The following is a 57,671-nucleotide window of genomic DNA, read 5'->3' as shown; positions in this document are numbered from 1 at the left end:
TTATTGTGAGTTACGATGTGCGTGGTGCAGGGGAGTCCAGTGTACCTGAAAAAATTCGTGACTATCATTTGTCACGCTTAGCCCAGGACTTGCAAGAAATCGTCGACTTCGTTTTACCCGGACAGGCTTTTCATCTGGCAGCACACGATTGGGGCTCAATTCAAGCCTGGGAAGCAGTCACCAGCCCTGAATTTAAGGGGCGAATTCTATCTTATACAACCTTGTCAGGGCCTTGTCTGGATCATGCAGCTTTCTGGATGCGGAAGCAATTCAAGCAGAATCGGACAAATTTTTTAAAGCAGCTCAGCAAGTCCTGGTATATCGCTGCTTTTCAATTGCCTTGGCTGGCGCCTGCTGTCTGGAACTGTTTTAACCCGCAACGCTGGAATAAAATCGTGAGCCATTTAGAGCATCGTCATGACTTGCCTTTAAATGAGAATATTGTCAAAGATGGCAAATATGGCGTTAATCTGTATCGGGCCAATTTTTTACCCCGTTTAACCCGACCTAGACAGCGTTTTGCTATTTGTCCTGTACAGGCCATTGTGCTGCAGTATGACAACTTTGTGGGTCCGGATTTAGTCGATGAAATACAGGTTTGGGCAGAAGATTTCTCCCGGGTCGAACTGGCAGCCAATCATTGGGCGATTCTCAGCCAGCCAGAGAAAGTTGCTCATTATCTTGACCAGTTTATTCAGCAGAAATCGATTCAGGCCAATAAAATAGGGCGCGAAAAATCGTGACTGATGAAAGGATAAGGAGAGGAATTTTTATCCGGATTTTCTGATAAAATAGCCGTTTTCTCTTATTTTCAATTCATTATGTTCGCAATTCTTGCTGCTATTGGGGTCATGTTTGGACTCTCACTGGCGCGTGTGCCTGTGGTTTTTGCCTTGGTCATTGGTGCTGTTACGGGTGGTTTGCTGGCAGGCCTGGGTCTTCAGGGAACTTTAGATGCATTTAACAATGGTCTGGGTGGAGGCGCCAAAATTGCCCTGGCCTACGGTATTTTAGGTGCATTTGCCCTCGCTCTGGCACGTTCTGGACTGCCTGACTTGCTGGCTTATAAGATGATCAGCACCTTAAAAGGTGAGGTCTCCCTCAAGGCCCGAAACCGGGTGAAATACCTGATTTTCTGTACGGTCGCGATCTCGGCTATCTTCTCGCAAAATATGATTCCGGTACATATCGCTTTTATTCCGGTGCTAATTCCACCGTTATTGCTGGTATTTAATCATCTGAGTCTGGATCGCCGTTTAATTACCTGTCTGCTGACCTTTGGTCTGGTCGGTACCTATATGCTGGTTCCGGTCGGTTTTGGTGCCATCTTCCTGAATGATATTCTGGGTCAGAATATCAATACCTTTGGTAAGCCTTATGGTTTTGAGATCAGCTATGATCAGATCCCAAGAGCGATGGCGATCCCGGTCTTCGGGATGTTTGTGGGCCTTCTGGTGGCCATGTTTATCAGCTACCGCAAGCCGCGCTATTATCAGGATATTCATGTCGAAGAACAGCAGAGTATTTCGGGTGAATTGGGAATAGCAGAGCAGCAGGTCAAGCCGGAAATTTCAAAATTTACCATCTGGATGGCAGGCCTGGCTGTTGTTGCTACTCTGGCCGTACAGCTATATTCCGATTCAATGATTCTGGCGGGTCTGGTCGGTGTGGCGATTTTAAGCTGTGCCGGTATCTTTAAATGGAAAGAAGCGGATGATGTGATTATTACCGGTATGCGCATGATGGCGCTGGTCGGCTTTATCATGATTGCTGCACAAGGTTTTGCCGCGGTGATTGACGCGACGAACCAGATTCCCGCTCTGGTTGAAGCATCGGTCAACTGGATTGGTAACAGTCAGGCTCTGGCTGCCTTTTTGATGCTGTTGATTGGTCTGTTGATTACCTTGGGGATAGGCTCTTCATTTTCGACTGTGCCGATTCTGGCGATCATCTATGTGCCACTGTGTATCCAGTTCGGCTTTAGTCCTGCTGCCACCATTGCTCTTATTGGCACTGCGGCTGCGCTGGGAGATGCAGGTTCTCCAGCCTCAGACTCGACTTTAGGACCAACCTCAGGCCTGAATATGGATGGTCAGCACGATCATATGAAAGACAGTGTGATTCCTACCTTTATTCATTTTAATATCCCTTTAATCATTTTTGGCTGGATTGCCGCCATGATCCTGTAAAAGGGTTTAAATCTGCCCTAATTGATTTAGGGCAGATTTTATTTTAATTTTTAAAATGCATTTTAAATATATCTTTAAGTTTTTTTAATTAAATCCTGAGTATTATAGTCTGAATAAAATCCTGTTTTTTATTATTGAAAATCTGAAAATATAAAACCAACCAATTTAGTCTATTTAAAATAAATTAACTTAAATAACAGCAGCTTAAATAATATTGATTTTTTTGTATTATAATCACTATTGCATATTAATTCTCCTCGTGTTTATTATTAATTAATGATTGTTTTTTATAATTGATCTTCCAAAGGGGTGTTTTTAAATGTTAAAGCAAACTGCTCTAATTGTATTAATGGGTCTTTCTGCATCGGCAATGGCGGGCCAATGGCAGGTCAAAGTAGGTGGTTCTGCAATTGCTCCAACTCAAGACAAACAGATCGCGAATGATACTATGACGGTAGAAGCTGATAGTGAGCTTGCTTTTACACCATCGGTAGAATATTTTTTTAATGATAACTTCTCGGCAGAGTTACTTTTAGCTACTCCAATTAGCCATGATGTAAATGTGACTGGTGCAGCAACAGCAGGTGTTAAATTAAAACATTTACCACCAACGATTACAGCTAAATATAATTTTAAAAATTCAACTGCTTTCACCCCCTATATCGGTGTAGGTGCGACAGCATTTATTCCCTGGGATGAGGAAGCTTCAGGAGATTTAGCGAATACTAAAGTTAAAGTTAAAGAGGACTTTGGCTATGCTGCTCAAATCGGTTTTAACTTCCAACCAGCAGATGCTAAAAATTGGGGTGTATTTGCAGATGTACGTTATGCAGACCTTAATCCAAAAGTTGAAACAGCAGTCGAAAATTTTAAATTAGATATTGATCCAGTAATCTATACACTAGGTTATAGCTACAAATTCTAAGCTTTCATAATTCGGATATGTTTTTCCAAAAGCCTCATCGTTGATGAGGCTTTTTTTTCAAAATAACAACGATTTATAACGAATTAAGATTGAGCAGATTGGCTATATCTAAATATATTAGAATCCATAAAGTAAATATTAATTGAATATGACTTCATAATAAGGAGAAAAATTGACATGAATTTTTTATTAAAGGGTCTTGTGATCGTAAGCTGTCTGATAGTCATGGAGAGCCATGCTGCCAGTTTTAATTGTAATAAAGCCGAGACAGTTACTGAAAAAGCCATTTGTCAGCATACTTCGCTCAATGATGCCGATGTCAAAATGAGTACAACTTATAATATTTTGCGCCGTCTGGTGCCGATGGGAACCCGTTCGGTAATTCAGAGAGACCAGGTGAAATGGCTGCAATTCCGTAATCGCTGTCGGGAATCAGTTTCCTGTTTAAGTCAGGTTTATACGATGCGCCAGCAGGAGCTGGATCTGCATTTTGAGCGGATTTACAGGTTGGGACCTTATTAAGATAAGGTCTAATTCAATTAAATTTATGCAAATGACTGCGCTAAAAGCGTTATGGCAGAAAAAATTTAAGTTTTTCTATTGAAAATTGGCCAACTCCCTCCATTCATATTGGCAACAGTTGTGATCTGTATTTAAAAATAAAAGGAGTGACCAATGAGCGAATCAAGCGCACAAAAACACAGCTTTCAGGCAGAAGTGGCCCAGTTACTACATCTTGTAACGCATTCCCTGTATTCCAATCCTGAAATTTTCCTGCGCGAACTCATTTCGAATGCTTCTGATGCCTGTGACAAATTACGTTTTGAAGGCATCAATCATCCTGAATATTATGAAAATGATCCTGATCTTCGGGTGCGTGTCAGTCTGGATGCAGACCATAAAACCATCACTATTTCGGATAATGGCATCGGTTTAAGCCAGCAGGAAGCCACTGATAATCTGGGTACGATTGCCAAATCAGGCACCAAAGACTTTATGTCCAAACTGACTGGTGATCAAAAATCCGATGCCCAGCTGATTGGTCAGTTTGGTGTGGGGTTCTATTCAGGTTTTATTGTGGCAGATAAAATCACGGTTGAATCACGCCGTGCGGGTGCAGACACATCTGAAGGCGTACGCTGGATCAGTGGGGGGACGGGTGAATTTGAGGTTGAGCAGATCACCAAAGAAAGCCGTGGTACCGATATCATCCTGCATTTGCGGGAAGATGCGCTTGAGTATCTGCAAAGCTATAAAGTGAAGCAGATTATCAATAAATATTCAGATCACATCAGCCTGCCAATCCAGATGCAAAAAGAAGTCTGGCAGGAAGAAGAGGCTGCTGAAGGTGAGACTGCTCAAGGCGGTCAATATGTGAAAACTGATGAATGGGAAGCGATTAACTCGGCCAGTGCTTTATGGACCCGTAACAAATCTGAAATTACCGAAGAACAATATACCGAGTTCTATAAAAACCTGACTCATGATTTCTCTGCACCTCTGGCCTGGGCGCATAACCGTGTAGAAGGCAGCACTGAATATACTCAACTGTTGTATATTCCAAGCAAGGCACCCCATGATATTTTCACCCGCGAGGCCAAAGCCGGGATCAAGCTGTATGTAAAACGTGTCTTCATTATGGATGAAGCAGATAACCTGATTCCAAACTACTTACGCTTTGTACACGGGGTGGTGGACAGTGCCGATCTGCCATTGAACGTCAGCCGTGAATTGCTGCAGGAAAGCCGCGATGTCAAAACCATTCGTGAAGGCAATACCCGTCGTATCCTGACCACACTCGATGCTTTGGCGAAGTCTGAAGATGAAAAAGATCAGGAAAAATTCAAGACCTTCTATCAGGAATTTGGCGCCGTGCTGAAAGAGGGCTTAGGCGAAGATATGGGGAACCGCGAACGTATTTTAAAACTGCTGCGTTATGCCACATCGAACAATGATGAAGTAAGTACCTCATTGGCAGACTATAAAGCCGCTATGAAGGAAGGCCAGAAAGCGATTTATTATGTGACTGCTGACAGCCTGAATGCCGCGAAAAACTCTCCGCAACTGGAAGTGTTCAAGAAAAAAGGCATTGAAGTCTTGCTCATGACCGAACGTGTAGATGAATGGGCGATGAACTTCGTGCATGAGTTTGAGGGTACACCGCTGCAAAATGTGTCTAAAGGCGCAGTTGATCTAGGTGATCTTCAGGATGCCGAAGAGAAAAAAGCACTGGAAGAAGCAGCAGCCCAGTTTAAGCCTGTGGTTGACAAGCTGACAGATTCACTCAAAGACAAGACCAAAGAAGTGCGGGTGACGACCCGTCTGGTTGACTCTCCAGCCTGTCTGGTCACAGGAGAAGGCGAACTTTCACCGCAGCTGATCCGCATGCTAAAAGATGCAGGCCAGCCGGTTCCTGATATCAAGCCAATTCTAGAAATTAACCCGGAACATCCATTGGTGAAAAAACTGGAAGCTTCCAAGCAGTTTGATGATCTGGCCAATGTGATCTTTGATCAGGCCGTGATTGCTGAAGGTGGTCTGCCTGAAGATCCGGCTGAATACGTCAAGCGTATTAACAGCCTGTTGCTGGCTTAAGTCGACCAGTTCATCAGGTTAAAATCCCTCTTCGGAGGGATTTTCTGTTTCGATGCCAGCTTAAGTGCTGGCATGATCGAGCAACAGGAGCGGCTAAAAAAATATCCCAGTTTGATGAGCTCAATGTAAGGGGGATTTGAACTCGGGTAGCGCTGGAAGGAAAAAATATACCGCTAAAACAAATAGGGTACCGCCTTATTTTACGAGCAGTTTGTCCTCATGATCAGGCTACAATCCATGGTCTTAAAGGGCCGAGGTAACCTTAAAAATTCGGTTCTGTCGGGTCATCAATAGATAAGGTGCTGGATATTTTAAAATAAAGCTTCCAGACGGACTGAGGCACCGGGATAATGGCTGCGGTTCTCGCGATGATCATTCAAGTAGTTGACATCAGTTTGGACAAAGAACCATTCACGTAAAAAAGGTTGTCTCCAGGACAGATAAGGTCCCCAGCGATTCAGACGCAGGTCATTGTCATTTAAATAACCTCCACTATAGATTCCATAACTAAAACGATTGTCCTTGAAGAACTGATGCTGCCTAAACAGATAGTTATCCCATTTTAAATCATCATCTTGCTCATCTGCATAAGTCAGGCTGAATTGATTAGACAAAAAGGCCTGATTTGGACGGGCATGTGTCAGTTCAAGGTTGGTTCTTAAGTAGTTTTCACTTTGAATTCCATAACGGTAAATCTGTTCAGCATAGAAAAAATAATCGTTGTCCATGGTCCACTGTTTACTGATTTTGGCACGCGCATATAAGTCATCGCCTGAGCGCAGACCCAGATCCAGATCGGTTTCAAAAGGCAGACGCTCGGAAAATTCGGACCAGCGTAAAGCGAAGGAGGTATTTTCTTCCCGGCTACGTTTAGTATCCAGGCCGTGATTATCGGGATTACTCGAATTTTCGTTGGTAATGGCCACATTGCTGTCCAGCTCATTGTCCAGACTATCATCACCAAATACCAGACTCAGTTTGCGCTCCATGGTGGGCAACTTGATTTTTCCACGGATACGCGGCTTGATTTCATAATCTTCATATTTATTCCAGCTATTGTCCAGAATAACTCTCAAGCTGGCTTTGGCAGGCTGATCGGGATGGGGCTGACCAAACCAGTTATCAATTTTGAGCGCGGTACGATCAGCCCATTCTCGTACCGTTTTTTGTTTCTGGTCGGCCCAGGAGTTGTTTTCTGTCTGCTCTGTCGCGAGCACAATTGCGTCACTTGACTGTTCAGGAAGAAGAGTCGGTGTGGCATCAATCAGGCGTGGGATCTGGTTCAGTAAGCCCGAGGGTACCGATTTTTCCGGGTCAGGGAGAGGGTTTGAATCGCTAAGCGTAGTTGAATTTGCCTGGAGCGCAAAGCTGGCCATGCCCAAGCTAAATGAGACAAATAAGATTCGCGTAATTTTATTAATTTGCATGAGAGATTTTTTGCTCTTATATATTCTTGCTTCAATAGTAGTTTTCTAAAAAATAAGGAAAAAAAGCAAGGTGAAACTACAAAATAACATCAATTATTCAGTGATTTGAGTAAGAATTTCAGTATACAGGGTGTATACAGAGAGAGGTTGGGGCAGACTCAAAATAATCTGGTGGATCTTCTGCCAGTTGAGATGCTTGCTGCGTTTCAGGAGTAAATATGGATAAGTCTTTTCTTGCGGGTTCAGGGACAGGCGCTGCTCACCATGAATGACCCGGATTTTTTGATGTTCCTGCAACAATAAAAGTGGAGTAGAAAAATCTGCCGGGGTTTCCTCAAACTGGATAAACTTAGAGGTATGGATTGAGGAAGCGGGGATAAAAGGTAGATAGGCAGTGTGGGTCCAGCAGGTTTCAGCCTGATCATGGTAGAGGTTATATAAGAGATCAAACTGGGTAAAAATCTGCGCAATATCTGTCCATTGAATGGATTTAATCGCAATACAGTATCGCTTATATAAACTTTCCCAGTGTTCTATACACTGCTGTGCCTGTTGCAGGCTGGAAGTACCCAGAAGCATCAGGTATTTCAACCATTGCCCATGTTCATCTAGCTGCTCAATTAAATACACTGGCTGGTTTTGCCACTGATCTTCGGCTGCATAATATAAAGCCAGATCGACATGCCACGGTGCGACAATAGGATCCAGCTCTAGTTTACATAAGCGCGCCAGATCAGAGATTTCCAGAGGCCGTACCTGCGCCTGCATATCAGCAAGTTGCAGGTTGAGTGGAAAGTTAACCTCTTCATACGACACAGCTGTATCCGGGTGTGGCAAAGAGGTCTGCTGCATGCTTAGGAGAGATGCCTGAGTTTCGGAGCTTTCCTGTACAACTTGTGAGAGCAGGGGAATAGTCTGTATCCCTCTGGTTGGAGCATGTACAGGTGATGGGGAATCGCTCAAATGATAAGGGGAAATTTCCTGGATAGCAGGCTGTTCGGCGAAAGGAATGAGTAGGCTCGAAGGCATTCGCTGTTGATCTGGTTTTAAATCAAAGCGGGGGTGCTGCAATAGCCAGTGATAGCAGCTTTCCAGATCATTCCAAGGACTGTGCTGCGGCTCCATCTCGGCCGATGACATAAACCAGAGCTGCCAGCCCTGCTGAGGATGATGTAAAAATGCCCAGCCTGCTACAGAAAAAGCTTTCAAACTGCGTATGAGCTCAGTGTCATTGTGGAAATAGCCACGAAAACTGAGTTGATAAGAGGTGGTGGCCACAAACTGATAGGCGGCCAGTTCGGGTTGGGTACGGCTTTTGAAGGCAAAAATCTGGCTTTTAAAAATGGGCTCATCACACAAATTAAAAATGTCATGAATTCTTTTCTTGGCGCAGGCGGTTTCATATAGGCTGAGGGAGTCATGATCCAGCGCCTGCTCTAATTCATGTAATTCTTTAATCAGTTTTGCCTTTACTAAAGCATTCATTTTATTTCTCTAGACATGTTTCAGCGCTTGGTCCAAAGCCTGTGCTAGCAATATATTGGTGGCCAGTTCTATCAGTTTGTATTCGGCGGAATGAGGATCGTTATAACGTTTAGCCATTTCAATTAAATGATCAATAGAAATCATTTGAGGTGTGACTTTTCCTTGAACCAAAGCTTGAAGTGTATGCATGGCAAAATTTAAATAATAAAGTAAATTTATAAGAGTTGTAGATTCATTAGATCATACAATAACTCAGAACTGATGTTGAGTACTTTTCCTGCAATTTTAAATGAATATAAGTTAATAAAAGTGATAAAAATCAATAGAAAATATAAAAAGTGGGGAGAGGTTGATATTTTGAGAAAATTCTTCTTTTATTTGTGCATCATTTGCCCGGTTTGAATATAAAAAACAGGCTGAAAATTCAGCCTGTACACATGAAAAATACCTGAGCATTAAGCCGCTTTTTCATCTTCTACAGGTGTAGGCTCTGTCTGCACGGTTTCAGTCTCAGCTTTTTTCACAGGAAAGTCTGGCAGATAAACCATTTGTGCAATTTGAGCTGAGGCTTGAATAGAAACAGCCATGATTGCAGTAGCCAAAGCAAATTTAAGCATGTTCATAAGTTGACCTTTAAGATAAGCATGTCCAACAGCGTGAACAGAATGAATGGGAGAGTGAAATAACGTAGAAATCATATCAAATGGCAATTATTAAAAAATGATCAATTCGGCAAAATGTAAAATTTTTTGAAAAATAATACTTTTAAAACAATGTATTAGAGTGTTTGCTCTATGCTTCAAGTCTGATTTTATAGGCTTTTTATACTTGTAAAGAGAGATAAAAGTGCAAGGTAATAGAGAGGCTCTTAGAGAAGCTCCAAGTAGAAGCAAACCCGATTTTATTGTATTGTTTGAACCCTGTAAGCGTTTGCTATAGCTTGTTTAATAAACAACGTGCAGCCTGAAAAACAGTCTAAGATAACCATTCATTCATGTTTACAGTGAGTTTTATCATGGCAATTGCAAAGGTCGTCGAAGTCAACTCCAGTAGTAATAAGAGTTTTGAGGATGCCATCCAAACTGGCATTGCAAAGGTCACGGAAACCGTCAAGAATGTTCAGGGAGCTTGGATTAATGAGCAGAAAGTTGTAATTAAAGACAATAAAATTACCGAATACCGCGTCAATCTCAAGATTAGTTTTCTGGTTGATTAAATGTGAATAAAGCGCGGTACCAATAAATAATTATTATAAAAAATCCCCAGCTTGAATGGGGATTTTTTAGTGGGGCCTATTTATTCAGGCTGGTTGGGTAGGTCACAAGCGTCAGCAGAGCACTGCTCAGCCGAACCAGTGTGTGGTGTTTCCAAGGCTTTGGCCAAAACCTGCAAGAAGACTTCTTTGGGCTGTGCACCTGCCAGGGCAATACGCTGATCAAAGACAAAGAACGGGACACCAGTCACTTTGAGCTGGTCACGCGCGATTTCCTGATCATACTGTACGAAGTCCGCATATTCATCTGAGTCCAGTAGGTCATCGACTTCAACTGGGTTCAGGCCAATCCGGGCAGCGACATCTTCCAGGGTTTCACGCTCGCCAATCGCCAGACCTTGTGTCATATAGCTATAGAAGAAGGCTTCCTGGGCTTCATTGCCCAAACCTTTGCTTTGGGCCAGATGAATAATACGATGTGCATTCAGGGTATTGCCAGAATTGGCACCTTCCCAGTTAAATTCAATTCCTTCCGCCTTTGCCATCTCGGCGATATTGCGCTGCATGTCTTCAACTTCGGCAACTGAACGGCCATATTTTTGGGCCAGACGCTCCGAGTTGGAAATTTCCTGACGAGGCGGTGCTTCCGGGTCGAGCTGAAAGCTGTGCCAATGTAGCTCAAGTTCAATCCCGGCTTCTTCGGCAGCGGCTTCCAGACGTTTTTTACCAATATAACAAAACGGACAGACTACATCTGACCAAATATCTACGCGCATAGCATGTCTCTGATTTGACTCTTGAGTTCAGTATGAGGGTGAAGAATCGGAATTTAAAGCCCTCTAGCAAAAGTGCCCGCATCTGTAGCTCAAATAACAGCACCAGCACGACAGGGTTTAAACCTGGGGGGAATAAAAAAACGCCCCGCAGGGCGTTTTTAAATGGTTCGCTTCTTTAGCTTATGCTGTTTTAACTGCAACTTCTGCAGTCAGCATATGACCATGTTCTTCAAAGTTAGAATGCCACGCCAATGCTTCGCGAAGCAGATGAGGGGTATGGCCGCCTTTTGCACAGGCACGGTCGAAGTAGTCGTTCAGTGCATCACGGTACATTGGATGTGCACAGTTGTCGATGATCGCACGCGCACGCTCACGTGGAGCAAGGCCACGCAGGTCAGCAAGTCCCTGTTCTGTGACCAGAATGTCTACGTCATGCTCAGCATGGTCAATGTGAGAGGCAAATGGAACCACAGAAGAGATGTCGCCACCTTTTGCTACTGATTTAGTCACAAAGATCGCCAAGTGCGCATTACGTGCAAAGTCACCTGAACCGCCAATACCGTTCATCATTTTGGTACCGCAGACGTGAGTCGAGTTGACGTTACCGTAGATATCAAACTCAAGCGCAGTGTTGATGCCGATAATACCTAAACGGCGAACCAGTTCAGGGTGGTTAGAGATTTCTTGTGGACGAAGAACCAGTTTGTCTTTGTAGTGTTCCAGGTTGTTAAATACTTTCTCGCCGTATTTTGCAGAAAGTGTAATTGAAGAACCTGAAGCGAATTTCATCTTACCTGCATCGATCAATTCGAAAGTACAGTCTTGCAGTACTTCTGAATACATCACCAGATCTTCAAAGTTAGAATCTTTCAGACCCGTCAATACTGCGTTTGCAATTGAACCGATACCTGCTTGTAATGGACCAAGGTTTTTAGGTAAACGACCTTCAGCTACTTCTTTTTCAAAGAAAGCGATCAAGTGGTTTGCAATACCTTGAGTCTCATCATCTGGTGCAGTCACAGTTGATGGAGAGTCATGCAATTCGTTGTTAAATACGATGCCCACAATTTTTGATGGGTCAATATTAATCGCATGCGTACCGATACGCTCTTCCACTTGAGTCAATGGAATTGCCTGACGTGTTGGACGATATGTCGGAATGTAGATATCGTGCAAGCCTTCAAATGCCGGGCTGAGGTTGGTGTTGATTTCTACAATCACTTTTTCTGCAAAAATTGCAAAGCTTGCAGAGTTACCAACAGATGTTGTTGGAATGATGCCGCCATCTTCAGTAATCGCAACAGCTTCAATGACCGCAACATCCGGCTTTTTCAATTGCAGGTTACGCATTTGTTCAACAGTTTCAGACAAGTGCTGGTCAATGAACATGACTTCGCCATTGTTAATGGCTTTACGTAAGGTATTGTCTACCTGGAAAGGTAAACGGCGTGCCAATACGCCTGCTTCAGTCAGTTGTTTGTCAAGATCGTTACCGAGCGAGGCACCAGTAATCAGGGTGATTTTTAATGGATTGGTTTTTGCACGTTGTACCAAAGCCAAAGGAACTGCCTTAGCTTCGCCGGCGCGAGTAAAGCCACTCATACCCACAGTCATGCCATCTTCGATGAATGCAGCGGCTTGTTCTGGGCTGATGACTTTGTTGTGGAGGGAGGCTAAACGGATACGATCTAAAGACATTTCAACTCTCATTAATTCTTAAACTATGATACGGATTGTACCGATCAAAAAAAACATTTTGCATAGGTGTTAGGCTAAGGTCTAATTTTTTAACGAAATGTAGGTATAAGAATATTTGATGTTTTTTAAGTTGTTGAATTAAATACATATAAAATCAATTGTATAGAAAAGCTAAAAAATCAACTGATCATTTTTTGTTCTAATCTTAAAAATGCTCAGTGAGCGTTTGTCGGATTTTATCGAGCGTACTCGCAGGGGCAGAAGCGTCTGAATCAGGTTTGTGCAAAGGAAGGGAAATAACGGCTTCCAGACCTCCTTCGGGGCGATTATGGATATGCAGCTCACCGGCATGAATATCGACAATACGCTTTACAATGGCCAGGCCCAAGCCGCTTCCTTGTACAGTGCGGGCAGAATTACCCCGGACAAAAGGCTGCATGAGGGCTTCGATCTGATCTTCAGGAATTCCTTCGCCATGGTCTGCCACAGAAATGAGCAGACGGTCGCCTTTTGAAAACGCAGAAAGTTCGATCGGCTCGGCACCATAGCGCTTTGAATTGTTAATCAGGTTACCAATCAAGCGTTTCAGGGACATGCTACGCACCTGAATCAGTGGAATGTCTTGAGGACTAAAATGGATGTCTAAGGGCTTAAACTGGGTGACCAGCTCCTGCAGCAGGGCGTTGACATTGGTATCTTGTAAATCTTCATCTGAGCCGTCGCGCATATAGGAAATAAACTGGTTCAGAATTGCATCCATGTCTTCGACATCGTAAATCAGGCCTTCTTTTAAAAAGTCCTCATCGGGCATCATTTCTGCACTTAGGCGAATGCGGGTAAGCGGGGTACGCAAGTCATGCGAGATGCCGGCCAGCATAATCCGGCGATCACGTTCGGTCTGATCCAGCGTATAAATCATCTGGTTAAAGGCATGGTTCACCTGGCGGATTTCGAGTGGTCCGTGATTGGTATCCAGATAGGGCGCCGATCCACTATTGCTATAGCTGTTGGCTGCTTCTTGCAAGCGGCGTAGCGGGCGGTTTAACTGGCGTACCAGGATCAGAATAATAATCCCGGCAATGAGCGGTGTTCCCAGCAGCCAGCCCCATATCAGCTCAGGACTATAGTTGGCATAGGTTTTTAAAGGCTCACGTACCCAATTGCCATCCATTTCAGGTGTTTGGATCCAGATCTGCGGACTTGGCTTAAACTGGAAATAGACGGTGGCCTGCTCGATTCTTAACTCTTTGGCCAGCTTTGTTTCAATCTGGTTGGTAAAAAACTCCGCAATGACTTTTTCCCTAATATTGGGATATTCCGCCGGATCAGTGATGTACTCGATACCAAGACGATTTTTTAGATAGGCATCAATATCCACTTGCTGATCATTATGATACAGGCGTAGATTCGGGTTGTTCAGGATTTCCAGTTCAACTGCCAAATAGCGTGCATGCTGCTGGATTTCAGGCAGATACAGGGTACGCCAGAAAAACCAGATCGACATAAACAGGCTGAACAGCACCACAAAAACCACCAGCACCGTGGTGCGCAGGGCGGCGGAACGGGGTTTGATTTTGTCTAAAAAGCGTTCCCAGCGGGTGCGTTTTTTTTCCGAGTAACGGACAAAGTCGGTAAATTCTTGCGGGTCGATGGGGTCGAGTTTCACTGAGCAATCCTGTGCTATGACTTCAGCAAATTATGATGAGTCAATTAAAAGTCCTTATCCTAGCGGAGTTAAACTGCCTGGAATTGAGATAAAGGTTGAAAGCTTCGGTTCAACCTACTGTTGTTTTGGCAAAAGTAGGCACAACCATCTTGCGGAGCAGTACTGCTCATCGCAAAACCCGTCAAATTGCAGCAAATCCTCACTGTGTCGTAGAAACATTAGAGATAAATACTTCCTGCTTTAAACAGTTGCGAATGAGTTTGTCACGCAATTCAAAATCAGAAATATAGCTACGGACAACTCATCCTATTTTTTCTGATACGAAAAAATTACTCCGCACCATCTGGAACAAAGACATAACCTACCCCCCACACCGTTTGAATATAACGCGCACGGGCTGGATTCTCTTCCACCAGACGACGCAAACGGGACACCTGAACATCAATCGAGCGTTCCATCGCGCCCCATTCACGGCCACGTGCCAGATTCATCAGCTTGTCACGGGTCAAAGGCTCACGCGGATGTTGTACCAAGGCTTTGAGTACGGCAAACTCACCCGTGGTTAAAGTGACCACTTGACCTTCACGAGTCAGGGTACGAGTAGACAGATCCAGAGACCATGGACCGAAGCTCACCACTTCCATCTGCTGGCTTGGTGCGCCAGGAACCTCACGCACCTGACGGCGTAAAACCGCACGAATACGTGCCAGTAGTTCATTTGGGTTAAACGGCTTTGGCAGATAGTCATCGGCGCCGGCTTCCAGACCCGCAATACGATCTGAATCACTGCCACGTGCGGTCAGCATAATAATTGGCGTATCGATATTGGACTGGCGTAAACGACGACAGATACTCAGGCCATCTTCCACCGGCAGCATAAAGTCGAGCACAATCAGAGAAAATAATTCCCGCTGTAAAAGCCGATCCATTTGGGTTGCATCATGTGCGGTTTTGACTACAAAGCCTTTATCTTCCAAAAAGCGTTGTAGCAGGGTACGCAGACGCACGTCATCATCGACAACCAGGATGCGTTCGACTCGGTCGGTTTCGCTTTGTACGGCATCGGTTTTTTCAGCAGGTACCACTAAATTCATGAGATGCTCCTTATTCTTTATTGTCGTCGTAAACAAAACTGAAAACAGACGTTGAGTATACGATTCATGACTATTCATTGACTATGCTCTAAAGCACCAAATATTGCAGTTAAAATCAAGACATAGATACCAAATATATACATCTAAATTGAAAAAAAATGCGCTTGGACTCCAGATAAAAAACAAAGTTCATGCAAACTTTATCAGGAAAAGCAGAAAATGCAGCACTGCTTGAGATGGCTATTGCATAAATTAATGAAAACAGTTGTGGATTTTATAGTCTTGGTCTTTATAATCATGCCATTTAGTACTTATCCTTGTGGGATCAAACACGATGACTGACTTAGTTCAGCAGTTGGCAAAAGAGCTTGCCGTGCGTCCAAATCAAGTCGAAGCTGCCATCAAACTCATTGATGAGGGTGCCAGTGTTCCTTTTATTGCACGTTACCGTAAAGAAGTAACGCAGGGCCTGGACGATACACAATTACGCCAGCTCGATACACGTTTAGCGTATTTGCGTGATTTGTATGAACGCCGTGAAAAGGTCATTGAATCACTCAAAGAACAAGAGAAATTATCTGATGATTTGCTGGCACGGGTAAATGCGGCTGAAACCAAAAATGCCTTGGAAGAAATTTACGCGCCATACCGTCCAAAACGCACCAGTAAGTCGTTTAAGGCCAAAGAAGCCGGTTTAGGTCCTGTTGCAGAGCGCATCTTTACAGAGGAGCTTGATCCTGCGGAAGCACTGGCCGGTTTTAGCCATGCAGATTATCCGGATACGGAAAGTCAGCTGGATGCAATCCAGCATATTCTGATTGATGACTGGGCACAAAATGTTGCGCTGACGGCTGAATTGAAAGCCATGTTTGCGCAAACTGCCGTATTGAAAAGTCTGGTCGCCTCGGATGAGAAAAAAGAAGTCGGTAAAAAATTCCGTGACTACTTCGATTTCTCTGAAAGCCTGAATAAAGTGCCTTCCCATCGTTTACTGGCGATGTTGCGTGGCCGCCAAGAGAATGTCCTGGGTCTTAAGGTCGACGGTGAAGATGATGCGCCTTTGGCACGTATTGAAACCGAGTACAATCTGGACCAGATTCAGCCACCAGCCCGTCAGGACTTCCTGAAACAAACAGCCAAACTGTTCTGGCTCGGTAAAGTTCGCCCCACTATTGAGCACTCATTGCTGACTGAAAAACGTCTGGCAGCTGAAGCTGAAGCCATGCAGGTGTTTGCTGAAAACCTGCGTCATCTGCTGCTTTCCGCTCCGGCAGGTGCACGTACCACATTAGGTGTCGACCCTGGCATCCGTACGGGTGTAAAACTGGCCGTTGTAAATGAGTCTGGTGATGTACTGGCACATAGCACGATCTATCCATTTGCACCAAAAGAAGATAAAGAAGGTTCATTAACAGAGCTGGCGCGTTTATGCCGTGAGTTCAATGTTGACCTGATTGCAATTGGCAATGGTACAGCCAGCCGTGAAACCGAAGCCTTGGTTGCTGAAATGATGGCAGCGAATAGCGACTTGAAACTGACTCGCGTATCAGTTTCTGAAGCAGGTGCATCGGTGTATTCAGCTTCTGAGCTGGCAGCTCAAGAACTTCCTGATCTGGACGTGACCATTCGTGGCGCAGTGTCGATTGCACGCCGTTTGCAAGATCCTTTAGCCGAACTGGTAAAAATCGATCCTAAATCAATTGGTGTGGGACAGTATCAACATGACGTCAACCAGACCGGCTTGGCCAAAACGCTGGAAGCCGTAGTTGAGGACTGTGTGAACTCGGTGGGCGTAGATGTCAACACGGCATCTGCGGCCATTCTGGGCTATATCGCAGGGCTGAACAAATCCATTGCCCAGCAAATTGTAGAATTCCGTAAGGAAAATGGCCGTTTTGATAACCGTCAGTCTCTAAAACAAGTGCCACGTCTGGGCGAGCGCACGTTTGAACAGGCGGCTGGTTTCTTGCGTATTCAGCAGGGTTCAGAACCATTAGATGCTTCTGCGGTTCACCCTGAATCTTATGCGCTGGTCAGCAAGATGGTGGAAGCAAAAGCAACAACTGTCAAAGACATCATTGGTAATACTGAAATCATTCGTCAAATTAATGCAGAAGAATTTGTCGATGAGCAGTTTGGTCTGCCGACTATTCAGGATGTGCTGGCTGAGCTGGAAAAACCGGGTCGTGACCCGCGTCCAGAGTTCCGCACTGCTAAATTCCGTGATGATATTACTGAAGTGGCGCAATTGACGGAAGGCATGCAGCTTGAAGGTGTGGTGACGAATGTGACCAACTTTGGTGCTTTCGTTGATGTTGGCGTACATCAGGATGGTTTGGTACACATTTCTGAACTTGCCAATAAATTTGTTGCAGATCCGCACAAGGTGGTGAAGCCCGGTCAGATTGTTCAGGTCCGTGTGTTAAATGTAGATGCTGAACGTAACCGTGTGAATCTGTCGATGCGTCCTGAAGGTTCTGAAGCGCCAAAAGCACCACGCCAGCCACGCCGTGACAATGAGCAGCGCGGTGAGCGTAAGCCACAAGGCAAACGTCCACAGCATGCACGTCCGCAAGCTGAGCGTCCTCAGGGCAAGAAACCGCAAGCGGCTAAACCACAAGAGCAAAAGATCGGTGGTTTGGGTGCGCTGTTATTACAAGCCGGAATTAAAGGTTCGAAGTAACCTTTAAGTTTGACAAAAAACCTCCCCATCGGGAGGTTTTTTTATTGGAACATTGTTATGAATTAACCATCGGTACAATCCAGCTGGTAATAATCAATAAAATACCGAGATGGCCCAGCTTTCGGGTCACATAGACCAGCTTGGATGGCGGCTGTTCCAGCTGTTTGGCATACTCTTCCATGCTAATGCTTTGTTTACCGCGACTGGTAAATAAAAATACGCCCAGATCAATACAGATCAGAATCGTACCAATATCAGCCACCAGTTCCATCAGCTCAAACTGCTGGGTGTATAACGACATGCTAACGCTATAAATCAGATAAAGACCAAAAGCCAAACAGGCATATTGCAGGACCACTAAAAACTTCTGCATAAATCTCAACAGTTCAAAAAATTAAAGTAATTATACAAATAATTTGGGCAGACCGTGACCATTACAAGTTTTGGATCACAGCGGCAAAATTCTGCTTTTCCACCAGTTCTAGAAATTCATCTCCAAGTCGCTGACTTTCAACAATACATTGTTTCCACAGCTGAATCCGCTGAGCTTGGTCCAAACCTTTTAAGCTGAAATCTTTACGATCTGGCAGACGGCCGAGCGGTAAACTTTGCAGATATTCCTGAGAGGGTGAAATCAGCAAGGTACGAGCCTGATTTTCCGGATGTGCAGTACGTTTAAACAGTTTATCGAACCAGCCCGGCGTAATACTGTCGGTAAAATGTGGATACAGCACAATCCCCTTGCTTTGGAAAGGCAGGTCAATGTGATAATCAATCAGGCCACCATCGCGATAATAGCCTTGCGGTGCATCTGGAATATTATTCACCGCTGCCATCACCCCCGGAATGGAGGCAGATGCCATCAGCCAGGGCAACACACTCTGTTCAGTCAGCGTATGATAGTGGGTGGTAAATCCATCATCGGCAATTTTAAACTGTTCTCCAAGATTTGGCTGGCTAATCACACGTTGCATAAAATGACGGCTATGCCTGCGTGCGACCGCCGTTGTGCCAACAATTCCAGCCACAGAAGCCAGCAGGGGCAAGGCTTTGTCACTCTGGAAAATATGCTGGGCTTTAATCGACAAGACAGTCAGATGATAGTCCGGATGATTGACCAGATCGGCTTCTTTGCCTTGGACCAGCTCTAGCAGCATGCCTCGACAAATGTCACTGATCTCCTGACGGGTCATTTTCTTGTGAAAATAGAGATGGGTATAGAGTTCTGCAAGACGCTCAGTGCCTGCTTTGGCTCCCCAGGCAGCTACACTGGCAAAACGCCAGCTGCCAATAGATGAACCGACCAAGGTTCTACGCTGTGGTGCCCGTGAAAAAAACTCACCAAAAATCGCCTGATCCAGCCCCTGAATGCCGAGACCTTTCGGTCCACCTGCAGCACCTGGCACAATATCGACCTGTTCGGGTTGCAAACCTTCTTTCAGAATCAGCTCACGTGCCTGATGCCCAGCGCGGATTTTCAGGGCAGGCGCATGTTTTTGTAAAATCTGCATAGAGGTTCAACCCATGTTCGACCAGTGAGGGCTTATTTTAAGTCTCTACTGCTAGGACCCAATGGCAAGATATACCCTAAGGTGACTTTGCAGTCATGGTATCGGGCTAATCTCAGTCTGCATGAGTTCTTGATTGCGTCAATGTAAAAAACGCAGGTTAAATGACATAATCAAAAGCGTGGTTATAGGATAGCTTGGCCAGTAAAAAGCCTGAATTAGAAATAAACAGCCTGCAATACCTATCCATATTTTTAAAGCTAGTATTAGCTGTGTTTGTCGTAGACAGAATAGAAATAACAACGGAAGCAGGTTAAAGCTGACAATGAGCCAGAAATAGTCACTATGAATCAGGCGGTAGAATGTGGTATTGGCAGCAGGGGACCATGCAAGCCAATGGGCTGTTTGGTTGAGATAGAAAAAATCTCTCTCCATGTCGGGAAGCTGTAAAGTAGTGCAGTGAGAAAGGTTTTTTGTCTATTCTGGCGATACAATGCCCATAAAAAACTATATTTCATTTGGATATTCTTGTTTTATTTTTTCAATAATTTAAGCATAAAAAAGCCTGACGAATCAGGCTATTTAAAAAATTATTTCGAAATTCGCCAGACTGCCAGAACACTCGCTAGCACAATCAGAAGCACCGACACAAACCATGGTGAAATAATCGCAATCGACAGCAGAATGGCCATGATACTGCCAAACATCCAGCTACGTTTTTGCTGAAGTTCCATTTGCAGGCGCATACTTTGCAATTCATTGAGCTGTTTGGCATGCCAGGCCGACTGGTTTTTCAGACCATTCAGGCTGTCGATCATCAGGGTCGGTAAATCCTGTGCGCCTAACAGCAGATCCGGAATTTTTTGACCGAGTTCTTTCAGATTTTTCTGCGGATTCATCTGGGCCTTGATCCAGTCTGTCAGGATCGGTTTGGCCAGACTCCAGATATCCAGTTCCGGATACAGATCGGTACCCAGACCTTCCACATGTACCAGCGTTTTTAACAGCAGCATCAGCTGTGGCGGAATTTCCAGATGGAAACGGCGTGCAATATCCATGACTTCAATCAGAATACCGGCAAAGTCCAGCTCATGCATTGGCTTGGACACCATTGGACCCACAGTACGGCGCATTTCACGGGCTAGCGCATCCTGATCAGTACCCGGTGGAATCCAGTCTGCCTGATGTACAATCTGGATCAGCTGCATAAAGTCACTATTCATGACGGCTAGCAGCATGCGCGCCACGGTCATCTGGTCATGCTTGGACAGCTCGCCCATAATCGCACAGTCCAGGGCGATAAAGCGCGGATTGCTCGGATTGATGGTTTCGACAAAGACATTGCCCGGATGCATGTCGGCATGGAAAAAGTTATCGCGAAAGACTTGAGTAAAGAAGATGGTCAGGCCTTTACGTGCCAGATCAGCACGGTCCATGCCCAACCGGTCAAAGGTCGCAATATCTGAAATCGGTACCCCGGTAATGCGCTCCGCCACCAGCACATCTTTACTATCCATATAGACTTCAGGCACGTACATCATGCTGGAGCCAGTAAAATAATGCCGCATGCGGCGGGTGTTGTCAGCTTCCAGCGTCAGATCCAGCTCATTTAAAATAATCTGGCGATAGTCCTGAATAATTTCGGACAGATGCAAGGCACGTGCTGCTTCGAGACGCTTTTCCAGTGCATCGCCGAGCCATTGCAAAATCTCAAAATCCTGTAAAATCTGCTGGCGGATATTGGGGCGGGTAACCTTGACGATGACTTCACGGCCATCATGCAGGGCAGCGGTATGGACCTGTGCAATCGAGGCAGCTGCCAGTGGCTGGATATCAAAACGGGCGAACAGGGTATTTACATCCGCCTTTAAGGACTCCTGAATCCGCATCTTGGCGACTTCATTATCAAAAGGCTTGACCCGATCCTGCAGTAAAACCAGTTGTTGCAAGACTTCAGGCGGAATCAGGTCACGGCGGGTTGACAGTAGCTGACCGAGCTTGATCGCCAGAGGCCCCATTTCTTCCAGTGCCAGTTTCAGCTTGAGCGGATTTTTACGCTCCTTGCTGGACCAGGCCGCCGGATGCATGCGGATGATTGACAGGACATGCCGGGCTTTTTCTGGAAGCTCTTCCGCAGGAAACAACGTGTCGAGTCTATAGTGCGCGGCGATGCGCCAAAGTTCGCGTAAACGTGAAACATGCGGAATCATAAAGCGGTGTACCTAGTCGGATGTAGAGTTATGTGGAGCATCAATCTGCTGTTGAAGCTGGCGAATCCTGGCTTCAACGCGATCTAAATTCTGGTTCAGGATACGGGTATCCTGATTTAAGTCATCCATTTGCCAGCGTGGAGCAAATAAACCACTGTCTTCTTTTAATGTGTCTTCAGCAAAGAATAGCTTGCTCTGCAAGGCGCGTTTGACATATTGGGGCGCTAGTTGCAGTTTACCCAGCTCATGGGCCAGAGTCGGGCCAATCCAGGGGCTCAGGTGAGCAGCGAGATCAGGTTCCGCCTGCTGTATGATGCGCTGGATTTCCTGCAGAAGTTTATAGTCGCCCTGTAGCGGAATATTGCCGATGTCATCGGATACCAACAGGCTGAACAGTTCCACCATATTCTTGACGTTTAGCGTCGCTGTTGCCTCTACGAGGCTAGACGTTTGCGCGTCAAAAGGGCGCTGCTCAAAAATAGAAGGCTGTTCAGCATGTCCGGTTGCAGTGGCTTCTAAGCGAACCTTGCCTTCATCAAAGCATACATCTACCGAAAGCTGTGGTGATGCAATGACCACACGCAGCATTTTACCGGCTAGCGCATTGGTCTGAATGCGAGTAATGCCATCCAGATCAATCATCTGATGAATCACGCGTTCAATTGCCCCTAGGGCGAGAATTGACCACATTGGCATAGCCTCTTAGAGTTTGAAACCACGGTGAACGGCCACAATACCGCCAGTCAGGTTGTGGTAATCACAGTTCTGGAAGCCGGCATTTTCCATCATGCCTTTCAGGGTGCGCTGGTCTGGATGCATGCGAATTGATTCAGCAAGGTATTTATAACTTTCTGAATCATTTGCCACGATTTTACCCATGATCGGTAAAGCGGTGAATGAATACAGGTCATACAGTTTTGAAAATGGCTCAAAGACTGGTTTAGAAAACTCCAGAATCAACAGACGGCCGCCTGGCTTAAGCACGCGGTACATCGCTGCCAGTGCTGCATCTTTGTCAGTCACGTTACGCAGACCAAATGAAATGGTCAGCAGATCAAAGCTGTTGTCTGCAAAGGGTTCCAGAGTTTCAGCATTGGCCAGAACAAAGTCGACATTGGTACAGCCGGCATCGATCAGACGGTCACGGCCAACATTCAGCATGGATTCATTAATATCAGAGAGTACTACATGGCCGGTTGGGCCAACCTCGCGGCTGAAAACTTTAGCCAGATCACCCGTACCGCCTGCAATATCCAGCACATGCTGACCACGGCGTACCCCCGACATATTAATTGCAAAACGTTTCCACAGACGGTGAATACCAAAAGACATCAGGTCATTCATGATGTCGTATTTGCTGGCAACCGAATGGAAGACTTCCGCCACTTTCTGGGCTTTTTCATCACTGTTGACAGTCTGATAACCAAAGTGCGTGGTCGAACCGACATTGCCGGTATTGGCGCCGCGTGGCAGATTGTACTTAGGTACTGTTGAGGTCACCGGGGTATCGGTCAGGCGTTGTTCGAGGGATTGTTGCTGACCTTGCGGGGTGCCTTGAGGAAGAGTTTCAGTTAAGAATGGACTCACTTTGTCTGTCTGTTGTGCCGACTCGGGGGTAGGGGCAGGTGTTGGATTTTCATTCGACATGGGAGTCACTCCTAACATAGTCATCGGGTTAATCTTATATTGACTGCATAATGACAGATTCTAAGATGTTATTCAGCATTCATCATGCAATTGTTATGAATAATATACAGAAAAATGAGCAAGTCAGCTGAAATCTTTCGGGTGCATGATCACGCTATCTTCTTGTAGGATGACGGCCTGCTCTGGGCAAAAGGATGACTTTTAGTCCGAGGGCAGGCAAGTCTCAGTGCTGCTTGATCTGGTGAAAAATAACGCTTATTGAAAGGGCCGCAGATCGCCAGCATGCACCCGGTCAATGATATGACGTTCGCCTTGGGTAAAGTCACGGACAAACTGTTCAGCGGACTTTAACGGTTTCATGGCCAGGAAACCTTCCTGCATAAATTCATACATGACCTGAAAATTATATTTATTTGCTGCACCTTTACACATTTTAAAGGCCGTATAGACCATAAAGGAGCGCATGTATTTATCCAGGCTATGACCCAGCTGGTCCAGCAGTTCCAGCTGTTTTAAACGCGCCTGTGCCTGATCCAGCTTTATATAAGCCAATCGCATCATCTCATCATTCAGCGGGGTATCCGCCGGATAGTCTTTCAACAGCTGGATGGCCACCTGCTCATCTAGTTGCACCGCCAGAATCGCCAGTTCAACCCCCAATGTACCAGTTTTAATGGCATTTTCCGGAATAACTTTTTCAGCTTTATGGGCATATTTCATCAGGCGTTTAATTTGTGTGGCCAGCGCATCAAAGTCCGGTCCGCCATAAAGCCGGTTGAGAAAATAGTCGGCCATCAGCTGGTTCTGCTTTGCTGAAAAATGGGTTTGATGGCTATGCTGCATCCGGGTTTTCTGCCATGCCTGTACATCCTGTAAGCGGCTTAAAATTTCGGACTGACGATGGTAGCTCAGCTGATCATAACGTTCTAATAACTCATCAAGTGCGGCAAGTTTGGACATGATAGTTCAGATATTTTTTTACGATGTCAGAATCTTAGAGGGTGTTGAAGGATCTCGCCATGACAAATTGACCAATGAAACCTGATTTACAGGTCAATTCGCTGTTTAAACAATCAAACTAATCGTGTGAAAAACGTTGCTGGCCCTGTTTGAGTGGAAAAGTTCCCCGTTATACTGCCTACAAGAAGAAGAGAAAAGGGCTCAGTATGGATTTAGAACAATCGCCTTTTCAGCTTATGGATGAAGACCAGTTATCCCTCCAGCTGATTGATGCACAATACAATTTAAAAAATACCCAAGGCGGAAAGAATGCCAAAAGTGTACTGGTCCTGGTGAATGGGATAGAGCTGGCCGGTAAAGGGGAGGCAGTCAAACAGCTGCGTGAGTGGGTCGATCCGCGTTATCTAGGGGTAAAAGCAGACCGACCCTTGATGCTGCATAACAAACAACCTTTCTGGCAGCCTTATGTACGCTTTATTCCGGCGGAAGGTCAGCTTATGGTGATGTTTGGTACCTGGTATAGCGACCTGATTAGTACGGCAATGCAGCCGACACAGCCCATCAGTGAGGCCAAATTTGATGCTTATATTGATGAGATGCGCGCTTTTGAACAGGATCTGAAAAACAATCACGTGGATGTGGTCAAAATCTGGATTGACCTGTCGTGGCAGGTGTTGCAAGCCCGTCTGGATCAGATTGAGCCCAGCGAGTTGCGCTGGCATAAATTGCATGGACTGGACTGGCGTAACAAGAAGCAATATGACACTGTGCAGGAGCTGCGCCAGCGCTTTAGCGATGACTGGCTGATTATTGACGGTGCAGATGAAAAACAGCGTGATCAGCAGTTTGCCCAGGCCATTTTGAATGCTTTAAAGAATTGTCCGGCGCACCCGAAGAGAGCCCCCGGCAGATGGCAGCAAGCTAAAACTCCAGAGCGGTTAAAATCACCTGAGCAACGCCTTGCCGAAGCGGAAGATTATAAGCCAGAACTTAAAAAGCTGACTTCCAGGGTTGCCAGTGCCTTACGTGATGATCCGCGCAATGTCCTGATCCTGTTTGAGGGTATAGATGCAGCCGGTAAAGGCGGGGCCATCAAGCGGATTGTGAAAAAACTTGATCCACGTGAGTATGAAATTTATACCATCGCGGCACCAGAAAAATATGAACTCAGCCGTCCATATTTATGGCGTTTCTGGACCAAGTTACAAACCGATGATGATATCTGTATTCTGGATCGTTCCTGGTATGGCCGGGTACTGGTCGAGCGGGTGGAGGGTTTGGCCAGTGCGGTTGAGTGGCAACGGGCCTATGGGGAAATTAACCACTTTGAACAGAGTCTGGTCGAACATCAGACTGTCATTATCAAAATCTGGCTGGCCATTTCCAAAGAAGAGCAGGCGGCGCGTTTCAAGGCACGTGAAGAAACTCCGCATAAACGTTTTAAAATTACCGAAGAAGACTGGCGTAACCGGGAGCAATGGGAAAACTATCTGAAAGCCGCTGCAGACATGTTTGAGCGGACTTCAACCGAACTTGCGCCTTGGCATATTATTGCCACTGACGATAAAAACACCGCTCGGATCGAAGTCTTAAAGGCCATTTTAAAACAACTTCAGGCAGAATCGTCTGCCTGAAGTTGTAGGTGGGCAGGGAAATAATCCTTGCTCTTTCTCACTCTTCATTTTATTTATTTTGAGCAATCTGTTTTTGCTGGATATTTTTAGCAGTACGATAACAGTCGTTGACATGTGCTTCCGCAATTTTCTTCATGATGAGATAACCCAAGCTGGCCGCAACCAGTTGACCACCCAAGGGGATGAATTTTGTGACTTGCTTTGTGATCACTTTCGCTGCAACATTATTCAACGATTTTTTGACCGCGGTCCGTGCCACCACCAGACCGGAAAACTCAACTCCGCGTTTACGTAGTTCCTGCCAGTGGACTTGACGGGTTTTAGCATCATAGACACTGATCTGATCGGGTGCCAGGCCGAAACGAGCATTGATCTCGGGAATCAGTTGCGACAAGATACCGACATCAATCACCACATCCAGAAATGGAACGGGAATTACGGCTGCACCGGCCGAACAGTAGGCGCGTTTTTTGACGATCTCTAAACATTCATTGCGGATCCGGTCCAGATCGAGGCTCGGATCAATACGGTCAGGAATTTTATCTAATTTCATGGGGGCTACCTTAAAGCTGTATGTTGTTTTTTTCTATTCAAACATCAATAAGATGCTTTTTTCAAAGAAATTTTTGAGCAAAATATGGGTTTTAAAGTCGCATAGACCAGTCGCGAAGTATAGTAAATAATCTTTATTGTTTTGTACTAAGGCTGCATTTTTTTATATTCAGGGGAAGCCATGGCAATTCATGTTATTCAGAGTCAACGTATTGATGTACTTTTGGATAGTATGCTGCGTATTGTCAATCAGGCAGCACAAAATCCGTTCGAGGTGTTACAGCCGCGACATTTTATTGTGCCATCACCGGCGGTGGAAGCCTGGCTGACCCAGAAAATTGCCGAAAAAAAGGGGATCAGTGCCAATACCCAGTTTCATCACCGCATTCGTGCCTTTCAATGGAGTTCCTATCAGTGGGTGCTGAACAGTCCTAAGGAAGTTGAACAGGTGCGTGAGGCCAACATTCCCCGGATTATCATCAAGTGGCGGATGTTTCAGGCTCTACGTAAATATATTTTACCCGCTGAGATATGTTTGGACGTAGACCATCCGCTGTATTCGATTATCAAGCGGATCTATGACAGTGCTGACCGTCTGGAGCAGGGCACCGAAAAACAGCTGAAAAAGCAGAGCATGTTGTACTGGGTGGCCGAACAGGTATCGCGTCTGTTTAGCCATTATATGGACTATCGCGGTTATTGCACACGTGGCTGTCCTCCCCAGCAATGCAGCTGCCCGACGAACTGGTTGCAGGCCTGGGGACAGGATATTGCCCTGGACGTTGAACAGATGATCTATATGCCAAAGGATGAAAACGGGCAGGTCATTCCAGTCGGGGATTTTGTCAAAATCCAGGCACGTGAGCTGGAAGCCTGGCAGCGCTGGTTATGGCAGCATGTGTTTCAGGAGGATTATGCCAAGATTCTGGACATTGAGCGGCTATACTGGGAACGGCTGGAAAATCCGGAATCTCAGGCTGAGGTATTGAAGCGTTTGCCCGCTCAAGTGGTGGTCTTTAGTTTGCTGGAACTGCCGCCAGGCCAGCTGGATTTCTTGCGCCGTCTGGGCCAATACATTGATATTTATATTTTCCATTTTAACCCTTCACAGGAATACTGGGCTGATAGTGTTGACCCCGACTGGAAGGCGCGTTATGACCTCGGCGTGCAGGAACGCTTTATCCGTAAATATGAGCAGAGCCGGGGACACAAGCCAAGTGATGAAGAAATCCAGCATTTTTTTAATGCATTTCAGTTGAATTTCAATGCCGAAGACCGTGAGTCCCGTCATCCCTTGCTGACCCGTTTTGGCAAGCAGGCCCGCGATCACTTCTCACTTCTGTCCAAACTGTCCTCGGGCGAAGAGGGGCTTTGGGCGGATGCCTTTGTGGATGAATATCAAGATTGCTTATTGGCCAAGTTACAGTCCGATATCCTGTATCTGCTGGAACCTGAAAAACATCAGTATCCGCTCAAACCTGAAGATGATTCACTACAAATTCATGTCTGTCATTCTTCCTTGCGCCAGCTGGAAGTTCTGAAAGAGCAGATGATTCATTGGCTGGCTCAGGGGACGGAAGAAAAGCCGCGCCAACCGAGTGATATTCTGGTGCTGGCTCCTAATCTGAAAGAACTGGAACCCGCGATTCGTAGTGTGTTTGCGCCACCACCGCGCGAACGTGAGCCAGGCAGTACCAGACTGCAAAAAGACAGCCTGTATTTACCGATCCAGATTGCCGGTGTATCGCGTCTGGATGTCAGCAATGCCTGGCGCGCAGTCTTAGGCCGGATTCAGCTGGTGCATCAGCGTTTTAGTATTGAAGATTTTGCCGACTGGCTGAGCTTGAACGCTACCCAGCAGCGTTATGCACTGGACTATAGTCAGGTCGAGCGCATGTTGCAGCTGCTCGCTGAGGCTGGCTTTAAGCGTGGGCTGGACCAGCAGCATTTACAGCAAAGCCTGAGCAGTGGGGATGAAGATTACCGTTACAGTTTTAAATTCGCTCTAGACCGTCTGGCTTTGGGTATGGCAATGCCCGAGCATCGCCTGTTTCAGGACACCTTGAGCTATGCTCAGGTGTTAAGCAGTGATTTCCCTTTAATTGCAACGCTTATTCAGATTTATCAGGATCTAGTGCAGCGTCGGGACTGGCTGATGCTGCATGAGCAAGGGCAGCGTACGCCGGTGAAAACCTGGCTGGAATATTTATGGAATGATCTGAATGAATTTCGGGAGGCGGGGGTAGACGCCCTGAAAACCGTGGCCGAAATTATTGACAAGCAGCTGCGGATGCTGACCTTGGCGGATTATCACGATCAGGATGATTTATATGCCAGTCAGGAACTGGTCGCGCTCAGTCTGCCGCTGCCGTATGTACTGGAAGAAATCCAGAATACGCTCGACATGCAGCTGGAGCAGGCAGAACCCAGCGGGCAGATTACTTTTAGCCAGATCGGTCAAATCCGCCCCTTGCCTTATAAACTGGTGGTCATGCTGAATCTGGATAGCGGCAAGTTTCCGGGCCGGCATCAGAAAGTGCCTTTTGACCTGATGAGCATGCTCAAGCCGCAGCTTGGCGACCGCTCACGTCTGGATGATGAGCAGGGAGCTTTTTTAGATGCCTTGTTACTGGCACAGGAAAATTTATGGCTATTTTATAATGGCTTCGATGTAGATGATGGTGAAGCGCGTGATCCATCCATGGCCTTGCAGGAGCTGATCCAGCATATTGGCCTGATCTGTGAGTCAGAGCAGCCGGATGCTGAAGTCGATGCTATGGTGGAACTCAATGGCCTGACTGTGGCCAAGCATATCCGGCAGCTGTATCATGTCCATCCTTTACAGCCTTTTGACCCGGCCGGATTTACCGTGGCCAGCACACCGCGCTTTCAGGACCAGTGGTTTGCTGTAGCAAAATATATCCGTAACGCTGCCGGCCAGCGCAGCAGCTGGATCAATGCGCACTATCCTGCGCTGGAGCCTCAGGAAGTTCGGGTGCTCAAAGGCGAGGAGTGGATTCGGGACATGATTTTCCCCGCACGCCTATTTTTAAAAAGTGTCGGGATTTTTAGTGTCAAATATGCCGACTTGCCGAGTGCCAGAGAGCCTTTATTATTGAATAAACTGGAACAGTATCAGGTCCGGGATTTTCTGTTACAGCAAGAACAGGAGATCGAGCCGGAGCTAATGCTGGATCGTTTGCCGGTCGGCAAAACCCGTCAGGCTACCTGGCTGAGTAGCCAGCAGGAGCAACAGCGATTGCAGCAGCGCCTGCTTGAGCTGGATAAAGAGCTGACCCCGGTAACTCAGCAGACCTGGAAGTTGAGTTCTGAAATTTTGTTAAATATTACCGTACCGCAAGTGGCGCACAGTGCCTATTGGCTCAGTATGCAATCTTCTTCGGCATCGGAAAAACGCCGGGCACAGGTTTGGCTGGAATATCTGCTGTGGCTGGCTTTTATTCATGATGATGCGCGCGCCCCGGCGATGGAACGTATTGTCATTTTCAGCGATAAAACCCTGAAATTTTCCGGGCTAAGTTCGAGTAAGGCACGTGAGTATTTACAGTTCTGGTTTAAAGCTTGGGAAATTGGACAAAAACAGCCGCTGGTTTTGCCAGCTGAATTATTGATGAAAAAAAACTGGAAGTGGGCTGAAAATGAACACGGGCAGATGACGATTGTCGAAATGCAGGAATTGCTGAACGGTTGGAATAATCGTTATGAAAGTAGCAGGCCTTTGACCAGTGATGAATCTAACCAGCTGCATCAGGACTGGCAGTTTATATTGCAGGATCAGGACCCGGATCAGGCTCTGGAAACGTGCTGTCATCATTTTGCTCATGCCCTGTATGCGCCCATTCATGACCATCTGGAGTGGGTAAAATGAACATGTTGCTGTCAGAAAACCAGAAGCAGAGTGTTTCGACCAATCCAATTCAGGATATGCGTTTTCATGGCCTCCACTGGATTGAGGCTTCGGCGGGGACAGGGAAAACCTATACTTTATCCAGTTTGATGGTGCGGATTTTTCTGGACCAGTATTATCCGCATCAGGTGATAGCAACCACCTTTACCCGTAAGGCCACCGCTGAACTGAAAAACCGGGTGCGCTTAAGAGTCGAAGAAACCTTAGCTTATATTCAGCGCCATCAGCAGCTGAATTCGGTTCAGCTGGCTGCTCAACTGGAACGTGAAAATGATCCGCTGTTCCAGCAAGTCTTGAAAGATTATGGTTCACGGATGGACTATGCCCGGCGCCGCTTGCGTCTGGTATTGAACCAGCTGGATGAGTTGTTTGTTGGAACGCTGGACAGTTTTAGCCAGAAGCTATTACGTGAATTTGCCTTTGAAAGCGGCAAGATTGAACGTGCAGAGCTGACGGAAGATCAGGATGCTTATATCCAGCAACTGTTGCATGACGGGTTAAGGGAATGGATTCAGCAGCAGCCACAATATCTCATCAATCATCTCTATTTACAGAACCTGCTAAAACCGGCAGAGCATTATATGGGGCTGGTGCGGGATGCCCTGAATTTTAAGGCCCAACATTTTCAAAAACTTGAAGCAGTCAAGTGGGATCTGGCCGAGCTTGAAGATTGTGTGGGAGGTCTGCTCAGCATCCATGAAGATGATCTGGCGTTATTGCGCCGCTATTGTCAGGACACACCGAAGTATTTTCATAAGAGTTTTTTCACCAAGTTAACAAGTATATGTGAAAATTTTATGACGTGGATGGCAGCAGTCCAGACCCAAGGGGCACTGAGCTTTTTTGATCCCGAGCTTGCGCAGGTATTGTTAGAATTATGCTATTTGCGCCGCAAGAAAACCGACTTTCAGCCCAGTACGCAGGTCTTTAACAAAAGCTGTCCGGAAGCAGAACAGCAGCAGATTCTGCAAAGTCGCCTGATTGTGGCGATTGATCATTTATGTGACATCAAGCAGAAGCTGGATCAGCAGCTCAAGCAATTGACCCAATATCTGGAATTTCATCTGATTCAGAGCGTGCAGACCCGTTTACCGCAAACCTTGCAGAAACAGGGGGAAACCACTTTTTCCCAGCAAATTCGCACGCTAGCCGAAGCCTTACAAGGACAGCAGGGCCAGCGCTTTGCCGAATGTGTACAGGCGCGTTATCCGCTGATTCTGGTCGATGAATTTCAGGATACCAACCAGGATCAGGATGATCTGCTGGCCAAAATCTGGCGTGATGCCAAACGGGTGCAGGCCGGCTGCATGATCATGGTCGGCGACCCGAAACAGGCGATTTATGGTTTCCGCGGCGGAGACATGCTGACCTATAACCAGGCACGTGCGGATGTGCTGCAAAAGCAGGGCCGGATTTACACCCTGATGCAAAACCACCGCTCGGTGAAACCGCTGGTTGAGGTGGTCGATGCGCTATTTCAATGCCAGATGGATTTTGGTGAGCAGGTGCACTATACCCTGATTCAGGCGGGTAGCCGTCCTCATCCGGCGCTGGTTGAAAACCAGCTGGAAAATCCGCATCCCTTGCGCTGGATTCAGCTGGGAGAACAGGATGTAGAAGCCGATCAGGTGGTCTGGAAAATTAGGGAATTGCTGAATCGCTCGGCACAGAAGCAGCTTTATTTTCAGCAGGACCCGCTACAGCCACTGTCCGCTGATGACATTGCCGTGCTGTCTTTTGGTCACTTTCCGCTGGAGCAGGTCAAGCAGCGTCTGCAGCGTATGGGAATTCCCTGCTATAAGGAATCCAGACAAAGTGTTTTTGCCAGCCCGATTGCCCAGGATATTGCTGCGGTTTTAACCGCCATCATGGACCCGTTTAATGAGGCCAAAGTCAAACGCGCACTCTTGACCCGGCTGCTGGGATTTAATCTGAAAAAACTGATTGACCTGCAACAGCAGAGCGAGGGTTTAAATCGCTATATTGCCGATCTGGACAGTATTCGGGAGATGTGGTTCGAGAAAGGCTTTCTTACGGCCTGGACGTATGCGCTGAACCTGTTTCAGGTCTGGACCAATCTGGTGGCCAGTCAGAGTCTGGACAATGAGCGGGTGGTGGTAAATGTCCGCCATCTGACCGACATACTGTGTCAGCAGAGTGAATATTATCAGGGGGCACAAAAGCTGTATCACTGGTATTTGCGCCAGTTGCAGTCTCCTTCCGGCAAAGACAATGAAAAAGAACGCAAGCTGTCGGGAGATCATGGGGTTCAGTTAATGACCATTCATGCCTCCAAGGGACTGGAGTTTAAGGTGGTCTTTTTGCTAGGCGCGGATGCCGCGACTGATATGCATAAAGGAAACCTGAATTTTTCGCTTGCGACTGCAGGTCAGGACAATATACTGGAACAGTCCCGGGTTATTAGGGTCAATCACAAGGATTTGCATGCACAGGCCATTCAGCAAAATGCTGTGCGTAATGCTGCAGAGAATCACCGGCTCTGGTATGTTGCGCTGACCCGGGCCAGCCATCGGGTCTATGCCCTATTGCAAGATCAAAGCGGACAGACTGAGGCAGGTCTGGCGTTCTGGCGTGGACAGGGCGAGGCTGCTTTTCAGCATCCTTACAGCCTGATCGAGCAGCCCTTAAGTCAGGAACCCGTCCGTATTCTGGCGCAGCAGCAAACGCCGCCTGAAATGCAGGCACAGGCTTTGCCGCAGCGGCACTTTTATCCCCGCAGCCGGACCAGCTTTACCGCTTTGGCCCAGCATCAGCTTCGACCTGCTGTGCTCCAGGATGATCTGGTGAACCATGCAGAAGTCGTCGACAGTGCGGCCGATGAAATAGAGATTAACCATCTGGATCAGCTGGCTCAGGAGCCACTGGACTGGCTCAAGCTGAATTTTCCCAAGGGCACCGTTGCCGGAACTTTCCTGCACAGCATTTTTGAGCATCTTGACTTTCAGGATCGCAGCTACTGGAATCTGGAAATGCGTCGCCGTTTTAAAAACACGGCACCGCAGATCTGGCAGGAACTCAAAGAAAAATTCCTGCAGGCATTTCAGCTGCGAGCTTTGCTGGAGCAGGCGTTTGCACAGGATTATCAGCATGCTTGTGTGAATCTAAAGACCTTGTTGACTCAGGTCGCGCAGCACTCGGAGTTTTCGGCAGATACCCTGCAACAGAGTATGCACCGTGTACTTTCCAGTCTGAACTATAAGATTCTGACCGGTATTCGCCTGCATGGCCAGCGTGACAGCTACCGACAGGAATTGCAGTTGTTTTTCAAGTCGGTACAGCATTTGCAACAGGCCGGATTTTTAGCTTTTCTCGGTCAGTTCCAGCCCTGTTTTTCCGAGCTGGATGATGAGCCTTTTATTCAGTTTTTTGAGCAGGAACTTGCACAGCTGAGTGCAGCGGCTTCAACCGTGCCGGTAAATGTTGAGGTTGTTTTTCAGGATGCCTTTCATGCCTTGATGGAGGAAGTTCTGGAAGATATGGTACTGAATCTGATGCATGGTTGGGTTAAGGAAATCCTGTCGACCCCCCTACAGGCTGATTTTGCCTTGGAGCAGTTGCAGGCAAAGGCGTATTTGTCAGAATTTCCATTTTATCTTTCCTTGACCGATGCACCTTTGCAAATCCGCCAGATTCATCAGCTGTTTGCCGAACAGGGCATTGTCATGAGCGAGTTCAATGAGGCCAAATCGGCCCGCTATCTGACCGGCTCAATTGACTTGGTGTATTTTGATGGCCAGCGCTATCATATTGCGGACTATAAAAGTAACTTTCTGGGGCCAGACCAGCAACATTACGCGGCAGAAGCCATTCAGCAGAATATGAGCCAGTCCAGTTACTGGTTGCAGGCCGCTTTATATCTGGTGGCGTTGCACCGTTATCTGTCAGCCAATATGCAGGATTATGCTATACAGCAGCATCTGGGGGGAGCGACTTATCTGTATCTGCGAGGAATGAATGGTCAGGCCGGACAGGGAGCTTATCATTGGCAACCGGACATAGAATTCCTGTTAAAACTGGATCAAATTCTGGGTTACTTTGAACAGCAAAAACGGGCTTAAGGTAGCGATTTTGGAAAATTTATACAGCTTAAACAGAAAACTAGCCTGTGGATAACTTTGAGGATAACTGTGTGGAAAATGAGCAGGTTCACGTGTCGCAGCCAGTCTCTTCTTTGAGGGGATGGATTGACTATCTCTGTCAGCCCCCTTTTAGTTCGGCACCACTGGAAGAAACTGCGAAACAGCTCATTCAACAGGTGCTGGATGCCATGCAGGAAGGGAACAGCTGTATACCAGCGAGCGTGGAGCAGGTAGCGTTCTTGCAGCATCTGGTCTGGCAGTGTGAATCCTCCGCTACAGGTGCTGCGCCTTTTGTTTTTGAAAACCAGTCGTTGTATCTGTACCGTTACTGGCAGCTGGAGCAGTCTGTCGCAGCTCACATTGCCAGAATCAAGCTGCAGGCTGTTCCGACACTGGCCTTAACTGCGTGTGAGCGTAAGCTCTTAACGGATCCCCAGCAACAAAAAGCTCTAGAAATGGTGGCTCAGCAGGCGCTGAGCATTATCACCGGGGGGCCGGGAACCGGAAAAACTTATACTTTGGCGCATATTATTGCGGTCTTGCACGAGACTCTTCCAGATATCCGGATTGCCATGGCGGCTCCGACTGGAAAAGCAGCACAGCGTATGAAGGAAGCCTTGCAAAACGCCCTACAGAGTGAAGCCCTAAAGCAATTTGATCTGGCAGCATTGAAACAGGTACAACCTGTTACCTTGCACCGCCTGCTGGGGCTTGGACATCAGGGCCAGCCGCGTTTTCATGCCAGACAGCCTTTGCCTTATGATGTGATTGTGGTGGATGAAGCCTCCATGCTGGATCTGAACCTGTCGCAGATGTTGCTGGCAGCAGTTGCTGATCATGCCCGGCTGATTTTATTGGGGGATGCCGATCAGCTGGCTTCAGTGGAGGTCGGCACCGTGCTGGCTGACCTGCAACAGGCTCCGGTCTTGCAAGAGAATCGGGTCCATCTGATCACCACACGCCGTTTTGCGCCGGGTGCCAGGATCGGTGCGATGGCCAATTTCATCCAGCAGTCACACCCGCCTTCAATGGTACTCAGCCACTTTGAGCAGGCCATTGTTCAGGAAGGCGAGCTTCGGGCCATTCAACCCGATCAGGTGCCTGTTGACCTGCTGCAATTGCAATATTTGCCAAAGCGTGAAGCGAAATCTGATCCGTTAATGTTGGAGCAGTATTATGCGCAGCTGATGTATGGCTATCAGGCCTATATCGAGGCTGTTTTAGGTGATTCATCCACTAATTTTAAAGCCTATGTCCAGCAGGTCGTCAGCTGCTTTGATGATTACCGGATTTTAACGGCTATCCGGCATGGAGACTTCGGGCTAAACAAGATTAATCAGCAGATGGAGCAGCGCTTTTTACAGGCCTCAGCACAGCTAAAGCAAGGGGAGTGGTATACAGGCCGTCCGGTGATGATGACCTATAATGACTACCAGTTAGGTCTGTCCAATGGCGATATCGGCATCTGTTTCTGGCGAGAGCAGCAGGATCAGGCCCAGTTTGAAGTATATTTCCCCAGTCTGGAAAAATGGGTGCCTGCTACGCGTTTACCCAAAAATATCGAAACCGCATTTGCCCTGACCATTCACAAGTCACAAGGTTCAGAATTTACCCATACTGCGGTCGTGCTGGATCAGCAGGCCAAAAGTCTGCTCAGTAAGGAACTGATTTATACCGCGATTACCCGGGCAAAAAAAGTAGTGAGCTTGCTGGTTGATCAGGAGGCCTTTATACAGGCCCTCTGCGTAAAAACCACACGGTACAGTGGTCTGAGTTTAAAAATTATTGAATGTTGTAGTAATTTGTTGGCAAAAAAGACGAAGTCTTTGTAGGTAAAAGCTTACAAGCATTCAGGAAATTGCCGCATAGAGCTTTTGCATAAGATTTGAGAAGATTGGTCACACAAAGAGTTCAACAAGGAAAGTTGAATATAAATCGCATAATAACAACAAGAATGTCTAACGACAGCGAACTTACAGTGAAGTAAGTGAATGAGGAAACTTACAGCCGCTAAGCCTTGTAGTTTTGGGAGAGACTACAGGGCTTTTTTATTGCCTGCTTTTAATGAATTTTGCTTTAAATGAATTATTTAAGTACAGAGAATTACTCAATAAAATTTCGTAAGCCGGGTAATTAAATAGGTTATTAGTGTAACATTGTGCAAGCTTTGCGTAACTTATTGTATGAAATGGCTTACACGTACAGAGGATAAACACCTCTAGTTCTAATTCTCGATTATGGCAAAATCTACCACATCAGGACGATGATTGTTAAATTACAGGATGTATCTTTAACATAATAATAAGCCTAAAACGCAATAAAAAATACAATAAATAATATGATAAAGAAGAGACCACAGCGCGAAAAAGCCCGAGTTTACTCGGGCTTTTTTTTATCGATGTTTATCACTGCATGCGCGGCTTAAAAACTTTTATATTAAATATTCTCGTTTTTGTATTTGACCTCATCAGGTTTATGGCATGTAAAGCCATTTCTTCTGGGCTTTATAAAAAATCACTGTAGGGTATGACTGCTTTAATTGAAGCAAAGATGACAGAAACAAAGAAAAATAGTCTGGCATCTATTGATAAAAGCCGGATCTATTTTTGCAATCTGGCTGAATTTCCCTTAAAATATGCAACTTGCTGTAGTGATGCACGGCAGTCAAGGTCTTGAATTCTCATTACTTTGATTTTTATCAAGATATATAAGCATCTCGGAGAAATCGAATGGCTTTAACAAACGCAGATCGCGCAGAGATCATCGCTAAATTTGCTCGCGCTGAAAACGACACGGGTTCCCCAGAAGTTCAAGTAGCTCTTTTGACTGCTCAAATCAATGACTTACAAGGTCACTTCAAAGAGCACAAACACGACCACCATAGCCGTCGCGGTCTGATCCGTATGGTTAACCAACGTCGTAAGCTTCTTGACTACCTTAAAGGTAAAGACACTACTCGTTACGGCGCTTTGATTGCTGCTTTAGGTTTACGTCGTTAATTCGATTTAAATCTTTATTTTCGGATTATTGCATTTTGAATGCCATATTGATGAAAACAAAGTTCGACCTGGCAAATGTCAGGTTAGAGGAAGGGGCGAATGTTTCGCTCCTTCTTTGTGTTTAAAAATCATGTTTATTTCTGGTGAGGTCGGCTTCTAAGCTTTGTCATTTACTCGGTTCTGTACTGTGAATGCCAAACCTTAGGGGTCTCCACTAGAATAAAATCAGGAAAAAATAAAACATGTCGATGTTTAATATTGTTCGTAAAGAATTTCAATTCGGTCAGCACACTGTAACTTTAGAAACCGGTCGTGTGGCCCGTCAGGCAAACAGTGTCGTAATCACCATGGGTGGTGTACAGGTGCTTGTAGCAGTTGTTGCACAACCTAAAGCAAAAGTAGGTCAAGACTTCTTCCCTTTAACTGTTAACTACCAAGAAAAGCAATATGCTGCTGGTCGTATCCCGGGGGGGTATGGCAAGCGTGAAGGTCGTCAGTCTGAAGCTGAAACTTTAATTTCACGTTTAATCGACCGTCCAATTCGTCCGTTGTTCCCGGAAGGTTACTTCAACGAAATTCAGGTCACCGCAACCGTTATTTCTTCTGACAAAACGATGGATGCTGACATCGCTGCAATGTTGGGTACATCTGCGGCATTGTCTATCGCAGGTACACCGTTCCGTGGTCCAATCGGCGGCGCACGTGTAGGTTTGATTAACGGCGAATATATTCTGAACCCGAACCTAGAACAACTCAAAGAGTCTGATCTTGATCTTGTGGTTGCCGGTACAGAATCTGCAGTACTGATGGTTGAATCTGAAGCGAAAGAACTTTCAGAAGACCAGATGCTGGGTGCTGTATTGTTCGGTCATGACGAAATGCAGATTGCGATCCAGGCGATCAAAGAATTTGCTGCAGCTGCTGGTGCAGTTGAGTCAACTTGGGTAGCTCCGGTTAAAAACGAAGAACTTCTTGGCAAATTGAAAGAAGCATTCGAAGCGAAAATTTCTGAAGCTTATACGATTGCAATCAAACAGGACCGTTATGCGGCCCTTGATGCACTTCAGGTAGAAGCCTTAGCTCAGTTCGTTCCAGAAAATGACGAAACCGGTCTGGCTGACGAAGTCAACGAATTATTCGAAGACCTTAAATACCGTACCGTACGTGACAACATCCTGTCTGGTAAGCCACGTATTGATGGACGTGATACCAAAACTGTTCGTGCAATCGACGTACAAGTGGGTGTACTGGACCGTGCTCACGGTTCTGCATTGTTCACACGTGGTGAAACTCAGGCACTGGTAACCACAACTCTGGGTAATACCCGTGATGCGTTGATGGTGGATACCCTTGCAGGTACGAAAACTGATAACTTCATGCTTCACTACAATTTCCCTGCATACTCTGTGGGTGAAACTGGTCGTGAATCTGGTCCTAAACGTCGTGAAATCGGTCATGGCCGTCTGGCGCGTCGTGGTGTTCAAGCCGTTCTTCCTGCCGCTGACCGCTTCCCGTATGTGATCCGTATTGTATCTGACATTACCGAATCAAACGGTTCGTCTTCAATGGCGTCCGTATGTGGTGCTTCTCTATCACTGATGGATGCAGGTGTGCCACTGAAAGCACCAGTTGCAGGTATTGCAATGGGTCTGGTGAAAGAAGGCGAGCGTTACGCAGTTCTTTCTGACATCTTGGGTGATGAAGATCACCTGGGTGATATGGACTTTAAAGTCGCAGGTTCTGCAAACGGTATTACTGCGCTACAAATGGACATCAAGATCGAAGGGATTACTGAAGAGATCATGGAGTCTGCATTAAACCAGGCTTATGCGGGTCGTATGCACATCTTGAACGAAATGAATCAGGTGATTTCACGTGCACGTCCAGAGATTTCGATGCATGCGCCGACCTTCCAGGTCATCAATATCAACCCTGACAAGATCCGTGACGTGATTGGTAAAGGTGGTGCAACTATTCGTCAGATCACTGAGGAGACCAAAGCTGCAATCGATATTGAAGATAACGGGACAGTACGTGTATTTGGTGAAACTAAAGCTGCTGCACAAGCGGCTATTGCCAAAATCCAGGCACTGACTGCTGAAATTGAACCGGGTACAATTTACACAGGTAAAGTAATTCGTATCGTTGAATTCGGTGCTTTCGTTAATATCCTTCCGGGTACAGATGGCTTACTGCATATCTCTCAAATCTCGAACGAACGTATTGCAAACGTGACCGATGTATTGAAAGAAGGTCAGGAAGTGAAAGTACAGGTTGCCGATGTTGACAACCGTGGCCGTATCAAATTGACGATGAAAGACATCGAACAAGCTTAATCTTTAAACATTCACATCAGTAAGCTGATGTGAATTGAAAAAATCAGCCTTGTGTATGACCTGAGTGATGACTTGGGTTTGCACAGGGCTTTTTTATGGCATGATGTAATAAAATCTGCAAAATAATAATTGAGATATGCAAGAGTATTATTTCTATCATCATTCCACTAGCCAGCATATTTATGTGCATGATCACCTAAATCCTGAGCTTGAGCCTGCTTTTATCTGGCTGGATTGTACCCGTGAAGATGTGGTCAACCGGGCCGAGCAATGGCAGCAGGAGTTGTATGCCAAAACCGGGCTTTGGGTCAATGAATACCATCTGCGTGATATTTTAAATCTGGAACATCCTTGCACTTTTGATACGCTGGAAGATTATGACCTGCTGATTTTCCGTAAGCTGATCAGTCCGCAGGATCAGATCAAGCTGGAATCCCAGATTCATGAAAAACACGAACGGGTGTTTGGTCTGGCCACCACTCCAGTGAGCCTGATCATGACACCGCAGGTGCTGGTCAGTATACGCGAACAGGGCAATAAAGAAGTCGAGAGTTATATCCAGCGCATTAGCACACTGATGGCCCGCCCAGTTGAGGAACATTATAAGCCACGGAAACTGCCGGCTACCCCGCTAGATTTAACCTTGCGTTTGCTGAATAACATGGTGGACGGTTATCTGGATCTGCGTACTCCGTTGACCAAGCGGGTAGAGTTCTGGCAACAGGAACTCTTGCAGGGGCATCGCCGCTTTACCAGATGGCATCAGCTGTTACAGGAAAATATGGCTTTCCAGCAGGTAGAAAATTTATGTGAAGAACAAATTGAAATTCTGCAGGAGCTACGCGATGAAATTGTGGATAACTATCCGCATCTTAAAGGAAAAAAACGCAATGAAAAGCAGGAAATCATGCTGATACGGGTGGATGACCTGACCAGCCATATCGAAAGAATTCAAAAACACACCACACGTTTGCGTGGAGCAGTACAAACGGCGATTGACTTACATTTTTCCGCAGTTGCCAACCAGACCAATGAGAATATGCGTATTCTGGCCATCATCACGGCGATCTTTGCACCGTTGACCTTGCTGACCGGTATTTATGGCATGAACTTTGAATATATTCCCGGACTCAAGTCGCCTACAGGTTTCTGGATCATGCTGGGGATTATGCTGATCACTACCGTCTTGCTCGTTTATTATTTTTATCGCCGGCATCTGGTGGGACGTGGTGAAAAAAGTGTGATTGATATGCTGGCGCAGGAACAGGTGAATCAGCAAATGAACTTACTCTGGTTTATCGGCTATGAGCCGATTAAACACAGCCTGACCGGAACCGTCAAAGGCACAGTGAAGACCATGAAAATGCTGGAAAAGTTTAGCCGCCTGAAATAGAAAAATGTATATCTTGCCAGATCATCTTTAAAAATGCCGATTGCGCTTAATAGCTAAACCGGATGAAGCGCTACATTTTAAGGATGAGTATTACTCCAGAGGATCAGCTTCTGCATTTTTCAGGAGACGGTAAATTTCATCTTTGAGTTTAAGCTTTTTACGTTTAATGACTTCAATGTCATTATTCACATGATTCACCGGATCGAGCTCAAGTTGGACAATCTTTTTGTCCAGCTCATTATGCTCTTCAAACAGGCGGGCGAAATGTGGATTTTCTTCGCGAAGCTGCACAATTAAATCGCGATATTCGGGAAACATATATTTCATTTTTTTATTGCAGTCTTTAGTCTTCATAGAAATTCAGGAACTCTCAAAATCAAAGAAAAACATACTATGCCCTGACTTGATTCAGCAATTTGAATAGGAACAGGGCATGAGAAAAGGCCTATTTAAAATGTAAGTGTTTAATCTCACGGCGCAATTCCTGTACCTCATCAATCAGGTCCAGCATCATTGCCACTGCACTGAAAGAAGCGTCAAAATCGCGCTGCAGACGGTAAGCACGTTGTGCACGCGAAATATCCTCACCTAAAAAGAAGCTCGTTTGTGTGGTGGAGCGATCCGGTAAAATGCCATGTTCTATCAGCTGCATGACCCATTCCGGACTTTGGCCGCAGACTTCAGAAAAATGAATCAAATCAAAGGTGCGATCATCCATAATTTCAGAAGGGATAGAACCGTGTGAGAAATTCTCTTGATACTGAATTGTAGTCATAGGTTTACTCCTTAAACAGCCAGGCGAGAGCTTCAACAGGAAATGATGCTGAAGAGTGAGATAAGCTTAAGTAGCTCAAATCTCGCTGCTCTGCCCCCAATGGCATGCTATAGCAGCTGCCAAAGCTTGGAAATGAAACAAGATGAAACCCGACAGGGTCTCCTCTGGAGCTTTGCCTTTAAAACGGTCAGACTTCATATGTTTAAGAGCAAGCTGTCGAGTTTCTATGCGGGTACTGTGACCTGCGCTCCTGCATCCCTTCTTAGTCACTTGGTAGAAGAAACAGATGCCAACTTTGAACTGTAATTGAACCATCCAAAGCAATTGAAGCCGAGACTGAAGCTTGATCATCATTTTTGAATAAAAATTAACCGCCTTCCAACCATTATTGTGATTTTCTGAATATTGAAACAGTTATTATTTGTACCTTATTGTTTCAAAACATGACCAATAAAAAAGCCCCTGCAAGAGGAGCTTTAAAAAGCTTAGAGAATTAGTATTTTACCCAAGTTACGCTACGACCAATAACTGAAACTCCGACATAGCCGCGTAAGGTTAGACGTTTACCGTTGGCACTTAAACGTGCCTTGCCCTTGTAGACTTTACCGCTGATCGGATCTAAAACCTTGCCATCATGGTATTCACGCGGCTTTTTTGGGTCTGCTTTAAAATCCCAGATAAATGGCAAACCTAGGAAAGGCTTGTTCTTGAGCTGACCTGGACACTTATGGCAGATCCCCATTTTTTCTGCACCCGGCAGACTGCGAGTTTCGACGATGATGCCTTCATAGCTGCCATCAGGTTTTTTACGGATTTCAACATCTGCACGTGAATATCCAGATTGATCATCAATCGTTTTCCATTTCCCCAGTAATGGATCATCGGCTGCAATACTTAAACTTGCCGCTGTTGCCAAGGTGAACCCCATTATTAAACGATTTAAATTTTTCATCATAACTTGCCTGTTGATTAATGATTATCCGTATTAGATTTATTACTCTAATTTATTTGCAATCATTAACAAAATCAATACCATGAACAGTGATGAATGTCTCGTTTATTTAAAATAAAGTGAATGGTGTTTGCTATAAGGTAATTAATTATTAACAAATCAAAAGGTCGGTTTTATTTAAAAGAGGAAATTTGCAACGATGTTATCGAAATATAAATAAAAAAAAGCATTCTTGACGAATGCTTTTTTTTTGAAACTGACTTAACTTAGGTGTTCGCCAAACAGGCCTAATGCTTCTTCAGCAGTAAAGGTGTAATGGCTGTTACAGAACTGGCAGTCCATTTCAATCGGATTCTGAAATTCCAGGGTTTCACGTACTGATTCGACCCCAATCTGCTGTAAAGCAACTGCACAACGTTCTTTAGAACAGGTACAGCCAAACTTCAGCTGTTCTATTTCGGGCAGGCGAACTTCTTCTTCATTATATAAACGGTAAAGAATTTCGTTGGCTTCCAGACTGATCAGCTCTTCTAGCTTTAAGGTTTCGGTCAAGATGGTTAGACGCGGCCACAGGTCTTCATCCACACGGCGCTGTTCTTCTTCACTATTGCGGGGGAGAAGCTGGATCAATAAGCCGCCTGCACGCTGGTGATCACTGGCCAGGACAATGCGGGTCGGAATCTGGGCAGACAGGTCATAGTATTGCATCAGGCAGCCGGCCAGATTTTCCTGATCCAGAGGAACAATCCCCTGATAACGCTCACCCAATTCAGGCTCAATATTAATAAACAGTACCGGATTGATCAGGGTTTTCAGTACCGTACTGCTGTCGTTTGCCTGCTGAAAATGTGGATCTTCTTCATAATCTGCCAGCGCACGCACTTCACCCAAATGGTTACATTCAGCCATGGCCCATTTAAACGTACCAGAGGCCTGAATTTGCAGACTGATCCGCCCTTTGATTTTTAAAGTGCTCGCCAGCAGTGCTGTCGCACTGAGCATCTCACCCAACAGGATTTTAACGGCAGGCGCATAGTCGCGCTGGGCTAAAATAGTTTGTAAAGCTTCTTCAAGATGCACCACTTCACCACGAACAGGGCTATCTTCAATAAAAAAGCGTTGGCGTAAATCAGACATAAAATTCTCCATAACCCTGCTTTAATGGTGACACTATTGTAAAACACAAGTTATGCCAGATCATCTCTTGTCGCATCAATTCCTGAGCGGTTGATGTCCTGTTGCTGCTGTGTATCTGGTTGCAGTGTGTGTAGCGGCTCCTGACTGAACAAATATTCCAGTTCTGCCAGATGATGCCGGTGTCGGTCAGTATGCAGGGCATCTTCGCTGTCTAAAGTATACTGACGCTTGAGCAGGTTTTCATCATGTTGGCGAAAGGTCTGGATAAACTGCGAAAAGTCCGCTTCCATTTCAGGATTTAAATCTTCCAGCAGGGCCTGGCCGAGTTCCAGTGCTGAGGCATAAGTTTCCCGCCAGATCCGTTCTACACCGAGGTCTTGCAGTAACTGTACATGATGACGGTCACGGGCACGTACCCATAAGGTCATATCTGGATAATTCAGCCGCAGATGCCGGACCACCAACAAATTGTCTTCAATGTCATCTATTGCCACGATAACATGCTGCACCTGCTCAATACCGGCCCGATGCAGACTGTGCGGTTCGGTGGCATTGGCCTGATAAAACGGAATATGATATTCAGACAGCACATGGCTGGCTTCGACATGACGGTCCATGACGCTGAAAGCTTGTTGTTGCTGTCTTAAAATTCGTGCGATGATCTGGCCAAAACGCCCAAATCCAATCAGCAGAACCGGCGTGGGTGGATAGGGCACACTCTCGGTATTAAAGGTAGCCGCCAGATGATTCTGCCGGTCCAGCCGTGGCAGAATTTGGCTATGCAGCAGCCGATAGCATAACGGTGTCAAGCACATCGACAGGCTGACCATCCACAGAAGGCTAGATACTAAGACCTGATCCATAAGCTGGTGAGTGCTTGCCATCACCAAGGCGATAAAGGCGAACTCGCCACCTTGGGCAAGACTGACAGCCAGCAGGGCAGACTTGCGCCATGCTTGCTGATAATAACGTGCCAAGCCTAGCCCAAGCAGAAATTTGATCAGCATCAAGGCCGCCGTGCCAGCCAGAATGGTGAGGGGGAAATCAAATAGTTCCTGAACATCTAAGGACATGCCCAGTCCAATAAATGCCAGACCAATCACGATACCTTTAAAGGGCTGGATACTACTTTCTACCGTTTGACGAAAATCGGAGTCTGCTAGCAGAATCCCGGCAAACAGGGCACCGAGAAACAGGCTGAGCCCCAAGGTATGCATTAGGGCCAATAGAGCCAGCATGATGACCATAGCCACCAGCATATGTAAATCATGGCTGCCCGTTTTTATAATCCAGCGATAAAGAGGCCGCATCAGATAATGATTGAACAGGAACAGGCCGCTAAACGTGGTCATGATAGCGGCAAAATAAGCCACGCCATGTTCGGTCGAGTTGATGCCAGCAAATAAAGGAATCGCTGCCAATACTGGAATTGCCAGCAGGGCCTGAATCAATAAAATGGAATAGGTGCTTTGACCGGTACTGCTGGCCAGCTGTTCCTGATCGTTCAGGTACTGGGTCACCAAAGTCATTGCAGACAGGCTGCCGGCCAGTCCGATGACTACACTAACCAAGAGCTGTTGCTGCCAGAATGCCCAGGCCATCAGGCTAAAAAACAGGGTGGAACCGAATACGAGTAAACTGGCCATGATCCAGCTGGATTGGGGAATTTGCAGGATACGCTGAGGTCGAAGTTGCAGCCCGATCCAGAACAGCAGCCCCAGCAGGCTCAGCTCTATAAAGCTGTGTAGGAGAGTGGGTGACTGGATCAGCGTGAAAACGCTGGGTCCCAGAATCAGGCCTGTTAACAGATAGCCCAGGACCTTGGGCAATTTGAGCATGTTACTCAGAGGCACGATAATCAGTGCCATTGCCAGGACCAGTGTTATTTGCAACAGTATCGACATTTTTCCGCCTTAAATTTTATTTTCATCCGATCCGCTTGAGCTTTCATTTATACAGACAGCTTCAATGGTCTTAACTGAGTTCCTGCGGATCAATATCCAGGGTCAGTTTCATGCTGGAAGGCTTTTCCTGCAACAGGTTCTGCCACCAGCTCCTGACATAATAATGCAAACGGGCACGATCTACAGACAGCAGGACCATATGTGATTGATAGCGTCCGGCCTTACGTTCCATAGGAGCAGGAATCGGCCCCCAGATATCCAGTACCAGATCAGGATATTGCCTGAGTAGGGCCGCATGTTTCTGTAAGAATTCAGTATTTTGTGCCTGATCTCTGGATTCACAGCGGATCAGCACGGCATAACGAAACGGTGGCATCTGGGCAATTTGTCGTTCGGTTAACGTCTGCTTGGCGAAAGCGCGGTAGTTTTCATTGACCAGCGTATTCAGTAAGGCATGATCCGGTCTGAGCGTCTGTAAATAGACATCGCCCTTATGCTCACCACGTCCTGCCCGTCCTGCCACCTGGATGATCAGCTGTGCAGTACGTTCAGTGGCCCGGAAATCGACACTGAGCAAACCGGAATCAATATCCAGAATGGCGACCAGCGTGACATAAGGAAAATGATGTCCCTTGGCCAGCATCTGGGTGCCAAGCAAAATAGCCGGCTCGCTTTTTTGTATCTTGTCATAGATTTTTTGCCAGCTGCCCACCCGGCTGGTGGAATCCCGGTCGACCCGGATCACTTCAGAATCGGGAAAAAGCTCATTCAGATGTTCTTCAACCTTGCCGGTGCCCATGCCTAAAGTCACCAGCTCGGTATGCTGGCACTGCGGACATTGTTCAGGTAGACGATGAATGGTGCCACAGTGATGACAGTGCAAATGTTGATACGGTTGGCGGTGTACAGTGAAATTGGCATCACAATGGGGACATTGGGCCTGCCAGCCACAACTACCACAGATCAGTACCGGGGCATAGCCCCGACGATTAAGAAAGACCAGCACCTGCTCTTTTTTAGCCAGGCGTTTTTTAATTTCCTGAATCAGGTGCAGACTGATGCCATGCTGTTTTTGGGCGACTTTTAAATCCAGAATATGGATTTTGGGCATTAAGGCGCTGCCAGCACGTTGATTGAGTTCCAGCACCTGCATTTTGCCTTGCTGAACCAGCGCATAACTGTCAATACTGGGGGTTGCTGAACCCAGAATCACCGGACATTGCTGTAAATGTCCCCGATACAGTGCAACATCACGGGCGTGATAGCGAAAACCTTCCTGTTGTTTAAAGGACAGATCGTGTTCTTCATCCAGAATGATAAGGCCCAGATTCGGCATTGGCGTATAAATGGCGGAACGTGTGCCCAGTATGATCGAAGCTTTACCAGTTTCAGCGGCCTGCCAGGCTTGCAAACGCTTGCTGTCATTCAGCCCGGAGTGTAGCAGGGCAATATGACAATGAAAACGGGACTGAAAGCGGCTAATCGTTTGGGGGGTAAGGCCAATTTCGGGCACCAGCACCAGCACCTGCTGGCCTTGCTTCAGCACTTGCTGCATAACCTGCAAATAAACCTCAGTTTTTCCGCTTCCAGTTAGGCCATCCAGTAAAAAAGCCTGATATTTCTTGCAGTATTTGAGGATTTGCTGAATCGCATGCTTTTGTTCAGGATTGGCTGTCAGTGGCATCTGTGCCAGCTGCATCGGCTGAGGACTGAAATCCTGCTGCTCCAGTACACAGCAACAAATGCCTTTTTTTTCCAGGGCTTTTAATGTGGCGGTTTCAATCCCGGCCAGATTGAGTACATTTTCAGTCGTACCGACCGGATGCAGTTTTAAAATCCGGTAAGCTTCCTGCTGTTTTTCAGAGCGGCGAATTTTGGCTTCGGCCTCATGCTCTAGAAGCTTCCAGGTCCGGGCCAGCAGATTGTAGGGTTTTCCCTGACGCAATAATGTCGGCAGCGCGGTCTGGATCACTTCACCGATCGGGAATTGATAATATTGTGCGGACCATGTCAACAAACTTAAAACTTTAGCATCTAAAATGGCGCGTTCATCCAGGAGCTCCGTAATCGACTTAAGCTTGAAACTGGGATCAATCGGCGCATCCAGCGGCAGCTTTTCGGTAATCACACCGACCAGATTCTGCCGGCCAAAGGAAACCGCTACCCGGGCACCGACTTCGGCCTGTTGATATTGTTCCTGACTTAAACTGTAGTCAAAACAATCAAACAGACGTACCGGTACCGCAACGCGAACACGGTGAACAGGTACAGAAGGGGGAGCAGAATTCGGCATAATGATGAAAGAGGTCCTGATGAAATTTCGTCGTGCTCAAAGTTCAGTTGTGTTAGAGTGAGCGGATAATTTATATGAAAGAATATGAATGATTTCGGTGGTCTGACGCAACCGCGTTAAGCAAAAATTTTGGAAAATTAGAGCATTACAATGCCTGCATATCAGTTTATTGCGCTTGATGCTTCAGGAAAGCAGCAAAAGGGCGTGCTTGAGGGAGATTCTGCACGCCAGATCCGGCAGCAGCTTAGAGATCAGGCACTGGTTCCGGTCTCTGTCGATCCGGTCGAGAAAAAAGACCAGCACTATCAGCGTAAATGGTTTGAAAAAAGTATCACAGCCTATGATCTGGCCTTGATGACCCGGCAATTAGCCGTGTTGGTGGCGGCTGCCATTCCGCTGGAAGAAGCCATTCGTGCCGTTGGCAAACAAAGTGAAAAAGTCCATGTGCAAAACCTGCTGATGTCGGTGCGCTCCAAAGTGCTGGAAGGACATAGCCTGGCTCAGGCCTTACAGCAGTCGGGACGTTTTCCTGAACTGTATACCGCGACGATTGCCGCCGGGGAGCGCTCCGGACATTTGGATCTGATTCTGGATCAACTGGCAGATTATACGGAAAACCGTTTCGCCATGCAGAAAAAAATTCAGGGTGCCATGATCTACCCGATTATTCTGCTGTTGATGTCTTTTGCGATTGTGATGGGTTTGATGACCTATGTGGTGCCGGATATCGTCAAGACTTTTGACCAGAGTAAGGATGCCTTGCCGTGGATTACTGTCGCTTTAATGAAAGCCAGTGATTTTATCCGGATTGCCTGGCCATTTTTACTGATAGGCAGTATCACCAGTTTCTTCCTGCTGGTACGTTTTTTAAGAAGCACCGCCGGGCATTATGCCTTTGACCGCCTGACCTTAAAGTTGCCCTTGTTTGGAAAATTATCCCGGGGCATTAATGCAGCGCGTTTTGCCAGTACCTTATCCATTTTGACCCAGTCCGGTGTGCCGCTGGTCGATGCTTTGCGGATTGGTGCAGCCGTCAGTAACAACTGGGTGATCCGTGATGCGGTAAATCTGGCCGCTGAAAAAGTCACCGAAGGCGGCAACCTGGCAACCCAGCTGGATCGCAGTGGTTATTTTCCACCGATGATGGTACAAATGATCAAAAGTGGTGAAGCCTCGGGTGAACTGGACCGGATGCTGGATCGGGCTTCCCAGATGCAGGACCGTGAAGTCACGACCCTGATCTCAACCTTGCTGGCTTTACTGGAACCGCTGATGTTGGTGCTGATGGCCAGTATTGTTTTGGTGATTGTGATTGCAGTGATGCTGCCCATTGTAAATATGAATAATATGATTTAAACAGAAACCGGTTAAAATTTTCAGGTGCTTGACCTGAAGCCGAATATTCTGAACGATATAAACACATGCGAGAGATTAAATGAAAAGGAATCTGAACCAGAGACAAGGTCTTCCAAATATGATGCGAATGAAGAGGGCTGCAGGTTTTACCCTGATTGAAGTCATGGTGGTGATTGTGATTCTGGGAGTGCTGGCAGCACTGATTGTACCGAATGTGATGGGGCGGGGTGAAAAAGCCAAGGTCGATACAACCGTCATCAAACTGCAAAGTATTGCAGGTGCACTGGATCAATATAAGCTCGATAATGGTAAATATCCAAGTATGCAGGACGGGGGGCTGGATGCTCTGGTGAATCAGCCGGCAACTGCAAAAAACTGGCTACCGGGCGGTTATGTTAAAGGGGGCTATCCAAAAGACAGTTGGGAAAATGAACTGCAATATGTGATGCCGGGAACCGAGGGCCGTGCTTTTGATCTGTACTCATTTGGGGCAGATGGTCAGGCCGGTGGGGATGGAACGGATAGCGATATTTATTATCAGCCTTAATCGAGAATCATTATAAATTCTCACTGAATGGAATATATCACTTCACTTTATCGCTTATCTTTGTATTCAGTGAAGTGATAATAGGTATTAATTATAAAATATAATATAAGTTTTTGAAAAATATATAAATTAAGTAATAGAAACGATATGCGAGTTATAATAAGAATTATTCCCATGTTTATCTATTACAATTCTCGTAAGATATGAATAAAGCTACACTTTCTATTTATTTGAAAAAGCTCATAATGCTCTGAAAGGCACCTGACTCGCCAACGGAGAAACATATGAAAGCATTTATCTTGAAAGATGAAATCAACCAATTTCACTGGTTGATGCTGAAATCTGTTCTTCTGGTTTTAAGCATGTTGCCGGTCAGTCAGGGAATCGTTCATTTATGGCAGAACACCGAAGGTAGCAGCCAGATTATAGTAGCTTTCTTTGCCATCAGTGTGATGAGCAGTTTAATCGCTCTCTGTTTCTGGTCAGCATTAAATGTGAGTGTTATTCGCATTCAGGCCGAGCAAAGCTCAGCATTTGAACAGGCAGTCGTTTACATTTATCGTCATGTACCGATGCTCACTCTGGCCAGTATGATCTCTTATTTGGCGACTCAACTCTAAATACTGAAAACAAAAAACCGGGACTATAGTCCCGGTTTTTTGTTTTCTCTTTTCAATTACCGTCTCGACTTGAAGCTGACATCTACCTTACGCGGACGGAAACGCCAGCCGACTAGCAATAGCAGAGCTGAGAAGATCATGACAGGCCAATCGCTGAGTTTCGTATACAGGGTTTGGCCCTGCATGGCTGGAAGTTCACCCCGTAATATGGCTTCCTGATCCATTGGGGCTTTTTTCACAATATGCCCCTTGTGATCAATAAACGCAGTTACCCCGGTATTGGTGGCACGAATAAACCAGCGGCCATTTTCTTTGGCCCGCATTTGTACCATCTGTAAATGCTGCAATGGGCCGGCTGTGCCGGTAAACCAGGCATCATTTGAAACAGTGACCAGAAAATCGCTCTGGCTGGCATTACGACGGGTTAAATTGGGATAAGCCACTTCATAACAGATGGCTGAACCCAGATGCTGATTTTTCACATTCAGCGGCTGCTGGTTATCAGCACCACGTGAGAAACCACTCATAGACGGGTCATTTTGCAGGCCAGGCAAAACCCAGCTTAACCAGCCGGAGAGGGGGATATATTCACCAAACGGCACCAGACGCTGTTTCTTATAAAGCCCGCTAGACTCCTCACCTGTGGCCATAATACTGTTATAGTATTTTGGATAGCCTGCTGTCTTGGACTCTTCCAGATCCCAGTACGGGATTCCAGTAATCCATGCTGTACCTGACTTTTCTGCCTGTACTTTCATGGACTCTAAAAATTCCTGAATATCGGTCTGGAACATGGGAATTGAGGACTCAGGCCAGACAATCAGATCACGTCCCCATTCGGTTTTGCTCAGATTGGCATAGATCAGCAGGGTTTTAACCTGATATTCGGTTAACCATTTCAGATCCTGAGGAATATTGCCTTGAATCAGGGAAACCGTTAAAGGCTTCTGATTTTTTTGCTCGACAAAGCTCAGTTGTGCTGCGCCCCATGCACCCAATAACAAGATGGCTGAAGGAATAGCCCAGAAAAAGCGTTTGTTCAGAATTTCGACCAGCGCACATGCCAGAACGATGACCACAAACGACACCCCGAATACCCCAAATAATGGCGCATAGGCATCCAGATAACGCTCGGTAAAGGCATAGCCGACAAAGAGCCACGGAAAACCGGTAAATACCCAGGTTTTTGCCCATTCAAAAAGTACCCACAGTGGGGCAAACGTGAGCGGGGTTTCCGGGAAAAAACGGCGATAAACAAAGGTCTGAACCGCTGTAAATAAACCCATGACCATGGCCATGATCAGGATCATGACTAGACTCATAACCGCGCTGGTATCACCATAGACATGGATAGAGGTATATAGCCAGAACGCTCCCACAAACCAGAGGCCGATTCCATAAGCCCAGCCGATACCGAATGCTTGTTTGGCACTACGTCCGCGTACACAGGCATAGAGCAGTGCCGGGGACAAAATGGCCAGCCACCAGTAATGATAAGGTGCCAATGCTAAGCTGAATATGGCTCCTGCAAACAGGGCAATCAATAATGGATAAATCAGAGGTAATGGTTTTTGTGGCGATGAAGTATGCATTAACTTGTCAAAAGACGCTCTCATTGGCGTACTGCTCGAATCAGATGAATAGAACGAGAATCTGCTGCAAGAATGGTAAATTGCCAGTTATCCAGTTCAATCACCTGACCTTCCAGATCACTTACCAGACCAATTTCCTGTAGCAATAATCCGCCCATGGTTTCCACTTCATCATCTGAGAACTGGGTATCCAGCATCGTATTAAAATACTCGATCGGGGTCAGCGCCTGAACAATCCAGGTGTTGGCAGTCGCTGGATCTTGATCTGGTACGATATATTGTGATTCTTCATCCGCATTGTCATGCTCATCTTCAATTTCGCCGACAATTTCTTCCAGAATATCTTCTAGGGTCACCAGACCAGAGGTGGTGCCATATTCGTCGATGACGATGGCAATATGAGTCTGGGTATTTTTCAGCATACGCAGAAGCTGATCCGAACGCGCACTTTCTGGTACAAACAGCGGCTGGCGCATCAACGCACGGATATCCACTTTTGCAGATGGCTCGGTCAAAAACGGCAATAAATCCTTGGCCAGCAGAATACCCACCACATTATCCGGCTGATCCGATGAAAAGACAGGGAAACGTGAGTGTGCGGACTCCACCAGAACATGCAGAATATCCAGCAACTCATCATCTTCTTGCAAGCTGATCATGGATGTTCTCGGCGTCATGACCTCGCGAACTTTGGTTGCAGGCAGATCAAGAACGCCTTCAAGCATGGCAACAGTATCGGGTTCTAAAAATCGACGTGAATCTTGTACTAGTTTTAGCAGTTCGTCGCGAGTTTCGGGTGCAGTTCCCAGCCATTTACGTAAGCCGCGCATACCCCACGACGGGCCTGATTCCTCGTGCATGATCTTTCCTAAAGACTCTTAATATCTAAAAAAACGTGATTTTATCATACCGCAGAAAATACACTTGTCTATTGTAATTGTGCTGTAAAATCCTGATCAGATGGGTCAACAAGTATTTCACCGTACGACTAAAACCGGATGCTGCAATGCCGGGGGCACTTTATGCTAAAATAGTCCGATTTTAAACTCCTGAGTCTGCCCATGTCTGAAGCTGAAATGACGCCTAGCTTGCAATTAAATACCCGAGGTCTGCGCTGTCCCGAGCCGGTAATGATGCTGCATCAGGCGATCCGTAAATCCAAAGCCGGTGATGTGATTGAAGTTTTTGCAACGGATAATTCAACGTCTTGGGATATTCCAAAGTTCTGTATGCATCTGGGGCATGAATTGTTGTTGCAGGAAGAGCGTTTAGATGAAAATGGCAATAAAGAGTTTCATTATCTGGTGAAGAAAGGCTAATTGAGTTTAGGCAGGTGAACTTGATCATTTGCCTTTTCTATTTAAGTACATACAGGTTCTACAGCTGCGTAAACCTCTGCATTTAAAATAGAAAACCTGCTTGAACTAAAACAAGAAGAGTTAAATAAAGATTTTTTACCTTCAAGCTCAACTCATAAGGAAAGCAAATAAACAGGTCAGATAAAACAGGCTAGGCTTAATCAATTAAATTCATTATAATGCCGAAAAAATAGTCATAAAAATTAAAAATGATAAGAATTTCTATTGCTCAGGTACTTGAACAATTGGGTTTAAGTGCGCAGAAACGTGCTTTACATGTTCAATTTTCTCATCCGCAACTCAATACAGAAGTTTTCCTGCAACGCATTGATGGTCAGCATGTTCTGAATCGGGGCGTGAAGGTTGAACTCATCTGTCTATCTACCAATGCCTTGATCCCGCTAAAAAGTTTATAGGCACACAGGTCGCCGTCGATCAGGTGACAGATCAGGGGCAACTGTTTCGCAGTTCAGGGATTATCACCCAGGCTGCTCAGGGGCAAAGTGATGGAGCCTTAACGCTTTATAAACTGACTCTAGAAGATGCAACCTCGCTCTGGCATAAGCGCCGTAATAGCCGCGTATTTATGGACAAAAATGTCCGTGAGATTACTGAAGTTATCTTTAAAGAATGGCAGAGTAAAAGTCCATTATTTGCAGCGGCACTTAAGCTAGATTTATCCGGTTTGCAGCAGACTTATGATGTGCGTCCTTTTAGCATGCAGTCGAATGAAACCGACTATGATTTTTTAACCCGTTTATGGCGCAGTGAAGGGATTAACTGGCTGATTGATGAGTCTGAGCTGATGGTCGTGCATTCTTCTGCACCGATTGCAGCGCAAAAGCTCAGACTGATTGATGACAATCGCCACTATCAGGCACTACGTCGCCGGGCAGTCCGTTTTCATCGTTCCAGTGCGACAGAGCAGGCGGACAGCATTACCAGCTTTATTGCCGAACGGCAGTTACAGCCAACCGCTGTCCATATCCAGCGCTGGCATGCCGATCGCCTGAGTCAGGAAGAAGGCGCCGGTTCAGTACAAAGCAAGCATCAGCATAGCCAGATGCAGAACAATGCCAGTCTGGGACTGGAACAAGCCTGGCATATTAGTCCAGCATGGGCGACCGACCTTCAGCAGGAAGATCAGGCCACCCCAGCCTCAGCTGCACAAATCGAGAAGGTCAACCAGAACTTACAACATTTTTATGCTGCACAGGCCAAGCAATTTCTAGCGACATCGACGGTGCGTGATGCTCAGGTCGGCTACTGGTTCAGACTCGATCAGCATCCTGAAATTGACCAGCATGAGGCGGCAGATAAAGAATTTTTAATCATCTTCAAACACTTCTATAACCAGAATAATTTGCCGAAAGACCTGAATGCACAGGTCAGTGCGTTAATCCAGCAAAGCCACTGGCAGGTGACAGCAGTTAAGGATGCTGATGAGCGGCAGGCTAATCAGCTGGTATTACAACGTCGCAATATTCCCGTCGTGCCTGAATATCAACCTATATTGCATCGACCCCAAGCCTATCCGCAACGGGCAAAAGTCGTCGGGCCAGCAGGGGAGGAAATTCATGTCGATAAATGGGGGCGAATCAAAATCCGTTTTCTATTTACCCGTTCGGATGACCATGTTCATGACAGTGGCGCAGGTAGTAATGACAGCGATACCGATTCAGCCTGGGTGGATGTTCTGACCCCGTGGGCAGGTGAAGGTTATGGGGTCCGTTTCTTGCCACGCATTGGTGAAATTGTGGTGATTGACTTTTTTGATGGCAATATTGACCGACCTTTTGTAGTAGGCCGAATTCATGAAGGTCAACGTTCAGCGACCAGATTTGATCAGAAAGGACAGCTACCAGAGACTAAAAAACTCAGTGGTATTCGTTCACAAGAAGTGCAGGGGCAAGGTTTTAACCAGCTGCGTTTTGATGATACCACCGGGCAGATCAGCGCACAGTTGCACAGCAGTCATGCGGCCAGTCAGCTCAATCTGGGTAATTTGAGTCATCCGAAAGAACAGGCTGAAAGTGAAGGACGGGGTGAAGGCTTTGAATTGCGTACTGACCAATGGGGCGCAATTCGTGCCGGTGAAGGTTTATTGATCTCGACTCATAAACAGCAAGCTGCAGATGGCTCACATATGAATGCTGAACCGGCAAAAAACCAGCTGGAATCAGGTCTACAGGCGAGTCAAGCTCTAAGTGAGGTGGCTAAAAATCAGCAAACTGATCCGCTAGAAATCTTTGAGAATTTAAAAAGCTTTATTGAGCAAATTGAACAAAAGGATCAAGACAAAGCAGCTGCCTTTAAACAGGCGATTATGATTCTGTCAGCCCCACAATCCATTGCGCTGAGTGCCCAGCAGGATATTCATTTATCTGCAGATGGCCAGATCAGCCATCAGGCAGCCGACAGTATTAACCTGAGTTCACAAAAATATATTATTGGCCATGCCGCTTCAAAAATAAGTTTATTTGCCGCTCAAGATGGTTTAAGGGCATATGCAGCCAAAGGAAAGATAGAAATCCAAGCACAAGACGATGCAGTGGATATTATTGCGCGTAAAGCTGTCAAAGTGATCTCCACTGAAGATCAGATCGAAATTACTGCAGCCAAAAAGATTGTACTAACCGCGGGCGGGTCACAGATTGAAATCAGTAGCGCTGGGATCTTATCAAACACCGGTGGCAAGTTTGAGGTAAAGGCGGGGCAGCATTTATTTAAAAATAGTGAAAAAATTTCTCAAAAATTTCCTATATTACCAATCATTGATAATTCTTATATTTTGGAATATCAGGTTAAAAACAAAGAAAAAACTCCTTTAATAAATACACCATATATTTTAATAGATGAAGATGGGTGTTTACAAAAAGGAATAACTGACTCTGAAGGTTTTATGAAAATTAAAAGAACAGGCTCTTCCCAAAAAATTATTACAAGAGTGTTAATAAATGAGGTTGAAGAAGCCCAAGATGCAAAAAAGATATAGGATTAATTAAATGTCTATAAAATATTCTAGATTAGAATTTAAAGTTTACCCTCCTTTAAAATTAAAAGACTTAACTTATAAGTTTATGGTCAGTAACCCTCTTACTAAAAAAACTATATTTACATATGAAGGAGAATTTGATGATAAAGGTTTTACTAAGTGGTTTCATATATATTCTCCACAAAACACCTTAATATATCTAATTTTTTATCGAAATGAAGTTATTCAAAAAATAGCAGTAAAAGCTTATTCTCAGCCTAATAATTGGAGTTTTTTTGATTTTAAAACAACCGTAGAACAAACACAAAAAGAAAAGAAAAATATTAGAGAGATTTATCTTAATAATGCAGAAGTAGCATGGTATTTAATAAAGAAAAAGGAAAAATTAATTAATTGGTCTAAACGAATATTCAAGCAGCCTCTAATAAAATCTGACTGGGAAATTCTTAAAAAAAATAACCCTCATATATTAGATCTATCATCTACAAGTACACTTGAACCAGGCCAGATTATAGTTTTATCGAATACAACGACAGCTAATGAAATTTCTGACTATAAAAAATATGCTGAAGAAGCACAAGATAATTTAAATCAAATGAAAAAAGATAAAAATTTCGATGCGGAATTTTTCGCTCAAAATTATGAGTTTTTATATGATGCTCTACAATCTCAGGAAACAAAAATTACGAATCAAAATATCTTTAAGAATAATGAGCATCCTTTAGTATATAAAAATGAAAACATATCTAATAGTTCCCATATAGCATGGGGAGCTGCTATAAAAACAGGTATAGATGGAGCATTGAATTTTTCTGAGGGATCCATACAAAGAATACATAAAATCCATGGAGAACTGGCATTAAAAATGTCAGAAGAAAAAGCGAAAGGTTCCTCTTTAGCAAATCCAAAAAACTTTAAGGCATTTAGAAAAAGGTATGCTCATTTATATAATGAACTCGATAAGGAATTTGCTAAAAATTTTTTTAAATGGGATCAATAGACCTCTTGCGAAAGTCCTTATTGCGAGTTTATTCGGTTTACTAATGCAGCGATTAAATTAATGCGTAAGCCGAATCTTTTCCGTCTATTTCGATAGCGCTCACTCAATATTCTAAATGTTTTCA

General features: G+C 45.8%; 42 protein-coding genes and 2 pseudogenes (1 of these 44 running past the window's edge). 20 read left to right on the top strand and 24 right to left on the bottom strand.

Going from position 1 to position 57,671, the window contains the following annotated elements; all coding sequences use genetic code 11:
* The 5 genes from E2K74_RS10210 to htpG form a co-directional block, all read left to right on the top strand.
* A protein-coding gene (locus E2K74_RS10210; RefSeq protein WP_151207415.1) for an alpha/beta fold hydrolase crosses the window boundary here: on the top strand, nt 1-743 show its 3' portion. It extends 160 nt beyond the left edge of the window; 743 of the gene's 903 nt are visible here — the last part of the coding sequence; its start codon lies off the left edge, out of view; the stop codon is at nt 741-743.
* Nucleotides 744-821: 78 nt separating this feature from the next.
* On the top strand, nt 822-2,189 hold the full coding sequence (locus tag E2K74_RS10205; protein WP_151207413.1) for a Na+/H+ antiporter family protein: 1,368 nt from the start codon (nt 822-824) through the stop codon (nt 2,187-2,189).
* Nucleotides 2,190-2,508: 319 nt separating this feature from the next.
* Nucleotides 2,509-3,114 carry an OmpW/AlkL family protein gene (locus tag E2K74_RS10200; RefSeq protein WP_151205013.1) on the top strand — a complete coding sequence of 202 codons (606 nt, stop codon included), beginning with the start codon at nt 2,509-2,511 and terminating at the stop codon, nt 3,112-3,114.
* Nucleotides 3,115-3,291: 177 nt separating this feature from the next.
* Entirely contained in the window at nt 3,292-3,636 is a 345-nt protein-coding gene (locus E2K74_RS10195; RefSeq protein ID WP_151207411.1) for a lysozyme inhibitor LprI family protein, read from the top strand.
* 153 nt (nt 3,637-3,789) lie between these two features.
* Entirely contained in the window at nt 3,790-5,709 is a 1,920-nt protein-coding gene (htpG, locus tag E2K74_RS10190) for a molecular chaperone HtpG (protein ID WP_151207409.1), read from the top strand.
* A gap of 311 nt (nt 5,710-6,020) precedes the next feature.
* Here the strand turns inward: htpG and E2K74_RS10185 are convergent, their stop codons facing one another.
* The 4 genes from E2K74_RS10185 to E2K74_RS14645 form a co-directional block, all read right to left on the bottom strand.
* Nucleotides 6,021-7,136, bottom strand: a complete 1,116-nt coding sequence (locus tag E2K74_RS10185) for a hypothetical protein (RefSeq protein ID WP_151207407.1) — start codon at nt 7,134-7,136, stop codon at nt 6,021-6,023.
* 93 nt (nt 7,137-7,229) lie between these two features.
* The gene (locus tag E2K74_RS10180) at nt 7,230-8,621 is read right to left on the bottom strand and encodes a hypothetical protein (protein WP_151207404.1); all 1,392 of its coding nucleotides are present in this window, start codon (nt 8,619-8,621) and stop codon (nt 7,230-7,232) included.
* 9 nt (nt 8,622-8,630) lie between these two features.
* Nucleotides 8,631-8,810 carry a hypothetical protein gene (locus tag E2K74_RS10175; protein ID WP_151205004.1) on the bottom strand — a complete coding sequence of 60 codons (180 nt, stop codon included), beginning with the start codon at nt 8,808-8,810 and terminating at the stop codon, nt 8,631-8,633.
* A 266-nt stretch (nt 8,811-9,076) separates the two neighbouring features.
* Nucleotides 9,077-9,319: a hypothetical protein gene (locus E2K74_RS14645; RefSeq protein WP_162536301.1), complete on the bottom strand. Its 243-nt coding sequence runs from the start codon at nt 9,317-9,319 to the stop codon at nt 9,077-9,079.
* Between the two features lie 317 nt (nt 9,320-9,636).
* On the opposite strand from E2K74_RS14645, the gene E2K74_RS10170 reads away from it, so the two are divergent.
* On the top strand, nt 9,637-9,837 hold the full coding sequence (locus tag E2K74_RS10170; RefSeq protein WP_151205002.1) for a dodecin family protein: 201 nt from the start codon (nt 9,637-9,639) through the stop codon (nt 9,835-9,837).
* Nucleotides 9,838-9,917: 80 nt separating this feature from the next.
* Here E2K74_RS10170 and E2K74_RS10165 read toward each other — a convergent pair whose 3' ends face one another.
* The 4 genes from E2K74_RS10165 to ompR all read right to left on the bottom strand — a co-directional run bounded on the left by E2K74_RS10165 (nt 9,918) and on the right by ompR (nt 15,068).
* Nucleotides 9,918-10,610 (bottom strand): DsbA family protein, encoded by a 693-nt coding sequence (locus E2K74_RS10165; RefSeq protein WP_151207402.1) that lies wholly within the window; start codon nt 10,608-10,610, stop codon nt 9,918-9,920.
* Nucleotides 10,611-10,790: 180 nt separating this feature from the next.
* Complete coding sequence (locus E2K74_RS10160; RefSeq protein ID WP_151207400.1) at nt 10,791-12,308, bottom strand: acetyl-CoA hydrolase/transferase family protein; 1,518 nt, start codon at nt 12,306-12,308, stop codon at nt 10,791-10,793.
* Between the two features lie 205 nt (nt 12,309-12,513).
* Nucleotides 12,514-13,974, bottom strand: a complete 1,461-nt coding sequence (locus E2K74_RS10155; protein ID WP_151207398.1) for an ATP-binding protein — start codon at nt 13,972-13,974, stop codon at nt 12,514-12,516.
* A 329-nt stretch (nt 13,975-14,303) separates the two neighbouring features.
* Nucleotides 14,304-15,068: a two-component system response regulator OmpR gene (ompR, locus tag E2K74_RS10150; RefSeq protein ID WP_151207397.1), complete on the bottom strand. Its 765-nt coding sequence runs from the start codon at nt 15,066-15,068 to the stop codon at nt 14,304-14,306.
* Between the two features lie 334 nt (nt 15,069-15,402).
* Between ompR and E2K74_RS10145 the strand changes: the two genes are divergently transcribed.
* Nucleotides 15,403-17,751, top strand: coding sequence for a Tex family protein (locus E2K74_RS10145; RefSeq protein WP_151207395.1), 2,349 nt, complete (start codon nt 15,403-15,405; stop codon nt 17,749-17,751).
* Between the two features lie 55 nt (nt 17,752-17,806).
* Here the strand turns inward: E2K74_RS10145 and E2K74_RS10140 are convergent, their stop codons facing one another.
* The 6 genes from E2K74_RS10140 to E2K74_RS10115 form a co-directional block, all read right to left on the bottom strand.
* Nucleotides 17,807-18,124: a hypothetical protein gene (locus E2K74_RS10140; protein ID WP_151205673.1), complete on the bottom strand. Its 318-nt coding sequence runs from the start codon at nt 18,122-18,124 to the stop codon at nt 17,807-17,809.
* A gap of 61 nt (nt 18,125-18,185) precedes the next feature.
* Nucleotides 18,186-19,262, bottom strand: coding sequence for a patatin-like phospholipase family protein (locus E2K74_RS10135; protein WP_151207392.1), 1,077 nt, complete (start codon nt 19,260-19,262; stop codon nt 18,186-18,188).
* Between the two features lie 587 nt (nt 19,263-19,849).
* Complete coding sequence (locus E2K74_RS10130) at nt 19,850-21,469, bottom strand: ABC1 kinase family protein (protein WP_151207390.1); 1,620 nt, start codon at nt 21,467-21,469, stop codon at nt 19,850-19,852.
* A 12-nt stretch (nt 21,470-21,481) separates the two neighbouring features.
* Nucleotides 21,482-22,159, bottom strand: a complete 678-nt coding sequence (locus E2K74_RS10125; RefSeq protein WP_151207388.1) for an SCP2 domain-containing protein — start codon at nt 22,157-22,159, stop codon at nt 21,482-21,484.
* 12 nt (nt 22,160-22,171) lie between these two features.
* On the bottom strand, nt 22,172-23,116 hold the full coding sequence (gene ubiE, locus E2K74_RS10120) for a bifunctional demethylmenaquinone methyltransferase/2-methoxy-6-polyprenyl-1,4-benzoquinol methylase UbiE (protein ID WP_151207386.1): 945 nt from the start codon (nt 23,114-23,116) through the stop codon (nt 22,172-22,174).
* Nucleotides 23,117-23,371: 255 nt separating this feature from the next.
* The gene (locus E2K74_RS10115) at nt 23,372-24,076 is read right to left on the bottom strand and encodes an FFLEELY motif protein (RefSeq protein ID WP_151207384.1); all 705 of its coding nucleotides are present in this window, start codon (nt 24,074-24,076) and stop codon (nt 23,372-23,374) included.
* Nucleotides 24,077-24,282: 206 nt separating this feature from the next.
* Between E2K74_RS10115 and E2K74_RS10110 the strand changes: the two genes are divergently transcribed.
* Nucleotides 24,283-25,710, top strand: a complete 1,428-nt coding sequence (locus E2K74_RS10110) for a phosphate--AMP phosphotransferase (RefSeq protein ID WP_151207382.1) — start codon at nt 24,283-24,285, stop codon at nt 25,708-25,710.
* 49 nt (nt 25,711-25,759) lie between these two features.
* Here the strand turns inward: E2K74_RS10110 and E2K74_RS10105 are convergent, their stop codons facing one another.
* Nucleotides 25,760-26,263 carry a hypothetical protein gene (locus E2K74_RS10105; RefSeq protein ID WP_151205391.1) on the bottom strand — a complete coding sequence of 168 codons (504 nt, stop codon included), beginning with the start codon at nt 26,261-26,263 and terminating at the stop codon, nt 25,760-25,762.
* A gap of 180 nt (nt 26,264-26,443) precedes the next feature.
* On the opposite strand from E2K74_RS10105, the gene E2K74_RS10100 reads away from it, so the two are divergent.
* From E2K74_RS10100 to E2K74_RS10075, 6 genes are all read left to right on the top strand, one after another.
* Nucleotides 26,444-30,151: an exodeoxyribonuclease V subunit gamma gene (locus E2K74_RS10100; RefSeq protein ID WP_151207380.1), complete on the top strand. Its 3,708-nt coding sequence runs from the start codon at nt 26,444-26,446 to the stop codon at nt 30,149-30,151.
* Nucleotides 30,152-30,153: 2 nt separating this feature from the next.
* Complete coding sequence (locus E2K74_RS10095) at nt 30,154-34,269, top strand: UvrD-helicase domain-containing protein (RefSeq protein ID WP_151207431.1); 4,116 nt, start codon at nt 30,154-30,156, stop codon at nt 34,267-34,269.
* Between the two features lie 71 nt (nt 34,270-34,340).
* The gene (gene recD / locus E2K74_RS10090; protein WP_151207378.1) at nt 34,341-36,122 is read left to right on the top strand and encodes an exodeoxyribonuclease V subunit alpha; all 1,782 of its coding nucleotides are present in this window, start codon (nt 34,341-34,343) and stop codon (nt 36,120-36,122) included.
* A gap of 897 nt (nt 36,123-37,019) precedes the next feature.
* On the top strand, nt 37,020-37,289 hold the full coding sequence (gene rpsO / locus E2K74_RS10085; protein WP_151204808.1) for a 30S ribosomal protein S15: 270 nt from the start codon (nt 37,020-37,022) through the stop codon (nt 37,287-37,289).
* A gap of 248 nt (nt 37,290-37,537) precedes the next feature.
* Nucleotides 37,538-39,625: a polyribonucleotide nucleotidyltransferase gene (pnp, locus tag E2K74_RS10080; RefSeq protein WP_171480687.1), complete on the top strand. Its 2,088-nt coding sequence runs from the start codon at nt 37,538-37,540 to the stop codon at nt 39,623-39,625.
* Nucleotides 39,626-39,761: 136 nt separating this feature from the next.
* Nucleotides 39,762-41,018, top strand: coding sequence for a magnesium transporter CorA family protein (locus E2K74_RS10075; protein ID WP_151207374.1), 1,257 nt, complete (start codon nt 39,762-39,764; stop codon nt 41,016-41,018).
* A 90-nt stretch (nt 41,019-41,108) separates the two neighbouring features.
* Here E2K74_RS10075 and E2K74_RS10070 read toward each other — a convergent pair whose 3' ends face one another.
* From E2K74_RS10070 to E2K74_RS10045, 6 genes are all read right to left on the bottom strand, one after another.
* Entirely contained in the window at nt 41,109-41,372 is a 264-nt protein-coding gene (locus tag E2K74_RS10070) for a YdcH family protein (protein WP_151204805.1), read from the bottom strand.
* A 91-nt stretch (nt 41,373-41,463) separates the two neighbouring features.
* On the bottom strand, nt 41,464-41,793 hold the full coding sequence (locus tag E2K74_RS10065; protein WP_151207372.1) for a chaperone modulator CbpM: 330 nt from the start codon (nt 41,791-41,793) through the stop codon (nt 41,464-41,466).
* A gap of 493 nt (nt 41,794-42,286) precedes the next feature.
* Nucleotides 42,287-42,748 carry a DUF2147 domain-containing protein gene (locus E2K74_RS10060; RefSeq protein WP_151204803.1) on the bottom strand — a complete coding sequence of 154 codons (462 nt, stop codon included), beginning with the start codon at nt 42,746-42,748 and terminating at the stop codon, nt 42,287-42,289.
* 258 nt (nt 42,749-43,006) lie between these two features.
* Nucleotides 43,007-43,882 carry an Hsp33 family molecular chaperone HslO gene (gene hslO / locus E2K74_RS10055; RefSeq protein WP_151204802.1) on the bottom strand — a complete coding sequence of 292 codons (876 nt, stop codon included), beginning with the start codon at nt 43,880-43,882 and terminating at the stop codon, nt 43,007-43,009.
* 50 nt (nt 43,883-43,932) lie between these two features.
* Complete coding sequence (locus E2K74_RS10050) at nt 43,933-45,786, bottom strand: cation:proton antiporter (protein ID WP_151207370.1); 1,854 nt, start codon at nt 45,784-45,786, stop codon at nt 43,933-43,935.
* A 70-nt stretch (nt 45,787-45,856) separates the two neighbouring features.
* Entirely contained in the window at nt 45,857-48,079 is a 2,223-nt protein-coding gene (locus E2K74_RS10045) for a primosomal protein N' (protein ID WP_151207368.1), read from the bottom strand.
* 150 nt (nt 48,080-48,229) lie between these two features.
* On the opposite strand from E2K74_RS10045, the gene gspF reads away from it, so the two are divergent.
* The 3 genes from gspF (at nt 48,230) to E2K74_RS10030 (ending at nt 50,602) form a co-directional block, all read left to right on the top strand.
* On the top strand, nt 48,230-49,435 hold the full coding sequence (gene gspF / locus E2K74_RS10040) for a type II secretion system inner membrane protein GspF (protein WP_151204799.1): 1,206 nt from the start codon (nt 48,230-48,232) through the stop codon (nt 49,433-49,435).
* Between the two features lie 79 nt (nt 49,436-49,514).
* Nucleotides 49,515-49,982: a type II secretion system major pseudopilin GspG gene (gene gspG, locus E2K74_RS10035; protein ID WP_413773048.1), complete on the top strand. Its 468-nt coding sequence runs from the start codon at nt 49,515-49,517 to the stop codon at nt 49,980-49,982.
* 284 nt (nt 49,983-50,266) lie between these two features.
* A complete protein-coding gene (locus E2K74_RS10030; RefSeq protein WP_151207366.1) occupies nt 50,267-50,602 on the top strand; it encodes a hypothetical protein in 336 nt (111 codons plus the stop codon).
* A 56-nt stretch (nt 50,603-50,658) separates the two neighbouring features.
* On the opposite strand, the gene lnt is transcribed toward E2K74_RS10030, so the two are convergent.
* Together lnt and E2K74_RS10020 are read right to left on the bottom strand one after the other, a co-directional pair.
* Nucleotides 50,659-52,218 carry an apolipoprotein N-acyltransferase gene (gene lnt / locus E2K74_RS10025; RefSeq protein WP_151204797.1) on the bottom strand — a complete coding sequence of 520 codons (1,560 nt, stop codon included), beginning with the start codon at nt 52,216-52,218 and terminating at the stop codon, nt 50,659-50,661.
* On the bottom strand, nt 52,215-53,054 hold the full coding sequence (locus E2K74_RS10020; RefSeq protein WP_151204796.1) for an HlyC/CorC family transporter: 840 nt from the start codon (nt 53,052-53,054) through the stop codon (nt 52,215-52,217). The genes lnt and E2K74_RS10020 overlap by 4 nt, the downstream gene beginning before the upstream one ends.
* A gap of 201 nt (nt 53,055-53,255) precedes the next feature.
* Here E2K74_RS10020 and tusA point away from each other — a divergent pair, with 201 nt between their 5' ends.
* The 3 genes and pseudogenes from tusA to E2K74_RS10005 all read left to right on the top strand — a co-directional run bounded on the left by tusA (nt 53,256) and on the right by E2K74_RS10005 (nt 57,547).
* Nucleotides 53,256-53,513 (top strand): sulfurtransferase TusA, encoded by a 258-nt coding sequence (gene tusA / locus E2K74_RS10015; protein WP_151204795.1) that lies wholly within the window; start codon nt 53,256-53,258, stop codon nt 53,511-53,513.
* A gap of 248 nt (nt 53,514-53,761) precedes the next feature.
* Nucleotides 53,762-56,547, top strand: a pseudogene (locus tag E2K74_RS10010) (type VI secretion system Vgr family protein).
* A gap of 10 nt (nt 56,548-56,557) precedes the next feature.
* Complete coding sequence (locus E2K74_RS10005; protein WP_151207364.1) at nt 56,558-57,547, top strand: hypothetical protein; 990 nt, start codon at nt 56,558-56,560, stop codon at nt 57,545-57,547.
* A gap of 17 nt (nt 57,548-57,564) precedes the next feature.
* Here E2K74_RS10005 and E2K74_RS10000 read toward each other — a convergent pair.
* Nucleotides 57,565-57,671, bottom strand: a pseudogene (locus E2K74_RS10000) (IS5/IS1182 family transposase); the annotation flags it as partial.

It is taken from the genome of Acinetobacter sp. RF15B (genome assembly GCF_007558235.1).
Classification (GTDB): domain Bacteria; phylum Pseudomonadota; class Gammaproteobacteria; order Pseudomonadales; family Moraxellaceae; genus Acinetobacter; species Acinetobacter lwoffii_C.
The sequence above is the reverse complement of the archived record's forward strand: the minus strand, read 5'-3'. Positions and strand labels throughout refer to the sequence as shown.

Excerpts from the sequence above, each read along its gene's own strand:
- E2K74_RS10100 (WP_151207380.1), top strand. The coding sequence starts at position 26,444 with ATGGCAATTCATGTTATTCAGAGTCAACGTATTGATGTACTTTTGGAT.
- E2K74_RS10065 (WP_151207372.1), bottom strand. The coding sequence starts at position 41,793 with ATGACTACAATTCAGTATCAAGAGAATTTCTCACACGGTTCTATCCCT.
- E2K74_RS10005 (WP_151207364.1), top strand. The coding sequence starts at position 56,558 with ATGTCTATAAAATATTCTAGATTAGAATTTAAAGTTTACCCTCCTTTA.
- E2K74_RS10125 (WP_151207388.1), bottom strand. The coding sequence starts at position 22,159 with ATGTGGTCAATTCTCGCCCTAGGGGCAATTGAACGCGTGATTCATCAG.
- gspF (WP_151204799.1), top strand. The coding sequence starts at position 48,230 with ATGCCTGCATATCAGTTTATTGCGCTTGATGCTTCAGGAAAGCAGCAA.
- E2K74_RS10175 (WP_151205004.1), bottom strand. The coding sequence starts at position 8,810 with ATGCATACACTTCAAGCTTTGGTTCAAGGAAAAGTCACACCTCAAATG.
- tusA (WP_151204795.1), top strand. The coding sequence starts at position 53,256 with ATGTCTGAAGCTGAAATGACGCCTAGCTTGCAATTAAATACCCGAGGT.
- E2K74_RS10070 (WP_151204805.1), bottom strand. The coding sequence starts at position 41,372 with ATGAAGACTAAAGACTGCAATAAAAAAATGAAATATATGTTTCCCGAA.
- E2K74_RS10045 (WP_151207368.1), bottom strand. The coding sequence starts at position 48,079 with ATGCCGAATTCTGCTCCCCCTTCTGTACCTGTTCACCGTGTTCGCGTT.
- E2K74_RS10050 (WP_151207370.1), bottom strand. The coding sequence starts at position 45,786 with ATGTCGATACTGTTGCAAATAACACTGGTCCTGGCAATGGCACTGATT.
- E2K74_RS10030 (WP_151207366.1), top strand. The coding sequence starts at position 50,267 with ATGAAAGCATTTATCTTGAAAGATGAAATCAACCAATTTCACTGGTTG.
- E2K74_RS10185 (WP_151207407.1), bottom strand. The coding sequence starts at position 7,136 with ATGCAAATTAATAAAATTACGCGAATCTTATTTGTCTCATTTAGCTTG.
- E2K74_RS10205 (WP_151207413.1), top strand. The coding sequence starts at position 822 with ATGTTCGCAATTCTTGCTGCTATTGGGGTCATGTTTGGACTCTCACTG.
- E2K74_RS10145 (WP_151207395.1), top strand. The coding sequence starts at position 15,403 with ATGACTGACTTAGTTCAGCAGTTGGCAAAAGAGCTTGCCGTGCGTCCA.
- E2K74_RS10110 (WP_151207382.1), top strand. The coding sequence starts at position 24,283 with ATGGATTTAGAACAATCGCCTTTTCAGCTTATGGATGAAGACCAGTTA.
- E2K74_RS10135 (WP_151207392.1), bottom strand. The coding sequence starts at position 19,262 with ATGCAGATTTTACAAAAACATGCGCCTGCCCTGAAAATCCGCGCTGGG.
- lnt (WP_151204797.1), bottom strand. The coding sequence starts at position 52,218 with ATGAGAGCGTCTTTTGACAAGTTAATGCATACTTCATCGCCACAAAAA.
- htpG (WP_151207409.1), top strand. The coding sequence starts at position 3,790 with ATGAGCGAATCAAGCGCACAAAAACACAGCTTTCAGGCAGAAGTGGCC.
- pnp (WP_171480687.1), top strand. The coding sequence starts at position 37,538 with ATGTTTAATATTGTTCGTAAAGAATTTCAATTCGGTCAGCACACTGTA.
- E2K74_RS10195 (WP_151207411.1), top strand. The coding sequence starts at position 3,292 with ATGAATTTTTTATTAAAGGGTCTTGTGATCGTAAGCTGTCTGATAGTC.
- E2K74_RS14645 (WP_162536301.1), bottom strand. The coding sequence starts at position 9,319 with ATGATTTCTACGTTATTTCACTCTCCCATTCATTCTGTTCACGCTGTT.
- E2K74_RS10130 (WP_151207390.1), bottom strand. The coding sequence starts at position 21,469 with ATGATTCCGCATGTTTCACGTTTACGCGAACTTTGGCGCATCGCCGCG.
- E2K74_RS10165 (WP_151207402.1), bottom strand. The coding sequence starts at position 10,610 with ATGCGCGTAGATATTTGGTCAGATGTAGTCTGTCCGTTTTGTTATATT.
- E2K74_RS10200 (WP_151205013.1), top strand. The coding sequence starts at position 2,509 with ATGTTAAAGCAAACTGCTCTAATTGTATTAATGGGTCTTTCTGCATCG.
- E2K74_RS10020 (WP_151204796.1), bottom strand. The coding sequence starts at position 53,054 with ATGCACGAGGAATCAGGCCCGTCGTGGGGTATGCGCGGCTTACGTAAA.
- E2K74_RS10105 (WP_151205391.1), bottom strand. The coding sequence starts at position 26,263 with ATGAAATTAGATAAAATTCCTGACCGTATTGATCCGAGCCTCGATCTG.
- E2K74_RS10095 (WP_151207431.1), top strand. The coding sequence starts at position 30,154 with ATGTTGCTGTCAGAAAACCAGAAGCAGAGTGTTTCGACCAATCCAATT.
- E2K74_RS10060 (WP_151204803.1), bottom strand. The coding sequence starts at position 42,748 with ATGATGAAAAATTTAAATCGTTTAATAATGGGGTTCACCTTGGCAACA.
- E2K74_RS10160 (WP_151207400.1), bottom strand. The coding sequence starts at position 12,308 with ATGTCTTTAGATCGTATCCGTTTAGCCTCCCTCCACAACAAAGTCATC.
- rpsO (WP_151204808.1), top strand. The coding sequence starts at position 37,020 with ATGGCTTTAACAAACGCAGATCGCGCAGAGATCATCGCTAAATTTGCT.
- E2K74_RS10170 (WP_151205002.1), top strand. The coding sequence starts at position 9,637 with ATGGCAATTGCAAAGGTCGTCGAAGTCAACTCCAGTAGTAATAAGAGT.
- hslO (WP_151204802.1), bottom strand. The coding sequence starts at position 43,882 with ATGTCTGATTTACGCCAACGCTTTTTTATTGAAGATAGCCCTGTTCGT.
- E2K74_RS10075 (WP_151207374.1), top strand. The coding sequence starts at position 39,762 with ATGCAAGAGTATTATTTCTATCATCATTCCACTAGCCAGCATATTTAT.
- E2K74_RS10140 (WP_151205673.1), bottom strand. The coding sequence starts at position 18,124 with ATGCAGAAGTTTTTAGTGGTCCTGCAATATGCCTGTTTGGCTTTTGGT.
- E2K74_RS10115 (WP_151207384.1), bottom strand. The coding sequence starts at position 24,076 with ATGTCCAAACTTGCCGCACTTGATGAGTTATTAGAACGTTATGATCAG.
- E2K74_RS10180 (WP_151207404.1), bottom strand. The coding sequence starts at position 8,621 with ATGAATGCTTTAGTAAAGGCAAAACTGATTAAAGAATTACATGAATTA.
- ompR (WP_151207397.1), bottom strand. The coding sequence starts at position 15,068 with ATGAATTTAGTGGTACCTGCTGAAAAAACCGATGCCGTACAAAGCGAA.
- ubiE (WP_151207386.1), bottom strand. The coding sequence starts at position 23,116 with ATGTCGAATGAAAATCCAACACCTGCCCCTACCCCCGAGTCGGCACAA.
- gspG (WP_413773048.1), top strand. The coding sequence starts at position 49,515 with ATGAAAAGGAATCTGAACCAGAGACAAGGTCTTCCAAATATGATGCGA.